Origin of the sequence: Clostridium ljungdahlii, assembly GCF_001636845.1 — a bacterium.
Classification (GTDB): Bacteria; Bacillota; Clostridia; order Clostridiales; family Clostridiaceae; genus Clostridium_B; species Clostridium_B ljungdahlii_A.
In genome coordinates this window covers 57672-99460 of sequence record NZ_LITT01000007.1, presented here as the reverse complement: position 1 = coordinate 99460, position 41789 = coordinate 57672, and the positions used below count along the sequence as shown (strand labels likewise).

At 30.2% G+C, this 41789-nt stretch carries 55 protein-coding genes and 2 pseudogenes (1 of these 57 only partly in view); 9 read left to right on the top strand and 48 right to left on the bottom strand.

From position 1 onward, the window contains the following. The 3 genes and pseudogenes from WY13_RS04185 to WY13_RS04170 all read left to right on the top strand — a co-directional run. Positions 1-630, top strand: a pseudogene (locus tag WY13_RS04185) (transposase); the annotation flags it as partial. Between the two features lie 405 nt (positions 631-1035). Further along, positions 1036-1335 (top strand): hypothetical protein, encoded by a 300-nt coding sequence (locus tag WY13_RS04175; RefSeq protein WP_063554450.1) that lies wholly within the window; start codon positions 1036-1038, stop codon positions 1333-1335. Between the two features lie 60 nt (positions 1336-1395). Further along, on the top strand, positions 1396-2268 hold the full coding sequence (locus tag WY13_RS04170; protein WP_063554449.1) for an aminoglycoside 6-adenylyltransferase: 873 nt from the start codon (positions 1396-1398) through the stop codon (positions 2266-2268). Positions 2269-2451: 183 nt separating this feature from the next. Here the strand turns inward: WY13_RS04170 and WY13_RS04165 are convergent. Beyond that, positions 2452-3084: pseudogene (locus tag WY13_RS04165) on the bottom strand (transposase); the annotation flags it as partial. Positions 3085-3404: 320 nt separating this feature from the next. Here WY13_RS04165 and WY13_RS04160 point away from each other — a divergent pair. The 5 genes from WY13_RS04160 (at position 3405) to WY13_RS04140 (ending at position 5630) form a co-directional block, all read left to right on the top strand. Then, a complete protein-coding gene (locus tag WY13_RS04160; protein ID WP_063554448.1) occupies positions 3405-3596 on the top strand; it encodes a hypothetical protein in 192 nt (63 codons plus the stop codon). 570 nt (positions 3597-4166) lie between these two features. Further along, on the top strand, positions 4167-4349 hold the full coding sequence (locus WY13_RS04155; RefSeq protein ID WP_013239776.1) for a type II toxin-antitoxin system HicA family toxin: 183 nt from the start codon (positions 4167-4169) through the stop codon (positions 4347-4349). Between the two features lie 51 nt (positions 4350-4400). Next, positions 4401-4802 (top strand): type II toxin-antitoxin system HicB family antitoxin, encoded by a 402-nt coding sequence (locus WY13_RS04150; RefSeq protein ID WP_063554447.1) that lies wholly within the window; start codon positions 4401-4403, stop codon positions 4800-4802. 172 nt (positions 4803-4974) lie between these two features. Next, positions 4975-5166: a type II toxin-antitoxin system HicA family toxin gene (locus tag WY13_RS04145; protein ID WP_063554446.1), complete on the top strand. Its 192-nt coding sequence runs from the start codon at positions 4975-4977 to the stop codon at positions 5164-5166. 59 nt (positions 5167-5225) lie between these two features. Further along, positions 5226-5630, top strand: coding sequence for a type II toxin-antitoxin system HicB family antitoxin (locus WY13_RS04140; RefSeq protein WP_063554445.1), 405 nt, complete (start codon positions 5226-5228; stop codon positions 5628-5630). A gap of 211 nt (positions 5631-5841) precedes the next feature. Here WY13_RS04140 and WY13_RS04135 read toward each other — a convergent pair whose 3' ends face one another. Continuing rightward, on the bottom strand, positions 5842-6063 hold the full coding sequence (locus tag WY13_RS04135) for a hypothetical protein (protein ID WP_242866319.1): 222 nt from the start codon (positions 6061-6063) through the stop codon (positions 5842-5844). Positions 6064-6682: 619 nt separating this feature from the next. On the opposite strand from WY13_RS04135, the gene WY13_RS04130 reads away from it, so the two are divergent. Beyond that, the gene (locus WY13_RS04130) at positions 6683-6988 is read left to right on the top strand and encodes a tyrosine-type recombinase/integrase (protein WP_063554443.1); all 306 of its coding nucleotides are present in this window, start codon (positions 6683-6685) and stop codon (positions 6986-6988) included. A gap of 393 nt (positions 6989-7381) precedes the next feature. On the opposite strand, the gene WY13_RS04125 is transcribed toward WY13_RS04130, so the two are convergent. The 46 genes from WY13_RS04125 to WY13_RS03910 form a co-directional block, all read right to left on the bottom strand. Beyond that, the gene (locus WY13_RS04125; RefSeq protein ID WP_063554442.1) at positions 7382-7768 is read right to left on the bottom strand and encodes a type II toxin-antitoxin system death-on-curing family toxin; all 387 of its coding nucleotides are present in this window, start codon (positions 7766-7768) and stop codon (positions 7382-7384) included. Continuing rightward, positions 7765-8010 carry a type II toxin-antitoxin system prevent-host-death family antitoxin gene (locus WY13_RS04120; protein WP_063554441.1) on the bottom strand — a complete coding sequence of 82 codons (246 nt, stop codon included), beginning with the start codon at positions 8008-8010 and terminating at the stop codon, positions 7765-7767. The genes WY13_RS04125 and WY13_RS04120 overlap by 4 nt, the downstream gene beginning before the upstream one ends. An 81-nt stretch (positions 8011-8091) precedes the next feature. Then, the gene (locus tag WY13_RS04115; RefSeq protein WP_063554440.1) at positions 8092-8847 is read right to left on the bottom strand and encodes a DNA adenine methylase; all 756 of its coding nucleotides are present in this window, start codon (positions 8845-8847) and stop codon (positions 8092-8094) included. 95 nt (positions 8848-8942) lie between these two features. After that, complete coding sequence (locus WY13_RS04110; RefSeq protein ID WP_063554439.1) at positions 8943-9383, bottom strand: protein-export chaperone SecB; 441 nt, start codon at positions 9381-9383, stop codon at positions 8943-8945. After that, positions 9383-9688, bottom strand: coding sequence for a hypothetical protein (locus tag WY13_RS04105; protein ID WP_063554438.1), 306 nt, complete (start codon positions 9686-9688; stop codon positions 9383-9385). Before WY13_RS04105 ends, WY13_RS04110 begins: the two co-directional genes overlap by 1 nt. Continuing rightward, on the bottom strand, positions 9672-10199 hold the full coding sequence (locus WY13_RS04100; RefSeq protein ID WP_063554437.1) for a hypothetical protein: 528 nt from the start codon (positions 10197-10199) through the stop codon (positions 9672-9674). The genes WY13_RS04105 and WY13_RS04100 overlap by 17 nt, the downstream gene beginning before the upstream one ends. 505 nt (positions 10200-10704) lie before the next feature. Further along, positions 10705-11301, bottom strand: a complete 597-nt coding sequence (locus tag WY13_RS04095; RefSeq protein WP_063554436.1) for a hypothetical protein — start codon at positions 11299-11301, stop codon at positions 10705-10707. 621 nt (positions 11302-11922) lie between these two features. Beyond that, positions 11923-12918 carry a hypothetical protein gene (locus WY13_RS04090; RefSeq protein ID WP_063554435.1) on the bottom strand — a complete coding sequence of 332 codons (996 nt, stop codon included), beginning with the start codon at positions 12916-12918 and terminating at the stop codon, positions 11923-11925. Between the two features lie 278 nt (positions 12919-13196). After that, on the bottom strand, positions 13197-13649 hold the full coding sequence (locus WY13_RS04085) for a hypothetical protein (RefSeq protein ID WP_063554434.1): 453 nt from the start codon (positions 13647-13649) through the stop codon (positions 13197-13199). 107 nt (positions 13650-13756) lie between these two features. Continuing rightward, entirely contained in the window at positions 13757-14518 is a 762-nt protein-coding gene (locus WY13_RS04080) for an N-acetylmuramoyl-L-alanine amidase (protein ID WP_063554433.1), read from the bottom strand. A gap of 16 nt (positions 14519-14534) precedes the next feature. Continuing rightward, positions 14535-14798: a hemolysin XhlA family protein gene (locus tag WY13_RS04075; RefSeq protein ID WP_063554432.1), complete on the bottom strand. Its 264-nt coding sequence runs from the start codon at positions 14796-14798 to the stop codon at positions 14535-14537. Between the two features lie 197 nt (positions 14799-14995). After that, the gene (locus WY13_RS04070) at positions 14996-15487 is read right to left on the bottom strand and encodes a hypothetical protein (protein ID WP_063554431.1); all 492 of its coding nucleotides are present in this window, start codon (positions 15485-15487) and stop codon (positions 14996-14998) included. Between the two features lie 208 nt (positions 15488-15695). Further along, on the bottom strand, positions 15696-15989 hold the full coding sequence (locus WY13_RS04065; protein ID WP_063554430.1) for a hypothetical protein: 294 nt from the start codon (positions 15987-15989) through the stop codon (positions 15696-15698). A 78-nt stretch (positions 15990-16067) separates the two neighbouring features. Then, positions 16068-16517, bottom strand: coding sequence for a putative ABC transporter permease (locus WY13_RS04060; protein WP_063554429.1), 450 nt, complete (start codon positions 16515-16517; stop codon positions 16068-16070). Between the two features lie 43 nt (positions 16518-16560). Continuing rightward, on the bottom strand, positions 16561-17667 hold the full coding sequence (locus tag WY13_RS04055; protein ID WP_063554428.1) for a hypothetical protein: 1107 nt from the start codon (positions 17665-17667) through the stop codon (positions 16561-16563). 43 nt (positions 17668-17710) lie between these two features. Then, positions 17711-18796, bottom strand: coding sequence for a hypothetical protein (locus WY13_RS04050; RefSeq protein WP_063554427.1), 1086 nt, complete (start codon positions 18794-18796; stop codon positions 17711-17713). A gap of 11 nt (positions 18797-18807) precedes the next feature. After that, the gene (locus WY13_RS04045) at positions 18808-19803 is read right to left on the bottom strand and encodes a hypothetical protein (protein ID WP_063554426.1); all 996 of its coding nucleotides are present in this window, start codon (positions 19801-19803) and stop codon (positions 18808-18810) included. A 14-nt stretch (positions 19804-19817) separates the two neighbouring features. Continuing rightward, positions 19818-20072 (bottom strand): hypothetical protein, encoded by a 255-nt coding sequence (locus tag WY13_RS04040; protein WP_063554425.1) that lies wholly within the window; start codon positions 20070-20072, stop codon positions 19818-19820. A gap of 4 nt (positions 20073-20076) precedes the next feature. Further along, positions 20077-22101: a hypothetical protein gene (locus WY13_RS04035; protein WP_063554424.1), complete on the bottom strand. Its 2025-nt coding sequence runs from the start codon at positions 22099-22101 to the stop codon at positions 20077-20079. Positions 22102-22113: 12 nt separating this feature from the next. Next, a complete protein-coding gene (locus WY13_RS04030; protein WP_063554423.1) occupies positions 22114-23361 on the bottom strand; it encodes a hypothetical protein in 1248 nt (415 codons plus the stop codon). Positions 23362-23372: 11 nt separating this feature from the next. Beyond that, entirely contained in the window at positions 23373-24380 is a 1008-nt protein-coding gene (locus WY13_RS04025) for a hypothetical protein (RefSeq protein WP_063554422.1), read from the bottom strand. Next, positions 24377-24940, bottom strand: coding sequence for a hypothetical protein (locus WY13_RS04020; protein ID WP_063554421.1), 564 nt, complete (start codon positions 24938-24940; stop codon positions 24377-24379). Before WY13_RS04020 ends, WY13_RS04025 begins: the two co-directional genes overlap by 4 nt. A gap of 11 nt (positions 24941-24951) precedes the next feature. Continuing rightward, a complete protein-coding gene (locus WY13_RS04015; protein WP_063554420.1) occupies positions 24952-25296 on the bottom strand; it encodes a hypothetical protein in 345 nt (114 codons plus the stop codon). A 2-nt stretch (positions 25297-25298) separates the two neighbouring features. Continuing rightward, positions 25299-26414 (bottom strand): hypothetical protein, encoded by a 1116-nt coding sequence (locus WY13_RS04010; RefSeq protein ID WP_063554419.1) that lies wholly within the window; start codon positions 26412-26414, stop codon positions 25299-25301. After that, positions 26401-26835 (bottom strand): hypothetical protein, encoded by a 435-nt coding sequence (locus WY13_RS04005; RefSeq protein WP_063554418.1) that lies wholly within the window; start codon positions 26833-26835, stop codon positions 26401-26403. Before WY13_RS04005 ends, WY13_RS04010 begins: the two co-directional genes overlap by 14 nt. Before the next feature lie 13 nt (positions 26836-26848). Further along, positions 26849-29044, bottom strand: coding sequence for a phage tail tape measure protein (locus WY13_RS04000; protein WP_063554417.1), 2196 nt, complete (start codon positions 29042-29044; stop codon positions 26849-26851). A gap of 82 nt (positions 29045-29126) precedes the next feature. Next, complete coding sequence (locus WY13_RS03995; protein WP_063554416.1) at positions 29127-29747, bottom strand: hypothetical protein; 621 nt, start codon at positions 29745-29747, stop codon at positions 29127-29129. 96 nt (positions 29748-29843) lie between these two features. Then, positions 29844-30056: a hypothetical protein gene (locus WY13_RS21470; RefSeq protein WP_082848368.1), complete on the bottom strand. Its 213-nt coding sequence runs from the start codon at positions 30054-30056 to the stop codon at positions 29844-29846. Continuing rightward, positions 30004-30459 (bottom strand): hypothetical protein, encoded by a 456-nt coding sequence (locus WY13_RS03990; protein ID WP_063554415.1) that lies wholly within the window; start codon positions 30457-30459, stop codon positions 30004-30006. Before WY13_RS03990 ends, WY13_RS21470 begins: the two co-directional genes overlap by 53 nt. A 12-nt stretch (positions 30460-30471) precedes the next feature. Further along, positions 30472-31380, bottom strand: a complete 909-nt coding sequence (locus WY13_RS03985; RefSeq protein ID WP_082848367.1) for an Ig-like domain-containing protein — start codon at positions 31378-31380, stop codon at positions 30472-30474. A gap of 5 nt (positions 31381-31385) precedes the next feature. Continuing rightward, the gene (locus tag WY13_RS03980) at positions 31386-31817 is read right to left on the bottom strand and encodes a hypothetical protein (RefSeq protein WP_063554414.1); all 432 of its coding nucleotides are present in this window, start codon (positions 31815-31817) and stop codon (positions 31386-31388) included. An 8-nt stretch (positions 31818-31825) separates the two neighbouring features. After that, a complete protein-coding gene (locus WY13_RS03975) occupies positions 31826-32260 on the bottom strand; it encodes a hypothetical protein (RefSeq protein ID WP_063554413.1) in 435 nt (144 codons plus the stop codon). Positions 32261-32265: 5 nt separating this feature from the next. Beyond that, entirely contained in the window at positions 32266-32640 is a 375-nt protein-coding gene (locus WY13_RS03970) for a hypothetical protein (RefSeq protein WP_063554412.1), read from the bottom strand. After that, positions 32637-32912, bottom strand: a complete 276-nt coding sequence (locus WY13_RS03965) for a hypothetical protein (protein WP_063554411.1) — start codon at positions 32910-32912, stop codon at positions 32637-32639. The genes WY13_RS03970 and WY13_RS03965 overlap by 4 nt, the downstream gene beginning before the upstream one ends. A gap of 12 nt (positions 32913-32924) precedes the next feature. Beyond that, complete coding sequence (locus WY13_RS03960) at positions 32925-33143, bottom strand: hypothetical protein (protein ID WP_063554410.1); 219 nt, start codon at positions 33141-33143, stop codon at positions 32925-32927. Positions 33144-33176: 33 nt separating this feature from the next. After that, positions 33177-34214: a major capsid protein gene (locus WY13_RS03955; protein WP_063554409.1), complete on the bottom strand. Its 1038-nt coding sequence runs from the start codon at positions 34212-34214 to the stop codon at positions 33177-33179. A gap of 13 nt (positions 34215-34227) precedes the next feature. Next, positions 34228-34560, bottom strand: a complete 333-nt coding sequence (locus tag WY13_RS03950; RefSeq protein WP_063554408.1) for a hypothetical protein — start codon at positions 34558-34560, stop codon at positions 34228-34230. 12 nt (positions 34561-34572) lie between these two features. After that, a complete protein-coding gene (locus tag WY13_RS03945; RefSeq protein WP_063554407.1) occupies positions 34573-35187 on the bottom strand; it encodes a phage scaffolding protein in 615 nt (204 codons plus the stop codon). 47 nt (positions 35188-35234) lie between these two features. Next, positions 35235-35519, bottom strand: coding sequence for a hypothetical protein (locus WY13_RS03940; protein ID WP_063554406.1), 285 nt, complete (start codon positions 35517-35519; stop codon positions 35235-35237). Between the two features lie 50 nt (positions 35520-35569). Further along, positions 35570-35737 carry a CPCC family cysteine-rich protein gene (locus tag WY13_RS20330; protein WP_082848366.1) on the bottom strand — a complete coding sequence of 56 codons (168 nt, stop codon included), beginning with the start codon at positions 35735-35737 and terminating at the stop codon, positions 35570-35572. Positions 35738-35741: 4 nt separating this feature from the next. After that, positions 35742-37052, bottom strand: a complete 1311-nt coding sequence (locus WY13_RS03935; RefSeq protein ID WP_063554405.1) for a hypothetical protein — start codon at positions 37050-37052, stop codon at positions 35742-35744. After that, positions 37045-38520 (bottom strand): phage portal protein, encoded by a 1476-nt coding sequence (locus tag WY13_RS03930; protein WP_063554404.1) that lies wholly within the window; start codon positions 38518-38520, stop codon positions 37045-37047. The genes WY13_RS03935 and WY13_RS03930 overlap by 8 nt, the downstream gene beginning before the upstream one ends. Continuing rightward, a complete protein-coding gene (locus tag WY13_RS03925; protein WP_063554403.1) occupies positions 38520-39860 on the bottom strand; it encodes a PBSX family phage terminase large subunit in 1341 nt (446 codons plus the stop codon). The genes WY13_RS03930 and WY13_RS03925 overlap by 1 nt, the downstream gene beginning before the upstream one ends. Further along, on the bottom strand, positions 39860-40684 hold the full coding sequence (locus tag WY13_RS03920; protein WP_082848365.1) for a terminase small subunit: 825 nt from the start codon (positions 40682-40684) through the stop codon (positions 39860-39862). Before WY13_RS03920 ends, WY13_RS03925 begins: the two co-directional genes overlap by 1 nt. Positions 40685-40744: 60 nt before the next feature. After that, positions 40745-41056 (bottom strand): hypothetical protein, encoded by a 312-nt coding sequence (locus WY13_RS03915; protein ID WP_063554402.1) that lies wholly within the window; start codon positions 41054-41056, stop codon positions 40745-40747. Between the two features lie 118 nt (positions 41057-41174). Further along, positions 41175-41789, bottom strand: partial view of a hypothetical protein gene (locus tag WY13_RS03910; RefSeq protein ID WP_063554401.1) — the 3' portion only. 138 nt of this gene lie beyond the right edge of the window; 615 of the gene's 753 nt are visible here — the last part of the coding sequence; its start codon lies beyond the right edge, outside the window; it ends in the stop codon at positions 41175-41177.

Genomic DNA, 41789 nt, shown 5'->3' with positions numbered 1-41789 from the left:
ATGGAGAACTTCTTGTATTTTAAGTATTTTAAAATTACTGCGGATGCAGGTTATGAAAGTGAAGAAAACTATGTTTATGTTAAAGAGAACGGACAGTTATCATATATTAAACCAGCAAATTATGAAATATCAAAAACAAGAAAATATAAAAATGATATAAGCCGGATAGAAAATATGAAATACGACAAATTGGGTGATTATTATACTTGTAAAAATAATAAGGAGTTAACTGTAAATAGAATAATAAAAAGGAAGAGCCGGACTGGCTATGTAAGTGAAAAAACAATCTATACATGTGAAGATTGCAATAACTGTAAAATTCCATTAGAAGAAAGAGTCAAAAATCTTGAAACTTCAAAGCTGTTCAACATGCTTCACAAAGAGAATCTTGAAAGAATTGTGAGTGAAGAAGGTTAGGAGTTAAGAATGAATCGAAGTATCCAAGCTGAAGGTTCTTTTGCAGAGATAAAACAGGATATGGGATTCCGTAGATATCTAAGTAAAGGTAAAAAGAATATTTTGGCGGAAAATGTTCTATTAGCGATGGCACATAATATAAATAAGCTTCATAATAAAATTCAGTCAGCCAGAACAGGGACACATCTTTTTCAACTTGAAAAGAGCGCTTAATTTTAAAATTTTAAAGGCTTCGTAAATAAAAAAAGTCTTAATATCGAAGGCTTATTAAATTGCGTCATTTTTTAGTTATCAAGTTTATTTTGCTTTAAATTATCGTGTGAATTTCTATAAAATGTTAAAAAAGCACTGTTGCATTAGCATAATTTTTTATGCTAATGCAACAGCCCCTACTGGTTAAAACTTATGTTATAATAATTAATAGGAGAATTGGTGTTTTTAGTTGGTCACTCCCCGGGATTTTATCTCTCCCAAAGAGGTCGTTACGGTTAATCTAGCAGCAGAGACCAGCTATGAGAAGTCAATAGATTCTAAAAAAAATTTATAAAATATTTAAATGTGTAAATTCGTAAGAGTAATTTATTACGACAAGTTAATAAATTTTGCAGGAGGGCAATTATGGTAGAAATGACTAATTCTAAAAAGTGGGGAATAGGAAGTTCATCGTTGATAATTTCTATATTCTCTATCATGTTTTCATTTACTTTTATTAATGGAAAATATATAGGGGAGTATATTTTAAATGAACTTGGAGTATCTTTTCCAATAGGAATAATTTCTTTGGCTCTATTTTGCATGTCACTATTTATTGGACATAAATATAAAAACGATTACTTAGCCAAATCTGGAAAAATAGTATCTATAATATTTATTCTCTTAATAATTATATTATCAATAATAAGTTCATTGTTTTCTTAAGCTGTACCGTAACTATAAAATATTGCAAATTAGAAGGCCTTTATATTTAAGGAGACTACAATGAGAACAGAACAAGAAATGTTTAATTTAATATTGAATATAGCAAAGAATGATAAAAGAATTCGTGCAGTTTACATGAGTGGCTCAAGGACAAATCCAAATGCTATAAAACATATTTTTCAGGATTATGATATTGTATATGTTGTTGAAGAAACAAAGTCATTTCGTGAACGAAAAGATTGGATTAACCAATTTGGTGAACGATTATATATGCAATATCCTGAAGAAAATTCTTATTATAAACATGATGTTGATAATTGTTATGGATGGCTTATTCAATTTTGTGATGGAAATCGTCTTGACTTACACGTATGCACAGTATCACATGTGCTAAAAGAAATTAAAGGTGACAGACTTTGCAGAATATTACTTGATAAAGATAAATGCTTACCCAATATGCCAGAGCCAACAGATAAGGATTATAGGGTTAGGAAACCAACAGAATATAATTTTTTTGATACATGTAATGAATTTTGGTGGTGTCTTAATAATGTGGCAAAGGGATTATGGCGTGAAGAAATACCATATGTAATGGATATGATAAACTATTGTGTTCGCCCACAGTTAATTCATTTAATGGAGTGGGAAATAGGATTCAAAACAAATTTTACTGTTAGTGTTGGAAAATCAGGGAAATATATGTATAGGTGGTTAGAAAACCAGACGTGGGATACATTCTTAAAAACATATCCTTCCGGACAAATGAAATGTATTTGGAAATCAGTTTTTATTATGTGTGATTTATTTAATGATATAGCCAAAGATATAGCATGTAAAATGAATATTAATTATAACGAAATTGAAGCAAATAATAGTTTAAAGTTTTTAAAAGATGTGTATTTATTACCTAAAAATGCAAAAAAAATATATTGAAACTAATTAGTTTACAGTTTTCTTATTTTGTTTACTAATAAAAAGGCAGAGTTATGCCTTTTTTATTTTAGATGAAGATTAAAAACGAATAATAAGGAAGTATTTTGAGCAAAGCAAATAAACTATTAAAATAACTAATAGCTAAAATTTTACATAAAGCTATTAGTCTAGTTATAATATTGCTTAGCTAATAGGGACATAATCCTTGTTATCTCTCATAACAGCAAAAACAATACGTGTTAATTTATTAGACGTAGCTCCTACGGCAACTAAATGATGTTTACCCTCACTTCGCTTTTTATTATAATATTCATTAAGAGGACTATCATGTAAGACACATGTTGAAGCAGATAAAAATAAGGCACGTCTAAGGTACGGTGATCCTCTTTTAGACATTTTATTTTTATTAGATAGAAATTGTCCTGATTGCTTAACAGTTGGACCAATTCCAGGAATAGTTGTTAGATGACAGTCAAATTGACTATAATAAAACTCAATTTCTGAATCTAGAGATTTCATTTGTTTTTCAAGGAATAGTACTTGACTAATAAGTTGTTCTATTTGAAACTTAAAAACTTTTTTAGCTATCTTAATGCCAAAAGTATTTTTAGCTGCATTTTGAATCTCCTCAGCCTTATTAAAACCAAGTCTTCCCTTACTTTTTGTCTTCAATAGTTCAGTTAAATCATTTATATCCAACTCTAATACTCCTTCTGGAGTTTGGCATTTTTCGAGAACAGCTTTAGAACTTACGCCCCAAATATCAGAAAATAACTTATTATATTCAGGAAAAATTTGATCAAGCACTGTAACGATTATTTAGATAGAATCCTCTCATCTATACAAGTTACAGCCTAGTTCGATATATGAAAAATTGTAAAAATACAATTGACATCCAGCTCATACGCAACATCTCGCAAAGAAGAGGCAGCAGTCTCTGCTCCAAGGTCAAAAAGCCTCATGGGGGTGGGTGTAAACCTCTATCTATACGAGAATATTGTCTCAAAAGATGAGTTATTAAACAATAGTTATATAAATGAACTTTAGAACTATAAAGATGTTATATAGATTAAAGTTTTAGGCAGGGAAACTATTATTTAATGTTTACATGTTTATCATACTAGGGGATGACGTATATGAGTACTGAATTTGCAATTACTGCTATGATATGTAGTACAGCAATAATTATATTTGGAATTTTTGCCGTACTTGCACATTCAAAAGAAAAAGCTATCCTCAAGTATAAGAATAGCTCTAAAAATAGCAATAAAGAATTATTTATCAACATTAATAATGATAAAGATTCAGGATCTAAAAAATTAAGATGAGCTCTCGCAAAGCACATCTTAATTGATTAAAAATACTTAGACAATTTTAAAACCGTAACGGCTTCTTTTAGATATATTATATCACATTTTGTGTCTTTTTAATCATATTTTTTCAATAATAGCAAGCATAAAATAACGAGTATAAACTGAAAATACTGAGTACTCTATAATTGTTTTTATTATTGAGCCACATTTGATACATTACCTTCAACTGATGTACCAGTATTTTGTACAGTATTTGATATGTTTTGTTCAATGGAAATATTATCCAATTTTTTGATAGTACCCACTACATCAGCAATGTCCTTACTCGAATCAAAGGCGGGAGCTAATAACTTACTATCCTTAACCTCTGAATTAATTTTTCCGCAAATAGTCTCCCTGAAGTGATGTCTACATTGTCACCACCTGCCTATTCGTTTTGTTTTGGAATTAAAAAAAGCCTTATTTTTAATCAATATTTGCTTCCCTTTTCACCTATCTTTAACTAAATTTCTTATTCCATTTATATAAATATTATTGGCACGTGTTATTTATACGTGTTATAATGTAATTGTAAGGAGGAAGGGGATGAAACCAAAGCAAATACTTAAACTTCTGAATGATAAAGGATGGATAATAAAACATCAAGGCGGTTCACATATTCAATTAATTCATCCTGATATACCTGGTAAAGTAACAATACCAAATCATAATAAAGACCTTAAACCAGGAACCCTAAACTCAATACTTAAGCAAGCAGGGCTAAAATAAAGCCCTCTTGCAAAAGTTCATATATAATTTCTAAAAAGGAGGCTGTACTCAATGGACAAATATATTTATCCTGCTTTATTTGAGTCTTCAGAAGATGGCGGCTACTGCATAACATTTCCTGATCTACCTGGATGCATAACTGAAGGTGATACTTTAACTGAAGCTCTTACAATGGCAAAAGATGCATTAGAACTTCATTTATATGGTATGGAAGATGATAATGATGAAATTCCAACCCCTACACCACCGGAGAAAATTAAAACACAACTAGGAAGTTTTGTTGTTCCTATAGAGGCTTATATGCCGTTGATACGTGAAGAAATGGCAAATAAGGCAGTGAAAAAGACTTTAACAATTCCTTCATGGTTAAATAAAATAGCTGAAGAAAAAAAGATTAATTTTTCTCAAGTCTTACAATCTGCATTAAAAGACCAACTTAATATTAAAAACTAAGTAGAGTGGATGAACAATTCCTCTCTACTTTTACTACCCGCAAAATAAGCACCCTAGATGATGGATGCCTATCTTTACATTGAATTTTATTCTATTACTTCAATTATTTATATTTAAATAGCTTTACACGTCTAATAAGACGTGTTATAATATAGTCGTAGGAGGGAAATAAATGAAATCTTACTCGTCAAGGGAAGTAATGAAAATACTTGAAGAACATGGATGGTACTTAAAAAGAATTGTTGGTGATCATTATCAATATACAGATGGCCATAAGCTAACAACAGTAAGACATCCAGTAAAAGATTTAGGATTAAATAACATAAAGAGTATCCAAAAACAAACAGGGATTAAATTTACTTAATCCCTCCCTTTTCCCTTGAGAGTTCAATATATATTATTCCTATAGGAGGTCAATCTAATATGAAAAAAGATATTTATATTTATCCGGCTATATTAACTCAATATAAAAATGATATAGGTATTACATTTCCTGATTTACCTGGTTGTGTATCAAATGCTGATAATATGGATGAAGCTGTTAAAAGCGCTAAAGAAGTTTTAGCTCTTCACCTATTTGGCATGGAAGAAGATAATATTGAAATACCTTCTCCATCCTCTATCAGTAAAATAAAACTAGATAAAAATCAGATACCTTTATTAGTTGACGTTTATATGCCACTATATCGTGAAGCAATCCAAAACACTTCTGTTAAAACAACTGTAACTATGCCTCAGTGGTTAAAATTCTTGGCTGAAAAAAACAATATTAATTTTTCTCAAGTTATTCAAACCGCACTTAAACAAAAACTTAATATTAATGGATAACTTAAAAGATGGATGTGACAATTAAACATATCCATCTTTTTTATAACGCAAAATAAGCACCCTAAATAACGAATGCCTATTTTACATTAGAATATTAAGGCAATACAATTTAATATACTGTCTTCTGGCAGTTGCACTTAAGTTTAACGTGCCCTGCAACTACAGGCACAGTCGGTAATTACCTCTACTTAAATGATTTTTTAATTTATTTTTAGTTAATCCTTAAATGTCTAATATATATTGAAATCTCAAATGATATATTTGTATATCCATCAAAGGCAATCATTTCATGATTAGGTTCAGATATTACTTCAATTACACAATTTCTATCTAATTTTTCATGTTCCAGTTTTATTTCTTCTACTTTATTTTCTATATCTTCTAATTTATTTGCACTATAAGTTATAATAGAATTCGGAAAATTATACACCATACTCACCCTTTCAAATAATTGTTTCTATTTTCGCTAAGGTTATTTCTTATGCATTTTCATATTCATTTCATTTATATATACGAAACACGCATCACTTTTTAGGGTATCATTAAGAAAATCTTTTAATAACTTTAAATTATTTATGTTTTAAAGTATCTTTAATTCTTTTACATCTGCAATTCTTCATCAAGCTTAATACATCAGAAAAGGAGAGATAAAAACCTTCCCCTTTTTCTAATTGTTGGTTTTTCTTTTAGCTATTTTACCATATTCATTTAGTGCTGAACCTAGCTTTTGACTTGCAACAACTATTTCCTTAGAACACTTATAAGTATATATGGTATTTGTTACGATTTAATGTAATGCAAGTAGATTATTTATTTTTTGAATATCCTGTAAATAATATAAGGATAACCACGAGCTTTAACCAGTGCTTATCTTCGTTTATACAATATATTAATTTTTATTTATCGACTATATGCCTTTTGTATCTGATTAATGTTCATTACCTCAGTATGAATAGGACCATTCTCTCCAATTACTACTGCAAACGCACCTTTGATTTTATTAATATCTAGCGGTTTTAAAAGAACATGAATTAAAACAAAAACTAGAAAAAATGAAAGCTGGCAATTCTTATGAGGATAATAACCTTGTTTTCGCCACTGCCCTTGGAAAACCTACAGATGCAAAAAACTTATTTGGAAGTTATAAAAACTTATTAGCAAAAGCTAAAATAGAGCATAAAAAATTTCATTGTTTAAGGTATACTTGTGCTACAAAATTATTTGGGGCTGGGACTCCTCTAAAAACTGTCCAAGCTCTACTTGGACATAGCAACATAGAAACAACAGCTGATATTTATACTCATGTAATGCCAAAGCAAAAAATCAATGCTGCAGAAAAGTTAAATGACATTATATAAATAAATTGAAATATTACTAATTCTATAATATTAAATTCATATAAAATATACACATATCTATAGTCACCTAAAACTTATGTGGGAAAAATGTGGGAAGCTAAAAAAATAAGAGCTTTTGAAATCCTTCAAAACACTCTTATTTAACCATTTGGTAGTCCCTAGGAGAATCGAACTCCTGATTTTATTTTTAATATATTACAATTATATATGATTTTCTGTAAGTCTCTGATTATAAAGGCTTTCTAGCTATAATAAAATATTATTATATATATTAATCTAAAACTATGGTGTAAATATGGTGTAAATATGATTTGTTTCTAAGACAAAGTCATACCACTGTTTTTAAGTAACATTTATTCTTATTTAGATTACCAAAATAAAAGGCACTTATTATTAAAAAGTACCTTTTTCATGACTTTTTATCCAGTTAACTACATTCTCTTGATCTATCTTACTAGATGCAATATCTATAGCAAAATTCACAAGTTCATTTTGACTAAATCTTATCTTTATGTCGTTATATTCAAGAAGTACTAACATAACATAAATTCCAGTCCTCTTATTTCCATCTACAAATGCATGATTTTTTATTATATTGAAACATATATTTGCACACTTTGATTCAATAGTTGGATATAAATCTTGTCCACAAAAAGTAGCTTTAGAATTTTCAACTGATGACTCCAAAATTTCTAAGTCTCTTACTCCACTTGTTCCTCCAGTAGTTCTTATCAATCTAGCATGAAGTTTTAAAATATAATCAACGGTAATATACTTCATCTATTTGCTAATTCCTTAAACGCCTCTATATTGTCATCTAAAATTTTATCAGCAATTTTATCAAGGGTTTGATCCTCAGATAATGCGTCTTTACTAAATTTATCAAAATCCAAAATAACATATCTAGGTTTATTATTTTTCATTATAACAACTGATTTATCTTCATCAACTATTTTTGCTACCTTGGAAAAATTCTTATTCGCTTCTGATATTGAAATCATTTTATTTGTATTAACAAGCATTTGAATCCCTCCTCAACTATAATATATTTATATTATAACACAAATAGGATAAATTTATCCTATTTTATAAAATTTAATTTTTTAATAGTTTCTAATAATCAGTTCACTATATTTATGCTCTTTGTTTTTATACTTACCTACAAGATTATGATTTCTCTCAACTTCCTCTATAATAAAATTTTTATATAAATTTCTTACAAATTCGCAATCATTATAAGAAAGAATAAATTTACCTTTTACATTATTTAAGCAATCATATAATCTTACATGATCCTCTTCTGAGAACTTATTCTGATAGTATCTTTCAGTACCATAGTATGGAGGATCTAAATATATGAGTGCGTCTTTTTTATCATAAACTTTGAGTAAATCCTCAAAATCCTTATTTTCAATAACTACTCCTGAAAGCCTTTCCTGGATATCAGTAAGATATTTAATCATTACATTAACATCTTTTTTAACGCATCCGTAGGACTTATGATCACTTCCATAGCTTGTCTTAATTAGCATAAAAAATCGTGCTGCCCTTTGTATATCTGTCATTCCTCTAGTGTTGTATTGGCTAACAAAATCATAAAATAGTTCTCTTGAATTAAGCATAAATGAAAGCTCTCTTTGTAATTCTCCACAATGAAATTTCACGCATTTAAATAAATTTACCAGATCACCGTTTATGTCATTGTATACTTCCATGTTAGCTTGTTTATCTTTTGAAAATAAAACCCATGCTGCACCTCCAAATACCTCTATGTATCTATTAAATTTTTCTGGAAATCTTTTAACTATTTCTTTTCTTAATAATTTCTTTCCACCTATCCATCCTATAAAACTATTCATATATTACCTCCTCTATTCCAGATAATACTATTATATACGAACATATGTTCTATTTCAAGAAAAAAAAATAAAGCCTTCTTTTAGAAAAAGTGGCTTTATTTCTTATTTTTATTTTCTTTATTCTTATACTGCTCATCAATTAATGCATTAAAATTAATCGGTGGTAAAACTATTGGTCGAATTTCTGCTTGAGCCGTTATAGTTGTAATTAAACTTCTTAAATACGGAAATAAAATTGCTAATGATTGTTTTGTAAAAAACTTTTCATTTTCTTTATTATTAGGTCTCATACTAAAAATTCCACACAGCGAGACATCAATAGACAATGCATTCTCTTCCTTGTCATTTATTTCTACTTTAACATTAACTTTAGTTTTTGATTTATCTTCAGAATCTGCAATTTCATATCCAACTTTAATATCAAACTTTGAATTCTTTTCAGAATAATTATCAGATCTATTGAATGATATATTTTGAGCATATATTTTATGTAATTTTAGTTTACAATTATCGGTATTAGCTTGTACATCTTTCATTATGCCGCGTCCTCTCCATTATTAAAAACATCGTAAACATCATAGTCTTTGAGTTCTAATAATTCATTTGATTTTCTTGACTTAATAGTCTTAGAAAAAATTACATTCTCTACTTCTGAAATTAGTCCTGAAAATTTTTCATTCACAATTTCATCATTATTTATGTTTCCACAATATATAGTATTATCATCCTCATAAGGGCAATCTTCAATCCCTGATTCTACCAATAAGTTTTCTAATTCTTCATCACTTAGGGCATTAAGTTTTAAGTTTACCTCCTCAAAATATTTATTTACATCCATCATTCTCTACCTCCTTAATACTATATCTATCTATACAATTTCTATTTCTTACTGATAATTGAATTTCCATAGGTTGTATGTTAGTTCTAGGGGCGTATCCAACCTTAGGTATTGGAAAAGCAGCTCTTACAACATCATATGGATTTAATTTATACATTACATCAAGTATTACTGAATTCATTAATTGTCGTTTTTTACCGTTTTTTAATTTCAAAAATCTACTCTTAAGTTCTGTAGCATATGCTTGAAATTTATCAAATGTATTTATATCAATCAAATCAATTACTCTTTCGGCAGAAATAGTTGCTTTTAAAACTGACCAATTTTTATATTTTCTGGCCTTTGTGCAAAAATTAATTGCTTGTTTCATATCATCTTGAAAAAAATATACGCCAATGCCCAACCATTCTTCTTCGCCATGAGATGTATTAAAAGAACGAGATTTCAAAATTGATTTTGCTTTTTCAGTTTCAGTTCCATGATATCCAATAAAAACTCTTTTTCCATTATTCATGTATATTCAATCCTATCCAAAATGATTACCAATTTATGAAAATTTATACAAAAGTAATATTTTATCATAAATATTAGCTTGTCCATAGTAAAATTTTTAAATATATTTTTGTACTTATTCGTATCTATTCGTATCTTATTGTATATATATTATACTTCTACGTCTTAAAACTCTCAAAGTTCGCTTGCAACGAACAACTATATAACATCGTCACTATGCTTAAATTTTCCACCTACTTCTAATAATTGCTTATAATTTCTTATAAGCGCTTATAGTTGCTTATAAGTGCTTATAGTTTCACACAAATACCTTAAGTAAAAATATAAAAATTCTAGAATAGCTTTTACACTATTCTAGAATTAAAATTTTACCAAGCTACATTTGTATTTTGTACAGGAGTTACAGTATTCTATATAGTATCAATTTTTATTTAAATCAATTAATTTTTATCCCTATATAGCCTACAAATTTCACTATGTTTTTATATGTATAAAAATTTAAGAAGCTATTTTTTATCTTCTACAAGAGAAGCCTTTCTAACATTTGTTTCACATAAATCATAATAATCATATGGAGTAACTTCTATTTTTTCTAATTTACCATCTGCTCTTTTGATCCATGAATTTGATGAACTATCTGTAAATGATATCTCTACTCTATTTGCATTTGTTGCATGCCAATCACCCATAGAATGGCTTGGAAAAATATCCTCTTTTTTAAATCTTCCTGTTGGAATTACATCATATACCGCAACTTGCGAATTATAAAATTGAGACTTTAATTTATCATCTATATCTAACGCTAATTCTTCTTTCCAAAGATCTTCACCTTTCCTAAGAGTATGTCCTCTTTTATGAATTACTGTAATTACAACATTATATATTGGTAAGTCAGACGAATTTATTATATAAAGTTTTTCATCATTTTCTAAATAGGCTGAAATCTTTAATGCTTGAGATTTTTCTTCTATTTCATTTTGCTTATTTCTAGATTTAATATCTCTTCTAATATTTATAATAACTCCAATTGCAGATGCAATTGCAGTTATTATTGCTGCACCAGCAGTAATCATTGTAATTATAGATACCTGGGTTCCATTCATTAAATATCATCTCCTAGTAATATTATAGCAAAAATAAAATAAAAGAAATTCTTTTTAGAAATATAACTTATTTATGTATTAATGTGTCTACTGTGATATTTATAGTTATAAATAACTTGCCCAAAATTTATATATATTTTTTATACTTAAACAGTATAAAAAGACCCCTCTATACAAAAGATATATTTGAGCAAATCTATCTAAGGAAGGAGGCCTTTTTATGACTATAATAAAGGTATTAAAACAAGTATTATTTATTTTATTGTTTCAAAGCCTTTCTATACTGATATTAGCATTAATATTGCTTAAAATCATTTAATTACTATATTATTAGTATAAACATATTTGTATTTTTTATTATTTATTTTTTAAATTAAATTTTATTTATGTATTATACTATGTACAAAAATAAAGTCTAGAATAGCTTTTTATACTACTCTAGACTTTAAATTATTACTGAACCATGGTTATACTTTGTTCATCATTTTATACAGAAGTCAATACATTCTGTCCAGTACTTTGTACATTACTTGATGTATCCTGTTTAATATTAATAGCATCTGATACATCAGCAACATCTTTATTTCCATCAAAGGCCGGAGCTAATATATTAACACTTTTTTACTTCTCATTAATGTTTGCTAGTGCTTCAAGGTTACTCTTTAATGATAAAACTTCTCCTAAAAATGGATGATTGTATTTGTAACTTTCACCTGATATCTGTTCTTTATCTTTAAATGGAAGATCTGTTTGTTTAAGAATGTAATATGAAATTACACTCACAAGTAAGGCATACGCTGCATTTTGTATAATTGTTAATTGTTCATATGTATATTCAATGTTCTTTATATCTGCATGTATAAATTTACTTCTAACCTTCCAAATTGGATCATAGATCTTTCTTCTTGAATATCCCAACTCATTTCTTAAAAAATTAAGTAACCCATCTTTACTAGCTATAGGCTGACTATAAAGATCTTCTCCACATCTAGGGCATTTCCTAATTTGTGCACCTTGACAAGCTAATATCTCAGACACTCCCTCCATTGCTGTAGCCCACGCGATTACTTTTTCTTTTAAATGTTCAACAATCATACCTTTGCGCAAACAATTTATAGGATATATAATTTCATCCGGTAATTTATTCGTTAACCATGCACTTAAATCGTAATGCCCTGCTGGATTATACGTATGTGTCTGAATTGAGCTATTATCCTTAGGAGTAACATATGACTTACTAATCTTGATCGAATGTCCATCTGAAGTACTACAATCTACCCAATTAAGTATTTTATATGCGTTTAATGTTAGAAAAGTTAACCACGAACAAAATGTTTCAAGAACATCACTTGCAATAGTCCATGCTTTTCTAAAATCATTTGTATCTACAATTATTGACACTTCAACATTTCTTTGCGACTCTGCTTTTGACATCATTTTTATTAACTTCTGTGGTTGAATATTAAGTTGAACTGCAGATGGAACCCCAATAGTTTGTACTAGTTCACCATGAGTTATTTTCCACCTATTGTCAATTAATTCGATTGTTAACCTATTAATTGGCCCTCCGAATATATCATGTGGAAAATATACCAATGAATTTACTGTGTATCTCATCTTGCCATCCCCTTACTTTAATTTATTATAATACCCCTATATATTACAGAGTCAAATAACTTAAATAATTCTTCTATAGTAGATCATATTAATTAAAATAGCAAATATTGTTCTTAGTTACTAATATTCGCTATTTTTTTATTTCAACATTTCATAATAATTATACAGTTATTTCCTTTATGTTCTTTCCTAATTGTAGCAAAATTTTACATAAAAATAAAGCCTAGCAGATTTAATTCTCTACTAGGCTTAAAATCTTATTGAGCTACTATTTTAGTTTATACATTTTGTGCTTGAGATTGCTTTGGATTTAAAGTTGTCTTCTTATTAACATCCATTACATCCGAAACATCTTTACTTTCATCAAAAGCTGGAGCTAATAATTTACTATCTTTAAACTCACTATTTATCTTTCCACAAATTGTCTCTCTAAAGTGATCCAGTTCCTCTTGGGATATTCCTGGAATCTTTTCAACTAATAATTTATCAAATGCCTTTTTCTTTTGTTCTCCTGCCTGTGGAATAAACTTAAACTGTTGCTCTACTATATAGTAAATATCCTGTGCGATTTTATAATCCTTGTTGTACTGATCAACTCCAATTTGCTTGATAAGAGCTTCCCTTTTCTTTTTAAGATAAGTAACTCCTACTGCTACACCATAAGAAGCCAAAGCTCCTAAAATACTTAATACTCCACTTGAAATTATATTTGCTACTTCATTTCCTAACATACTTTTTTCCTCCTAAAATTTAAATTTATATTTTTGATAATTTAAAAAAGGCTATTTTACTAGCCTTATAAGACAAATTTCTCATCTTTTGATCCATAAGATAAGAATTAGAATAACACTTTAGATCCACCCTGACCTTTGTTATTGTTGTAAACTACCACTGGTGCTCCACCTTTACGGATGATAATATAATTTCCTCTGTCTAGATGAATTCCCATATCTCCATCGGTTCTTGGCTCTATATAAAATTTAGTACCTGGAATTTGAAATACTCCTTCTGGAATTGTTTCAGGATACGTAGGTACTGTTTGTACTACTTGCTTAGGTGCAGTTGGTTGGCTTGATACTGTTTGTCCTGTAATGCCTTTTACTATAGCTGTTGCTAATTTCTCAGGATCGTACTTGTCACAATCTGATTTTGTATCACAGAAAAATGGTTCTATTAAAATAGCAGCCATTTTTGTATACTTAAGTACATATAAACCTGTCCTTAATTGACTGCCCCTGTTTCTAAATCCTAGCTCACTAGACATTTCAGCACATACCCTGTCAGCATATGTTTTGCCTGAGGCACTTATATACTCCACTTCACATCCATTGGCTTTATCTGTTTCATAGGCATTAACATGGAAACATAAATGTAGCTGTGAGCCTATAGAATTAGCTTTATTAACTCTATAGGCTAATGATTGTCCTAAAGTTAAAGCTGGACTTGCTGAAGGTGTGCAATCGTAGCAGGTATGCCCTAGTTGTTGCAATTTCTTAATTACAAGTGCACCATATTCTCTACAATCATTCTCCTCATTTCTATATCCTTCAGCTCCACGATCCTCACCAGTACCATGCCCAAAATCATAAGTTATTACCATAACATCATTTCCTTTCTTATTTTAAATGTAATTCTAATAAATAAATAAAGAGCCCCAAGAATGAAGCTCCTAATATACCCATACCCCACTTTAGGGTACTTATTAAATTATCAAGTCTACCACATAAATCTTCTAATTTTTCATCTACTCTCTCTCCCCTTCCTTCCAGCTTTTTAAGTCTATCAGCATGATCGTTTAATCTTCTCTCGTGCAAATCAAAAGTTTCATCTATTTGCTTATGCTTTTCTGCACATAGCTTTATGTCATAACATTCACTCATATACTACCCCCTGTTTTTAAGTATAAAAAAAGAGCTTTGGATATCTCCAAAGTCTTTTTTAATATAATTATTTACTTTCTTTTTTAGGCGGTTTAGTTTTGGGCATTTTTATCTTTTCTGTAGTTTCAGGTACACTGTCTTTACTAAAAGTACTCTTTTTAGATAATTTTATTCTATTCATTAATATTCCTCCTAACTTAATAATATTTATTAAAATATTCTTTAAGTTTGATATTTGCTTTTGTCTCTAATTTGTTTTTTAGAGGCAAAATGTTACTACCTAAATATTTATTTTTAATTTTATCTTCCTTAATTTGTATGTCCCTTAGTTTATCATTAATTTCATTATTAGTTAAGCTACCATTACTAACATCATACCAAAGATGTTCACAATTAATAAATAAACCTGACAATTCAAAACAAAGTTTACTTAAAAATTCAACTCTTTTATGATATGGTAAATATGATTTAATAACAGTAATTACTTGAGTCATTGCTATTAAAATTGCCCAAATAAATTTTAGATTATTCCATATAGCCCACCCAGCAATACTTCCTGAAGATGTTATGGCTGTAAAAGTATTTACGCATATATCAAATTTTCCTGATTGTTCTATATATTCATTAAAGTAAAGAATTTCAAATTTTATTTGTACCATTCTATTCCAAAATCTATTTTGCATATCCATATAGTAAAACTCCTTTTCATATATAATTCTACATAAAAAGGAGTTTTCCTTTATACATTTACAAAAGTATAAAATTTAGGGCAAAATAAAAGAACTAATTCTAGCCCTTATCTTACCATATGTTTAGTACGCAAAAATTTTCTATTCTGACTTAGCTATTGTAAATATAAAAAAGAGCCAATAGGCTCTCTAATAAAATTATTATTTTTTATCTGGCATTTGTTATTTTAATAAAATTATCTATAAAAAAATCAAACTTGTTAACGCCACCTGTAACATCATTTACTAAATAGTAATCAAACGAAACTACTACATTGCAACAATCATCCCTATCTGTATCATCTGGATAACTTATTTTAACCTTTCCAACCCTAACAGCTCCTAAACATAATACTTTTTCATATTTGTTATCACCATCTTCAAAAGTAACATTATTAGCACCTTTTGCCTGCAAAGCCTGTTTAATTTCATCGAATACATCTTTTATTCTAAAATGGATCATATTAACACCTTCCTAAAATAAATCTTTATTATTATATTCTACAATATGTCATAATATCCTTTTTTATTTAAATTTAATTTATTGTAATGTAAATAAATCTTTATAATTTTTTACTAACCCTTCTGGCTTCTTTTCCCCAAATAACCTATATCTTAAATAATCATCAACATAAATTGCAAATGGTACTAAGAAAAACCACAATACAGCATAAGGCAAACATATTTGTCCATATAAGTTAAAAAGTTCATTGGAATAGTCCCATATGCCTAAACCTAACCATACATTTAAAATCATGCCACTTGTGAATTCTAGTATTAAGATTATAAACGTACCTATTAAACATTCCTGCCACATCTTTCGGTCATAGAATTTAGGATGCTCGTTTAACTTCCCTATAAAAAAAGCAGCTAGTCCACCAACTACCAACATACTTATATGCGTCCATCCTCGCCATAAACCCTCTAGTACCATGTATAGAGCACCCATAATAAATATTAAAATCAGGTCTTTATATATTTTATTTTTCAATATACAGAACCTCCTACTCTTAGTGAAAATAAGGAAACCATTTCTAATCTTTAGGCTTCATCATTCTTATTTCAAATTTATTATCAAGTTTATCAATTAACTTATTTCCATTTGAATCAGGTGTTAACAATACTGCTTTCAAATCATCTACTCCATTATGATTAAACCACTTCTCTTTTTGTGTATCATCTGTTGGTATTCCTAATAAAGTAAGTGAATTATCTTTTACAGAATAATATTGATTATTTTTCATAATTAAATATTTATTTAAATTGGGGTTATAAGGTTTTAATATTCCATTTGAATCTATATCTATAGCATCAAAAACGCTATAAATACTTGAATTTTCATCATTTGTACAAAACATAAATGAATGCTCTTTATTTGCTAAATCTGTTTTTTCAAATAACAAGCAACTACTAATAAGACTACTTTGATATTCTGAAAAAGGATATTTTATACCATCAATAGTAATAGTAATATTTCCACTACAATTAGGAACTACCCCAGCTATAATTCTTAATTTATTTCCAGTAAAATTAAATTTAACTATGGAATTTTTATTTATTGAATAATGACAGCTTCCTCCAGAATAAGTATTGTTTGTTTGGATATACCATTGTCCCTCGTAAGTAATGATACTATTTGTATCTTCTATACGTTGCCAACCTATTTCTGGTGCAGTTAATGTTTGTCCTATATAAGCTAAAAATTCACCTGTATTTTCTATATCAATAGAATTTATATTAAAATTTTTACCGGATGTTTCTTCTATTATTACTTCATATTCATCTAAAGGAATAGCAGGGCTTTCATGTACTAAAGTAAGATTACGTGTATCTTCAGTACAATGCTCATTAAAAGTATAATTTGATATAATCTGATTTGTTTTGAGAGAAGTTATAATTACCTTACACTGATTTGAATAATATCCACTACCGCATCCAATCATTCTAAATTTAGTTCCTAAAAATCTAAATTTAACTTGATGTTTTAAAGAACCTAACTGATATTTTATTAAATGTCCAGAATTATCATCATATAATTGCCAATCAGTACCTATAAATATTAATCTTCCTTCATTATATTGAGATCTTTGCCATCCCGTTTCTGGTTGTATTACACCCGTTGTTCCTACACTTAATGTCATTCTTTCACTTCCTATCTTTATAAAGCCTGCAATATTAAACTAATTAGTAATTTATTTTTATATCTCCTGAAAATTTTATAAGCACCTGCAGTTGGGTATTTGAAACATATACTACATCATAATCTGTTTCTTTAGCTTGTACCCATTTGCCTTGACCATCATACTGTAAATCTAAATTATCAATGCTCTTTGTATCTGAAATACTATTCATAGACAGTAAATAAGCAAACCTTATTTTTTTATTTGCATTAAGCAAATTCCAGTAAGTAGAATTAATAGCATTGAAAATAGACATATCTATACCTTTTGTCTTTACATCATTCATAGTTAAACTTATATCTTCCCAATGATCCATATTAAATGTTTTCCATGTTGTTCCACCATCTACACTGCACACTACTTTTAAATTATTTCCTGTTCCCGTTAGTTTAAAGTAATCTATATTCTGTACATAACTTAAATCCCTATCTCCACTAGCAATTAATAATCTATCTGGTGGTATGGCAGTTACTGTAAGTATCTCACTTACTCCATCAACAGATTCTTCAATATCATCTATTTCTTTAAAAATGTTCTTATCTATTTCACAGGAATATTCTTCGTTGTTAGATCCTATAGCTCCCTCATCTTTCATTTGATAATCATAACTTGTTTTTAAATGTACTGTATTATCAAACGCTATCATATCATCAGGTTCAAAATCACTGGATTCAGAGTTACTGAATGAATTTAAAGTTTTTATTACATTCTGGTCACCCTGCTTAAATTGCAGCACATTAACTCTAGGAACTTTGAAATCTACTGTATTAATTGGAATATCTACCTCGTAAGGTGATGATGTACCTCCTGTTATACCCATTTTACTTATTTGCTTTAAACTTAATCCTGCTGCATCTCCAATATTCTGTAAATCTACAGTAGTAAATTTTTTCATGTCTGCTGAATAAACAACTACCTGTTTATCTTGCTTATTTGCTACATTTACATCATCTAAGCCTTCAAATTTAGTAATCCTGTGAGCTATTATTTCATCTAGTATATGCTGGCCTGTCCATCCTGTAGAACTATTAGTTGCACTATCATCCAAAACAACATCTTTGTTAAGAGTTATATTAAAAAATTCACTCATTCAGTCATCACCTACTCATCTATTACTAGTTGAAAATCTCTCACAGAAAAATTGTGATTATCAACATTTTTAGTTATTTTAACAAATACATCTTTACTTTGTCCTTGAAGCAAATCTAAACTTACACTATCTGAATATGCTGTGCCATCCAAGCTTAGTTGAATTAAATCATCACTTGCAGTATGTATCCCTATTTTTAGCCCTGCATAATCTTTAGTATCTATGTTTTTAATTGTTATGCTCTCCTGAAAGTCTTTTAATACTCCAGGACTTGTGTTAGTTACAATCAATCCATTATAAATCACTTCAAGTTCGTATTTGCTAAATACATATACATCACCATACTTAAGATCCAGCAGGTCTGATTTATATATTGGGCTTCCACTACTATCTTTAAAAATAAAATATCCCTGAATATTGCCATCCAGAAATACTTTACACTCCAGATCACCGTTGAAGGTTCTAGCTTTTAACAAATTATTATTTGGGTCATACAGTTCACATACAGTATTCTCCGGGAAATTTTGTATAGTGACATATGGGCTTCCATATACTTTATAGTTGTCTAATATAAAATCCTCATTACTGTATTTTTCAAAGCCCTGATGTAACACTGCATCTGTAAAATTCATACCACCTATATTGGTGTAATTAATTCCATCATCTGATATATATGCTTGAACATAATTATCTTGCTTAATTATTTTCCAAAACTTATGTTGTTCAGCTTGCTTTTTATCTTTAATACCAAAAGTGTACTTTCCATTGTCAAAATATATTGCAGAATAATCATCTATACCCACATCATTAAAATTTTCTTTTTCAAGTTCTACAACAAATTCGGTATAGGTAAAATTTCTTTCAATCTTATTATTGGAGATTAATTTCATTTTTCCTGTACTCATATCTCTTGTTACATTAGCACTTCCAGCAAAATCACTAAAAGAAGAGGTCAAAAAAAAGTTCTCGACCTCCAGTAATCCATCTTTAACTTTTATAAGTTTCATAAGAATATCAGCTCCTATACAGTAGGCTGCATCATATAATCATATGGTACAAACTCAACCACTTGAACATTATCTGTACCTGTTCCTTGAGCTATAAATAACTTTGCCTGTTCTAGTGCATCATTATAACAATTTGTTGAATATGAATCTATTTCTTCTCCAGTTTCATCTGTTATTCCACCATAATTTAATTTAACTAAAGTTTTATTTTTCAATATTCCCCATTGTTTTTGACGGGGATTCTTAAAATCTATAGTGGTATTACTCATCTTGTTACCTCCCTATAATATTTTTCTTTTCTGTGTTTTGCGTATCTATAAAATAATATCTTTTACCCTTCATTTTATCTAATGATTTTATTAAATCACCATTGGAAGCCTTCTTATTAAAGTTTCTTTCAATGTCCATATTCTTTGGATTTCTCCATATTGGTACAACATTAAAATGATGCTGCTTTAAATAATCTATTAAATTGGAAATGAGTATACCTACTGCCTGTAGTCCATTTTTCATATCAAGAAAATAAACTTTTTCAGTTTCCCATCTTATCCACCTGTAAGATCTATAATAATCCATATTAGGTTTAGAAGTACCTAAAGTATACCAGTCATACAAAAGTTCCATAACAAACTGCATTGACTCTTTTCCGCTGCAACACATCCATGCTTGTACATTGCTATGCCATATCTCAATTAAGATATTTACTAAATCTAACATAATTTCTATACTTACTGCATAAGCAGGAATATTGAAATCTATTCCCCAATTTTCACCCCAACCTATAGGATGATTAGTAAATCTAAGATATTCATAGTTTAGATTATTCAACAAACTATTGTCGTAATTAAAATCTTTATTAGGAATGATTAAATTATCTCTTGGATCAGTAGGATTTAACCACCACCATCTTTTTATTACTTCTATAGACTTATTACGCTCTGTTGTATAAATTTGTTTATTATTACAATAATTTTTTATAAATAAGTCAGAGGGTTTTAGTATATCTATAATAGGTAATACATTTAATTCTTTTTCTACTTGTTCATATACATCTATTATATTTATTCTTGCTAAATATTTACCTGAGTTTTTATTTGCATTTGTTTCTGTGCATCTTATTAACTGCAAATAATTGTCATAATAAATATTTCTATCTGTTTCCCTCTTTAACATACTATTTAAGTTTTTAAGTATATATTTAAATGTATTTCTATTTAAAGTATAGGTGTTTATTTTACTAATTTTTTTATAAAAGCGTCTATATACAAATAGTGATGATGAAATTCTCTGCATTCTTTTACCAAACAGCCTCTGCATTATCTTTTTTATTATTTCTTTACTTATATTTTTGCTACTGTCTTTGTACATGTATATAAGATCTAAATTTTTCATTATACTTTTATCAGTTAGCCTATTCAGTTTCTTATCTGTTATTTCTTTATTAACAGTTTTAAAACTAAACCTATTAAGAATATTAATATCTTGATACTCTGAAAGATTCCTACAAGACTCTCTATCAAGTTGAAAAGCTGCATCCAGTTTGTTTAAACTTACAAAATTAGTTCGCCTAAGAGATACTGGCAAGAATTTATTAATATCACAATAGTTAATAGTTCTAAACTGTTTAGCAGTATTTTTATAGAATGCTTTACCTATTTTTTTAAGAAGAAATCCATTAAATAAATTCAACAGTAAGCTCTTTTTACTGGATATTACAAACATTTTACTCTTGTAAATTTGATTTTGCCAACATTTTAATAGATATATACTTTTTTCTATACTTACAATGCTATTTTTTATATTTCTTACGATTTTCCATTTCTTTATATTCAAAAATATATTATATCTTTTTAATTCTATGCTTTCGCATTTAATAAAACCTAATTTCTTAGTTTCCAAACAAACACTAGAATTTATTATTAGTTCTTTATTATAGTCCCTTAAGTTTTTACTTAATTTCAAATTTATCAAAATATTATTTTTCTCTAATTTAATACTGTTATTTTTTATATTTATCTCTTTATATCTAACTTTCAACTCTCTTAGAGATTCTTTACCACCTATTTCAGAAAGCCTTCTATATAAATACTTTTTACTATCTTTTAATATATTTACTGCAGCAGGTTTAAAAAACATTTTACTAAAGTCTTTTTCAATTTCTTTTGAATTTTCTATAGAAAGCATCCACTCTTTAGGCTTTATAATTTTATATGAGGTGTCATACTTAAAAGTAGCTCCAAAATAAACTGTTTCCCCTGCATATCTAAAATTACACAAGGGTACTGTATGCAAGGGCATTCATATCAACTCCTACTCAGATGCTTTATAACATCTAATGGCAACACAATAGTTAATATTTGCACTATTATTTAAGAAATTAAATGGCGCTGTAATTTTAAATTTCTTATAGTTTTCTTCTTGATCGGTATCTTTCATATATGTTAGTTTATCTGCATCATATATACTTGATGAATCACCAGCTAATACATTCTGTAACTTACCTCTTTCCATATCTACTGGGTGTACAAGTGTAATATCTGAAAATTGATGCTTCTTATGATCCCACCTAGAACCTTCAACATTACATTTATCCATAAATGGATTTGTAGCATAAAAAGCAGGGTAATGTGGTTGGTACGGCATACCGATTTTATTGGCTATCATAACAAAGTCAGTTACTCCTGTACCAGTTCGTTCTCCATATGGATTACTATAGTTAGGTTCCATATCGCTTGATGCAGTTATCCCAAAATTGTATTGATCATCTGTATAAGCACTATCTTCAACAGGTTTTAAAGCTCCTATATAAGCATAACCTGTAAGATAATTATTATATGGGGCTACATCTGCCGAAGGATCTCCTCTAAGTACAAGATTTATACTATCCTTTGTCATAGAAATCCAATATTGCACAGGTAAAAAATCTTTAATACCTTTAGGTAAGTTTCTATACCAAGCTAGCCTATAATTATATTTCTCTTGTATATCTTGTGAAATCTTAATATCTGTATTATCTGAATTTAACTCACTAGCTATTTGAAATCTTATATTATTTAAAGTTAATCCTGCTGTCATAGCACTTACATAATCGTCATAGCCACTACCATTTACGCTAGGATTTTTACCTGCCATTATTTCTAATGCTTCTGCATCAGTCCTTGTATGGTATACTGCTCCACCTTCCGGATAAGTGGCATAACTGTGTAATTTTTCAAAGTTTATTATGGCTTGCTTTTCTGCTGTCGTCAATTCCCTTGCAAGCCTACTAATTTTAACATAAAAAACTTTGTTATATGATGTAGTTGTTTTTATTATACAAGTATCATTTTGTTTTGAAGCTGTAAATATAGTTTGTACTTTATCAGTCGCACTACCATCTGTTATTAAGTTTATTGTTTGATCTGCTTCAGCTGCCCCCATTTTATCTATACTATCAGGCACAACCAAGTCCCATTTATATACACCCGCATTTTGCGTTATTTCTTTTACTAATGTTTTAACTAAATTCTTTACACTGCAGTTGCCTTCAACATAGTAAAAATCCTCTGCTATAGCCATTTTATTACCTCCTACCAAAATAAGTTTTCTCTAGTAAACATATCTGTTATTTTTTTAGTTTTTAAATCTATACTGCACACTCCATATCCTAAAGAACTCGTGTTTTCCACTACCATGTTGTATTCTTTAAGAAGCACTTTACCATAAGGCCTTTTTTCATATATTTTTATATTTACAGGGTTTTTTAACTCTCCTCCATTATAGTCGTGAACATATACATTCAATACTTTATTATAATATCCCTTAACAGACATTATTTCAGGATTTGAATTATCAATATGCTGCCGCCAATCCCAATTTAGATAAAATCCTTTATAGGAGTTATGTCCAAAAAACACATGTTTATCTCCAATAAACCCATGGAGATCCATATCTGTATTATTATTTTCTTCCCACTGCATACGAACTGCTATATCCCAATCATTTGGTATATCATCAGTATCCGGCTTTTTAGGTTCTACTGGATTAGGTGTAACTTCTTTATCTTGTAAATACTCTAGATCAATTAAAGCCTGCCTACTGTTACCACTTAAATTATGTAAAATAAAAGAAATAGGAGTATTGGCATTTACCTTATAGTAAGTATTAAAGTATTTATGCTCCCCTATTTCTTTTGTAGTTGCATTGTCTATTATTTTATTTTTATTTATCACAAGACTATATCTATCTTCCTTTTTCCACCCTGTCTGATTTAAATGTAATCCAGTTAAAAACACATCCTTATCAAATATAAAATCTTTCTTATAGTCACTTATAATTGCAGGTATATCAATTATACCACCTTGAGCTTTCTGCTCTCCATCATACTTATATAATAAAAATTGCTCTATCCTATTTTTAAGGCCTTTATATTTTTCATCAGGTAGTAAATCTTCAATGTCACTTAATAATGCCTCAACATCTCCTGTATCTAACTGAGGATATTTGTTCTTCATTGCATCATCTATTAACTTTAGTAAGTTAAATCTTAATTCAGTTTCAAGTTCATCAAAATTTATAACATACCTTGGTAAACTCATACTGCATCCTCCAATATGTTAAAATCTACCCACAATATTTTAGAAGATCCACTGGCATTGTTAAATATAAAGTCTACTTTCTGTCTTGCAGTTACCGGATAGAATACATTAAAAAACTTATTTTCTCCATATTCTTTAGTACGAACACAAGTAAATAATGTAATATCTCCTGCTTTTAGATCCCATGTATCTTGAAAATTCCAGGCTGATTGAGAATAGGTTATGCCAGTAATTCTCCCCTTTTCAGGTACTTCAAATTCTATAGTATAAACTCCTGTACTTGCTGGTATCTGAAGCATTTCTCCATATATTTTCTGTGTTCCAGATATGCCTAAATTACCAGCTAACCCATCTAGCTTAACTCCAAGAGCATTTAACGCTGCTATTAAATCATTATAATTTACGCCTTGTATTTTATCTCTTATTTGTGTAAGTAGACTTTCCATTTTATCTGTAGGAACTGTTATGCTCCCTATATCAACTTTAACTCCATTTTGTAAATAATCTTTTATTCCATCTGCTAACTCGTCAAAGTTTATAACATAACTTGGCAGGCTCAATTGAATCACCTCTAGACATAATCTATATTATCAACCAGATTGTCTGAACCTTTATTAATTTGTATTGTCTTTGTGCTGCCATCAGGGTAAGTTGTTTTAATCCTATATACTTTTCCATTAGTATCTCTGATAAGTTCCTCACTCCATTGGTCCGTTCCAGTACCATATAAACATTTAACTACTTTCTTTGTTGTAACATTCCTTATAAGTTGTATAGGATATTCAATAAGTTGTCCACTATAAGGCTGGTCCCCTGTATCTATTGATATTTTATTTTTGAGATTTCTTTTTCTAAGTTCCTGATCTAATACATAGACTACAGGCTCCCTGAAATTCTTAAATCCACTTCCAGGCATGATTAACTAGCCTCCTTCATAACGCCAGAAGCAAGCAGTTTAGGTATTAAATATATTGTATTTTTGTCTCTCATACCTTCTAATTGCAAAGTATCTTGATAGCCATCTGCTGTTACTTCTGTATCTATACCAACAACTAAATAATATCCTGGATCCGTATTGTCTCTTATCAACTTAACTACATGACCTAAATCAATATTCTTATTTCCCTTAGTTGGAAGTATCGTAAGTGGCGTACTTTTTCTCCAATGCTCTAAGAACTGCCATCCTGCTACTGCTTTTCTTTTTTCCTGGGTGTTTGCAAGAGGATTATCTATTATGTCATACCATTTTTCACCATTAAGATACTCAGTCATTGATGGATCTTCAAATTTATCAAAAACAGTTTGAGTCTTATCACCATTCTTTACATCACAGGTAACTTTTAATATATTTTTCATTAAGGAAGCATCTCTTCCAGCATCATCTGAAGAGTTATTTGAGTTATCCTTATAAACCCAGTCAAAATGGTTTCTATCTCCGCCACCTTCTATATATGCAGGATACTGATCTTCCAAAATAATAGTTCCACCTTTACTGCATCTAATAGCTGCATGCATTGTCTCTAAAAAATTCTGTATAACATCTGCATATACTGTACCTTCAGCTATTTTCAAATTGGAAATACTGTAATTATCTCCTCCTGCTTGATAAAAGCTAAGCCCTGCCCTTCCTACTAAATCTGCAATTACATTTACTGCAGTAGTAGCTCCATAAACTATATCTTCATTTGTGGCATTTAAAAGCCTGTAGAACATATCATGACAAGTTAATGTTATAGTCTTATCGCCTTCATTATAGTTATATTTCTTTATGACTCCTGAATATTGAATCGCATCATCAAAATAAATCTCAATATGTGCATAGTTGTCAATTATTCCTGTATTGCCTCCCTTAAATGCTGCTAAAGGAAGCTTTTCATACTCCATAATTATAGTAGACTCTGTAACCTGGGTATCTTTAGCCCTGTTTGTTTTTATGCTTGTAAGGCTGTTTCTTACTGTAATCTTATCTGCATCACTTGTGCCATAACTTACATAGCCTGCCTTTTTATATATAGTCACACTAGAGTCCATCATTATCACTCACCCATCCACTAACATCATGGTTACAGAGCATTTGTGTAGCTATATAATAAATATCTCCTTCAATTGTTGTATCCAGATCAAATTTATTTTGAAGATAACCTTTATATGTTATTCCAAACTCATTTATTAAAGTTAATCTCTCACTGTATCTTTTAACAAATTCAAGATATTTTTGTGCATTTACCTGAGTCTCTGCATCTGTATTGCCTTTAATTTGAAAAGCAGCTGTAAATTCAATTATACAGTCACTTTTAACATTATCCTGAAACTGACTATATCCTGAAACAGTTCTAACAGCCTTCCTAAAATAAGCAGGACGAGGAGGTTTATAATTTGTTATTGCTGCACCTGTATCTGCACCATCTGAATATAAAAGTTGTATATTAAATTCGTTAAGTCTAGATATATCCAAAACAAGCCACCTCCTAATCCCTTATAACATCATTCATAAAGAAATCTACTAATCCATTTTTTAATGAACTCTTAGCCATTGATTTTACTTCACTAGTAAGTTTTGCAGTACCTTTTTCTCCTGTATCTGCTACCGTTACATAAAGTGTTATTTTTGGATCAAAATTAAGTAATTTACTAGAGCCAAACTTGCTAATTTTACTCAATCCTTGTCCAGAACTCCCATAAGCTCCACTTAATGCAATATTATCAAGTTGTGAAAAATTAGGCTTTGTGTTGCCTAAATTTTTAATACCATTTACTAACTTCAAAAATCTATTTTTAATAGGATTTTGCATCTTATCTAAACCATTTATATATCCTTGTCCTGTATTAATACCATATCCAGTAAAAAATGTTGACGGTGAGTGTATGCCTAAAGCTGATTTAAATGTATTTTTTATAGAACTTGCTATAGAAGAAACTTTGTCTTTTATTTTACCAGCCATACTACTTATACCATTAAACAAACCTTCAAAAATAAATTTACCTATAGCCTTCATATCTGCACCTAAGTTTTTAAATATCATTTTCCATCCTTGTGCTGATTTGGAAAGGAAATCTTTGAATTCATCAAAAGCAATCTCCCATCCTTTTATGGATTTAGAGAAAAAATCACCGACAGATGCAAATATATCTTTTATAGCTTTTCCAAAGGCAGCTGCATACTTTTTGCATGTATCCCAATGCTTTATAACTTCATAAACTATCAATCCTAAACCGGCTATAACAGCTATAGTTATTAATACAGGTGGGTTAATTATTCCTGGCAATACTTTAAATATACCTGCAGCTTTTTTTAATCCTCCAAATGCTGTTCCTACTTTTGAAATACCTGTTATTAGTTTAGGAAAAACTCCTACTACTTTAGTAATTGCTGGCCCAAATTTTGAAAATGCTCCTACAACCGTTGATGTCGAAGTTATTATTTTACCAAATATAATCATTACAGGTCCAAATGCCGCAGCCATAACTCCAGCATAAACAATTATAGTCTGAATCGGCCTTGGAAGTTTATTAAAAGCATTTGCTAATGCAGATATAAAATTAGCAGCTTTCTTTATCCCAGGAGCTAAAACATCTCCTATTCTTATTCCTAAAGTTTCAAGAGATCCTTTCATTGATTCAATAGCACCTTTTAGATTGTCCTGCATTGTGTCGGCCATTTCTTTAGATGCACCATCACAATTTTTAAGTTCTTTTGAAAGATCATTAAATTTCTGTGGTCCTTGGTCAACAAGCGCTAACATACCAGACATAGCTTCTTTACCAAACAAAGTTTCCATAACACTTGCTTTTTGTTGCTGGGTAAGTCCTTTTGTCTTATCCTGAAGCTGTTGTATAACTTGTCCAAGTGGAATCATTTTTCCATTTGCATCAAAGAAATTCATTCCCAGCTGTTTCATTACTTTTGATGCTGCTTTAGTCGGGCTTGCAAGATTAGTTAATGCACTTCTTAATGTAGTACCTGCCTGACTTCCTTTTATACCTGCATTTGATAAAAGACCTATAGCTGCAGAAGTATCTTCAAAACTAATTCCAAGTGAATGTGCAACTGGAGCTATGTATTTCATAGCTTCCCCTGTGTCTGTAATTTCAGCATTTGTATCTCCAGCTACTTTTGCCAGCACATCTGCAACATGAGATGTTCTATCAGCTTCCATACCAAATCCTCTTAAAGAACTACTTGCTATATCTGAAGCTGTCGCTATATCAACACCTCCTGCAGCCGCAAGACTTAACATTCCGGGCATTGCACTCATTATCTCATTAGTTTTAAAACCAGCACTTGCAAGATTCTCCATACCTTCTGCAGCCCCTGAAGCACTAAATGCAGTATCAGCTCCTAATTGAATGGCCTGCTCTCGTAATTTGGTAAAGTCATTTCCCGTAGCCCCTGAAATGGCTTGCACTTTTGACATTTGAGCTTCAAAATCCATGGAGGTTTTAACTGCTGCAGTTCCAACTCCAATTAAAGGAAGTGTTACAGCTTTTGTTGCTGTTTTGCCAACAGTATTCATTGCTCCACCTAAACTTTGAATTCTAGTTTCAGCAGAATTGTTAGAGTTCATAAACTGTTTCATCTGCTCTCCTGCACTGCTTAAACCACTTGTAAATCTTGAGGTATCTAACTCCATAAAAGCAACTACAGATCCAGCATTAATTGCCACTGCATCACCTCCATTTTTCGTGCATAATAAAAAAGAACCACAACTAAGTGATTCTTCTTTTCAATATTCCTATTAAATTATTTTAGCCTTTAATTGCTCTATATCCAGCTGTTTCAGCTTCCTCTATTGTCCTAAAATAAACGTTATTACTTAACTTTTGCATTTCTTTATCATAATAAGGGTCACCTGGCAAATGATATATTTTACTATCTGTATCACCTATAATAGCAGGTTTTCCATTATCATCCATATAAGGTTGCTTTTTAGGATCATTACTAGCTGACGCTGCATATGCAGTTGTTGACGTTGAAGCTGCTGTACTTGCTGTTTTTGCAGCAACATCCTTCTCTAATGCATTTAAATCATTCTGCAAATTTAAAAGTCCATCTTCTAAATTTTTATTTTGAGGAATTGGTACACTTACATATTGACCACCTGCAGGATTTGAAGGAGTTACACTTCCACTCACTGTTGGTGGATGCCAACTTGATGTAGTATATCTATCTTTCTGATCTTTAAAATACACTTGTTCAGAACTGTAATCTAAATAAGCAAGCATAAAAAACAATAGGAAACACAAAACAGCAGGAATACCATACCCTGCTCCAGCCTGCCACTTTTCTTTAAATAATATAGGCTTAATTATCATAGATTTTACTAACATTATTAAAAATACAAGTCCAATAGTATAAGCTATCCACATAATAGTGCTCCTTATGCCAAATAATACTTTATTTGTATAATATATTATATCATAGAATTCTAATAATTTGTTTGTATTTAGGAGAACACAGTCATCTTACAATGTTTTATTGTGCTTCATCATCCATTCTATTGTAGATTTATTGCCGCTTCCATCGTGTTTTTCTTCATCATTCCATTTAGGAGTCCTAGGTTTTTCGACTAATAGTTCGCTTAAAATATAAAAACACGCTTCATCAAAACAAAATGCATCATAATCATTTTCTATTCTTAAAATTTGGCTTGGCCTTATTTTGTATGTCCTTGCCATTGCTATTATTGAGATTATCCTTTGATGCTGTACGAAAAGATTTCAAGCCTTCTACCCCCTGCTGACTATATGCCCATAATTCAAATCTCTGCGTATCAGTCAATTCTAAATCTATCTCTTTAAGCTGCTTTATACTTGGCTCTACTAATGTATTTTCACAAATTATATCAATAACTTTTCCATACTCTTTTAGATCTATTTGATCTATCTTATCCTGATAAAAAAGTCTTCTCGCTACACCTAAAAGCTGGTTAGGTATTTGTCCACTTTGACATAATCCTAAAATAGAAAGCCTTTTTACTCTTGCATAAAAAGGCTTATTACCTGAAAAAGGACTTAGCTCTATTACTTCTGTAGACATATTTTTTAATTCCTCTATACTTGTTACTCTTGGTTTATCCATCTAAAATTCCTCCTATGCTGTAGTAAATTCAACCGTTACAGCAGTTGTATTTCCACTATTGTCTGCTTTTCTAATTGATGCTGCAGTAGCCTCATAAGTAACACCTGCCGATATACCTGTTGGTACAAAAGTTATTATTTTCTTAGTAGTATCCATAGTCACATTACCCGTAACAACAGAACCATCTGACTTTTTAGTTACCTTAAAATTAGCAGCTGTAACATCTGCATCATTTACAGCATCAGCAAAAGTCCATGTTACCTTACAATCTGTTCCTACAGTAACTCCTGGAGTACCTTTAGATGAATCAGGATTTGTCGGAGTTGGCGGATTTGGTACTGTTGTTACTATAGGCGCAGGTATTATGGCAGTTGGTAAACTATCTACATACTCAACGTATACTGGTTTCTCACCCTTTTTAGGTCTACCGTGGCTTTCAAATTCCGGCACATAAAACTTACCATCTTCAAATTTAAATTCTACTGGTGTTCCTTTATTATGTTTAAAACCAAATTTAACATACTTTATAGTAGAAGAATCATAATCCTTCTCTTCTGAATATAAATTTAAAGTAAATGGTACTTTATTTACTGCAACTCCAATCTCAGGGCCTTCATAACCATTACTTGACATAGTTCCACCATCTACCAAGCACATTAGTTCTGGTGGAAAAGTATTGTCAGTTAACTTAATATCATATCCAATGCAAATATCATCAGTTCGGTTCATTGCAATTATTCTATTCTTAACTCTAAGTATATCTTCTTTGCCTTTACTTAAATCTGGTTTAATATCAGCTTTTTCAGCTGTATCAAAATAATACTTTTGCCCGGTAACTTCATTTATAATTTCAGCCAGCGCTATATTTGCTATGGGCATACCTTGAATTTCAGTACCTGTTGAGCTTGTACTTTCTGACATTCCATCTACCTCCTTAATCTTTGAAATGTTTGATATTCTATTGTTTGTGTGTATCCATTCACACTATCATCTAAAATTACAGGTGTAATATTCCCTGTAGGTCTTATATATCCTTTCAATTCACCTAAAAAGCTTTCTACCTGTACTGTATAAGGTTCTATATCTGAGTAATTACTTCTAGGACAATAAACAATAACATCTAGAGTTTGAGAACCTATTTGATTACTCCCTTCAAATCCTACAGTACCTGTATTTTTTAGAACTACATAAGAACTTGTACATTTACCTTTATGTTTCCCTGGACTATATATGTCTACTCCTTTAGTTTTTAACAATAAAAAAGCACGTTCCCATACGGTACGCGGCTTATATATTCCTTTTATATAGTTTTCTAAGATATCTCCTGAGACTGCATATTTAAAACTTATTTCTGACATAAAGGCACCTACTTTCCAAGTAAATTAGCCATTCCACTAACAAATTTAGGTGTAAGTTTTCTAACTGTTGGTCTAAGTACTGCATATTTACCCTCATTAGCAAGTTCTAATTGAGCAAAAGAAGGACCTACCTCCATTCCAACTTCATCATCTCCACTTTTGCCTTTAGCATGAGCTAATTCCAAATATGGTGAATACTCCATATTCCCGGCTACATAGGATTTACATTTACTTTCATCTTCCCATTGAAACCCACCTTTTATGGTTTGTCTTGCATTTCCAGTTCTATCTTGCCATGGAGCATTATTTTTAGCATATCCCTCCATCTTTTTTCCTTCACTATCACAATAAACTCCTACAGCTGATTTCATTTTATTGTTTACTTCCCCATTTTCAGCAATTTTTCTTAATAAATCAGTAGCATCAAATTTAAATCCAGACATTTAGATCACTCCATCCTTTTTAGATAAGTATCCCAAACAATATCTTCTATATTGCCCTTATCGATTATTTCATACATTACATCATCTAATTTGAAATAATCATGTTCCTTTATTTTCTTAACCTCATCATCTACTATAAATAAGAACCTGTCTTGATAATTTTTATTAAGATTTGTATCATCTGAACTACCATTAACTACATTAATAGAAGTACCTCCGGTATGATAATATCCTTTTACTGTGCAAACATACTGATCCTCCTGCTTCTCTCCAAATATATTCTCGTCCTGCCTTAGAATTTTTACCTCTTTCATAAAAGGAGTTATTTTTCTTACAAGCTGCCTTCTTATTCTCTGCTTTCTAGTTTCATCCCATTTCATTGTCCATCAACTCTTTTCATGCTTGTATTATAAGAAGTAACTGGCTTGAATTGCTTGGCAAGTCCTAACCAATACTCTCTGTTACTTTTTAATGTTATTCCTGATATTATCAATGCATCATCTGCTACTGCTTTCTTTAGGCAGCCCTCGTAGCTTGCTACTTGTACATCTCCATTGTTTTTATCCAATAAAAGTTGAAGATCCTCATTATCAAAGTATGGATACTCCTTTTCCTGCAGGTTGAATTTTAAAATATCTAAATCAGTAAACATAATTTCACCTGATTACTCAACTGGAGGAGTTTGCTGGTCAGTTTCTTGACCAGTCTGCTGTGTTTGAACCGGTGGAGTATAGCTTATATATCCCTTATCCTTCATTTCTTTCAAATCAGAGTCTCTTATTTCTAATTCACTTCCCATCTTTACTACATCACTGTCATATTTTAGATTTACTTTTGCTTTAACTTTCACATTTCTCTCTTCTTCAGCTACTTTCTTAGCCATCTATACCAATCCTTTCATAAGAAATTAATCTATCTATACTACAGTTGCAAAGAAACATTCATCTGCTCTATCAAATGAAGGTATACCTAATTGTGATACTTTTGTTTCAACCGTTACCGGATCTTCCTGTACCTTAGTTGTTATAGCAACGCCTGTATTCACTATGGAAGTATCAAGTTTACCCGTACCATAAATCTTATCAGCTTCTTCAGGAGTTGTGCCGTAAACTGTATTTCCCAAAGAACCATCTGGAATTAAAGTAACCTTAATATCATCATAATAACTTTTCGTTGTACCATCCTCTTCTATAAACGTTCCATTTAACAATCCTACAGATAAATTAAGTTTAGTATTTAAATAATTAATTATGTCTGTATCTGTAACAATTACAGCTCCAAGATTTCTTGCCATGAGTTCGTTCTTTATAGCTGTGTTACCCTTAATATATCCTAATACCTTATCTGTAAATAAAATTCTCGTAGGCTTACCATAGCCATCATCAGTTAATACTTTTGACCATCTTATCAAATCACCTACAATATCAGCAGCAGGATTATCCCACGTAGCAGTTCCAGTCAAAACTTCTTTATGATTACTTGGAATATTATAATCTACAACTATATCTCCATCTGACGTTGTTATGTTAATCTCACCATTTTGCAGTAATTGGGCCCTCATTCTAATCATCTGAACCTCTGCACCATCGACCAAATTTTGATAATTATTGTAAACTTGTGATGTAAGTTGCTCAACTAAATTTTGATTATTTGATTGCATTGCAAGCATCAGCATTTGCCTATCTTTTTCTTTTATTAAAACTGATTCCTTAAAAAATGGCATGTCCTTTTTCTTAATATCCAAAGTTGCACTTAATGCTCTTGCCTTAACAGCTACATCAAAAGTAGACATTCTAAGAGCTACGGGCTTTTTCTTTGAGCCTTTTGCAAGTTCTATTTCAGTTCCTAGTTGCTTAGTTACTGGAAATAAAGTTTTATCAATAGTAGTTTGTGGTGGTAAGTTTTGAATATATAATGCTATTTCTTGTGAATTTATAAATTCTTCTAAAGTCATTTACTATTCCTCCCTATAAAAATTTAATCATGTTTAATGCTGTTTTAGCTGCATCTGCTGGTGCAACTGGTAACTTGGGCGTATCAATAAATCCAAATATAGTTACTGGAACTACTTCCGTGCCCATCGAATCCTTAAAATTTACATTCTCATAAACAATTCCATATGCAGTACCATCATTTACAACTTTTCCTGTTGAATCAATAATTGTTCCTGCTGGTAAAATATCATTAGCATTTAAAGTAGTTGCTGTTTTTGCAACTTTAAGATTCACATTTAAAAAATATTGATTATATTTCAATATATTCACCTGTGAACTTCCAATCGTAGTTGTACTTTGCCTCATAACCTATACCTCCTATTTAAAAAATTTATTTTGCTCTTCAGTATTTGTCATAGCTGCAGCCTTTTGTTTTGCAAGCTTTTCTCCAAGATGTGTAACTGTTGGTTCACTACCCTTGGCACCACCTGTTTCAAAGTGACCGGTTCCAGGTACTTCTTTTTCAAAGAGATATTCTCTATCTTTCTTCATAGGCTCAATTTGTTCATTAATACCAACTACTTTTCCATCATCTGAAAGCTTTATATTTTCATAATTAATAAGCTTCATTGCTAGTTCAACATCTTTAACCTTTGATTGCTTTAAAGCTTCTTTAACTGCTGTATCAAGTTTAATTTTAGTAAGTTTAGCTTCATAATCTTTAGTAGCAGTTTCATTTTCCCCTTTAAGCCTCTCTATCTCGACTGTAAGATCTTCATTACCTTTAGCTTTACCTTTTAAAGTTTCAAGCTGCACATCTCTGTCCTTTAACTGCTTTTTATAATCCTTTATTGAATTATTTGCAGTATCAAGCTTAGATTTTTCAACATAACCAGTACTGTCCACAAAATCAGTATCTTTGTACTTATTTCTAGTTTCCTCTGGAAGTGATTTAAAAGCCTCTTCTCCTATAATTTCATTTAACTTTGGCATTACATCCTCTCCTTTTTTTAATTTTAAGCATAATAAAAGACGTATTTCTACGCCTCATACTTTTCCCTAAGTTCCTGCATTATTTCTTTATTTTCCTGAACTATTTCATCATATTGTCTTTGTAAATCATCTATTTTTTTTATATTTTTTCTTATTCTTTTGTCCTTATAAAAAGAGGTATACTCTTTCTTGCAGTATGGACAAATAAAATAGATTCTCTGAACACTATCATTTATCCACTTTGTTTTAAGCTTTTTGATTTTAAATGTCTTTCCACAGGAATCACATTTTATTTCTGGCATTTTTAATGCTTCTTTTAAACTGTTTTTCATAAAAACCTCCTAAAACAAAAGCACCTACTATTTTTACTTAGTAAGTGCTTTTAGACAACTTTTATACCTGATTTATAAGCTTTTCTAGCTTCTTTTAATGTCATTTTATTAGGTCCTTTTAAATTAGTTTCTTTTTCTTCAGGTCCATCATTCTGCCATCCACAATTATCACAGATATCAAACATATCTACATCTTCCCCACATACAGGACACTTCATTTCTTTATTCCTCCTTCTTATAATCTTTTATTTGTTGTAACCAATATTTATATCCGTCTGTTGGCTTAAACAACGTTGATATTTTTCCATCGGCTCTACCTATTGTGAAATCATTAGTACTCTTCCTATACTTAAATATGAATCCATCTTTGCTTATAAAACCTTCAACGTCTTCATTTAGAGGTTCAGCAAGTAATTCTCTAGATTTGTTTAAATATTCTTCTGGAGTTATATCACCATATTCATCCAAATGCTTTTCTACATGTTTATTGAATTTCTTTTCACTAGGGAAATTAGATTCTAACCATTTCTTATCACTTATTATATCATTGTTTGGACCATAATTAACATTCTTTTTACTGCTATTGCTAAATATATTATTTTCTCCACTAAAATAATCACCATGTTCTCTATACCAATTATCTAATGTACTATCTGAGCTTCCATCAACCCAATTTCTTAACCTAGAGCCTATGTTTTCTAAACTATCATCTACCAAAGGCTCCTGATAGCACATTCCATTAGGATGGTCCATAGGGCAATCCTTCAGTAAATATTCTCTTCCATCTCTATCTTTACATAAGCTACAAGTCCTACCTGGTGCAAAAACACTATGCCATCTAACCTTCGTTATAAATGGATTCCTTTCACAACTTTTTAATAGTGATAAAGTATATGCATGACTTATTGAAGTTCTAGCAAGTCTCTGAGCATTATAATCAATCGTTTTTGAGGTACCTGGATAAACCCTTTTCCAATTCCAATCTTTTTGTGCATCTGGATTTACATATGTCTGAAGATCTTGTGCTAATTCAATAGCACTTTTCTTTTCAACTATACCCTTTTGAATTACTTTATCTATGTCATTATTTACTTTATTTCCTGTCCACCATATTCTCTTAGAAAGTCCTCTACCATCTTTGTATATATTACCTTTAACAAGTTCATCTACTACATCACTAGGTACTTGAGAAAACATACTTGTAAATGACTTACTCATTCCTAATCCATATCTCATATTAATCTGGTCAAAGAAATCTAGTTGTATTGCTGTTGCATATTCAGCGCTACTTTTCATGTTTTCTTCAATAATAGATTTCAACATTTTATTCATTTCTTTAACTTTTGCTCTTACAGCTTTACTATAATCCTTTAACCATCTCTCTGTTAAGCTTCCTTTTCTGGCCTTATTCGCTTTGATTTTTAAATCTTTAGCAGCTTCTTTATATAAATCTCTAATTTGTTTAAACTGACTCCTTGTGAGCTTATCTCTGTTTTCCCTAGCTTCTTTAAGTAACCTTTGGTACTCATTCATTTAAATTACCATCCTGAACTGTCTGCATTTCATCATTCTCAGCTGCAGTAATATCACTTATTTCTTGAATTATCTGTTCATATTCTCCATCTGCATCCTCAACATCACCATAAGTTTTAATATATTCTTTATGACTTTTAACATTTGCTGCAACTTCATCCATTGCAAGTTTCTTTTTATCATCAGTATCTTCAGGTATAGGATAATTATGTTTAAATAAAACAGTATAAGAAATACTCAACCACTCATCTTTAAAGGTGTTATAACTATATTTAGCAGATTGAATTATAAAACTTATCAAGCTCTTAAAAACTGGTTCCCAATCATTCCATTTTTCTTCACATCTTGCTATTAAGTCATTATACATATACTTCATAGCTTTTGCACTTGGAATATTGCTTAAATCCTTGATATTAGGCATGTCTAAAATATCCCTCATGTCTTTATCGATTCTGTCAAGATAACTATTTGCTGCTTCAGCATTACCCATGCTATATTCTAGTCTTTGGACAACTGCCTGCTTACCATTTTCATTAGCATTATCTTCAGTTCTTACAGCATGTAATGCATTAGGTGCTATAGTTAGTTTATTTACATCATCTTGATTACCATCAATAACAGCCTCTGCACCAAACATTTGAAACCTTAATGCATCTGCATAATCTGAATTCTTTTTATTATATAAAGTTTGTGGTCCTCTTAAATCTTCAAGGTCACTTTCGCCAAAGTCATCATTAAGTTCTCCACCATTTTTTATAAGCCAGCATGGAATAGTATCAAAACCTGTACTTTGAGTAATTTCTTCAGTAGGACTGCTTAAATCATTTCCAGAATAAGTTTGCTTTTTATAATATGCCTGGACTGGTGAATTCTCATTCTCTCTATCATAGAAATAGGTATGAATATAATAAATCTTTTTAGTATCATCCTGCTGGAACACATTGTTATCATCTTCTTGAAAGAAACTTACCTGAAGCAGATCACCGTTTTTTTCTTTATAAGAGAATTTTTCTATGTTCTCATACTTAATTGATATTGGAACTCCTGGATTAACTTCCATCCTTAAAAGCACTCTTTTCTTTATAGTACTCATAAGAAAAGCCTTTCTTGTATTTTTCCAGAACTTATTGTCCTCAAGTATATCATTAATAAACTTTCTTAAATCTTCACAACTATCTTCATTACTGGCATTATCTGCTTTAATTGTTATTGTAGGTTCTACACCAAACATAAACCTTGCCTGCTTTTTTAAAAGTGGTTTAACCCTGTTTCTTATATCTTGTGTTGGTTCATAGTCTACATTATCATTGTTTTCCCAGCTTTGACCTAAAAATACTTTATCAACTTTCGCAAGTTCTTTATTTATACATTTGCCCTTATAGAAAAGGTAATCTCTAAGAACCTTTCTTCTTTCTCTTTTTTCTATAGGTGGTAATTGCAGTAATGTTTCCCTTACATCATTTATCACTAGAATACAGCACCTCCCTTCCTTTGTTGGTTAAGTTTAATGGTTCCATTACCTTTGTTATACACACTATCTGCATACTTTTGTTCTTTAATATCAGCAACTTCATAACCATCTAAGCCATACCAGATAGCCGAAAATGAATGACTATCGATATTAAACTCATCTTCTATAATTTCACCATTTTTATCTAACGCATAAGTAAGATCTTTCAATTCTTCTATGGTGTTAGTACAGTTATCAGAACATATTATTTTCTTGAATCTCTTTACTTTCTTAGTATTTTGAAGTCTTGAACCTTGAAACTTTTTTGCTTTTTTCATATTAAATCCCTGCTGGTTATAATATTTTATAGTCTTCGGTTCTGCACAATCAGAATAAATAAGCTCTTGAGTTTCCTTAAATTCAGCTATTTCTATAGCAGTTCTATCATCTGTCATATGGTTCTTATAATATTCCCAGTATATATAGAGTATTTTACTATCATCATCAATGCACATTCTTACAATAGCGTTATATGAAGTTTCAAAGCCAAAATCCATACCAACCCTTTTAATTGGATTTTTTATATTATCTATAGCCTGAAGTACTTCATAATGTGGAGCAACTTCAAACTGTGGAAGTACTCTCCTTCCATTTATGCCAAATCTGCCTTTACGTGCTATCCTATACAAATCAGGATCATAAGTTTTTAGTTCATCAAGCTGCTCTGTATAACTTTTAGGCAAAAATAAATTATCATCTGCAGTTGAGTGATGATAATATGTGTTGTTTCTTATGACTATTCCTTTTTTATAAAGTTCTTCATCATCAAGTATGAATATTTTCTTTTTGTCATTTCTGAAAAAGTGCTTATATGTCCAATTATCCTTACTTACAGGGTTAGTTGAAAGTATCATATGCAATGATAGGCTTGGATGCCTTAAACGTCCTAAAAGTTCCTTAAATCCTGCATATTTAACCTCTGAACATTCCTCTATCCATACTATAGAAACATTATTTATAGATTTAAGTTTTGAAGGTTTATCCATGCCCTTGAATATTATCTTAGAGCCATTAGGAAACTTAACCTGCATTGGTGATGTTACGCATTTTATTTTATCATCTAGTCCCATATCAGCTATTATTTCTTCAAGAAGTGAATAGCAGCTGTCTCTTATAGTATCAAATACCTCTCTAACCACAAGTGCAGTTCTTTTCTCCTGCAGCAATTTAAGTATTAGCTTTAATGCCACATGGTAACTCTTTGATGATCCATAGCCGCCAACTAAAAAATAAAACTTATAATCCCAGTTAAAAATAAAATCTTCAAAGTGAGGATTGACTTCCTTTTCTACAGCCATTATTCCTCACCCTTTCGTTTTATTATTATTTTTATTGGTTTATCTTTGTCAGGGTTTTTAACCTTATCAACCTCAATCTTAAGTTTTTCACACTTTAATTTTTGCTCCTCTGTAGCCATATCCATATGTTTAGACAACCAATCAAGGGCCTTCATCTTATCCTGAAGTTTAATTTTAATGCCATCCTTACCCTGTGATACTTCTGAAATGACAGTACCATCTACTTCATCAGAATTATTAAAGTCAGTATAATTGTACTTAATTGTCTTTTCCTTACCCTTTTTATCTTTGACTTTATATTCTCTTTGGCCAAATTTTATATAATCTGTTATGTCTGCAAATGCTATGTCCATATACTTTTGAAAGATATCATCTGGACTTAACATTGCTCTATTTAACCTATTTTGTTTTAGCCGTTGAATTTCTTTTTTAATTTCAACTTTTTTCAATAAGTTAAAGCCAATAGAATAAGCTGTATCTTTACTATATCCAGCCTTAATAGCAGCCTTAGTTGCATTGAAACATTTAGGATAATAAATACAAAAGAGCCTTTGCTTATCGGTAAGTTCCGGGTTTAATACCTCAGTAACTTCTTCAAGCTCTGGCTCTTTATTTATGATATTCTTTTTACGTTTGGAACGTTCCGTATTCTTTTGGAACGTTCCATTCAATTTATCATCCCATTTATCTTTATTCTTCCATCCTCTTATAGTTCCAGGTGAAAGATTTAAAAACTCTGCAATCTTCACTAAATCAATATCATCATTATGTTCTTTGTATATCTCAAATGCTTTATCCCTGTTTGGACTTCTCTGTCTCGGCATTTCTACACTGTCACCACCTGCCTATTCGTTTTGTTCTGTCACCAAAAAATGAGAACAAAATTAGTTGTTCTCATTTTCATCCTTATTGCTTTCATAATCATTCATTAACATTTCAGCAACTTCTCGTAAACTAGGATCATTATAAATTTCAAGTGTTTTTTTATCTAAATCCTTCATATTTAAAGTTGATCTTTCATCTATTACACCATCCTCATTATAACTTATTACAAAGTTACCTGACTGTTTTCCAAAAGAAACATTAAATATATAGTTTCCTTCTTCATCTACTTTATTAAAACTATGCTTAAATAAATCTAAGTTTTTTATTATCTTTTTGCCAGTTCCTGCACCACCAGTTAATCTTTTAGTCATGCTAATCATGCTCCTTTTGCATTTTATTTATATAAATAAAATTAATAACTTTAGTTTTCATTTACTATAATTTGACTTTTGGTTTTAAATAAAACTATAAATACTTTTTATCACTGCTTCATTGTATTGTTTTCGTCGGTTCAATTAATGTTATATTTTTATTTCTTATATACTTTAGTGATTTATTTTCCAAATCAAAAGATTCTATTTCATAAAGTGTACTATATAAATTACCAAAAATATCTTCATATTTTATTTCTAACGGCTTTGAATAATCTATTTGTTTATTTCTCTCACATTCCAGACGTATATTAGTAATAGACTTTCCTTTAATTAATAAATTTGTACAATGTACAAAAGCTTGGTTCCTATCTAACAACGAGATACTTATATCTATATTTTTTGCAACTCCTACTCCTACATTTACCATTTCACATATTATTATATTAGGATCATTAACATAAAATTGGGCAATATATAACCTACACCCTGGTGCATATCCTGTTCCATTATCCATTTCTTTTAACATTAACAATGGTTTATTTGCTTTAATGTTATCCATTTTATACCTGTTTTGCATATTACTTTCATTTTGTTTTTGAATTTTTCTAGTTTCACTAGTTGAAATTACTATTGCAATAAGAGTAGCTATACCACCTATAGCGCCTCCAACAAATCCTCCTAGGAAATTATACCAATCAGAATATGACTGCCCATTATATACGAATTTTAA

Bases quoted from the DNA above. Each gene is read 5' to 3' on its own strand.
- WY13_RS04175 (WP_063554450.1), top strand. From the start codon at position 1,036: ATGGTAGAAATGACTAATTCTAAAAAGTGGGGAATAGGAAGTTCATCG.
- WY13_RS04170 (WP_063554449.1), top strand. From the start codon at position 1,396: ATGAGAACAGAACAAGAAATGTTTAATTTAATATTGAATATAGCAAAG.
- WY13_RS04160 (WP_063554448.1), top strand. From the start codon at position 3,405: ATGAGTACTGAATTTGCAATTACTGCTATGATATGTAGTACAGCAATA.
- WY13_RS04155 (WP_013239776.1), top strand. From the start codon at position 4,167: ATGAAACCAAAGCAAATACTTAAACTTCTGAATGATAAAGGATGGATA.
- WY13_RS04150 (WP_063554447.1), top strand. From the start codon at position 4,401: ATGGACAAATATATTTATCCTGCTTTATTTGAGTCTTCAGAAGATGGC.
- WY13_RS04145 (WP_063554446.1), top strand. From the start codon at position 4,975: ATGAAATCTTACTCGTCAAGGGAAGTAATGAAAATACTTGAAGAACAT.
- WY13_RS04140 (WP_063554445.1), top strand. From the start codon at position 5,226: ATGAAAAAAGATATTTATATTTATCCGGCTATATTAACTCAATATAAA.
- WY13_RS04135 (WP_242866319.1), bottom strand. From the start codon at position 6,063: ATGGTGTATAATTTTCCGAATTCTATTATAACTTATAGTGCAAATAAA.
- WY13_RS04130 (WP_063554443.1), top strand. From the start codon at position 6,683: ATGAAAGCTGGCAATTCTTATGAGGATAATAACCTTGTTTTCGCCACT.
- WY13_RS04125 (WP_063554442.1), bottom strand. From the start codon at position 7,768: ATGAAGTATATTACCGTTGATTATATTTTAAAACTTCATGCTAGATTG.
- WY13_RS04120 (WP_063554441.1), bottom strand. From the start codon at position 8,010: ATGCTTGTTAATACAAATAAAATGATTTCAATATCAGAAGCGAATAAG.
- WY13_RS04115 (WP_063554440.1), bottom strand. From the start codon at position 8,847: ATGAATAGTTTTATAGGATGGATAGGTGGAAAGAAATTATTAAGAAAA.
- WY13_RS04110 (WP_063554439.1), bottom strand. From the start codon at position 9,383: ATGAAAGATGTACAAGCTAATACCGATAATTGTAAACTAAAATTACAT.
- WY13_RS04105 (WP_063554438.1), bottom strand. From the start codon at position 9,688: ATGATGGATGTAAATAAATATTTTGAGGAGGTAAACTTAAAACTTAAT.
- WY13_RS04100 (WP_063554437.1), bottom strand. From the start codon at position 10,199: ATGAATAATGGAAAAAGAGTTTTTATTGGATATCATGGAACTGAAACT.
- WY13_RS04095 (WP_063554436.1), bottom strand. From the start codon at position 11,301: ATGAATGGAACCCAGGTATCTATAATTACAATGATTACTGCTGGTGCA.
- WY13_RS04090 (WP_063554435.1), bottom strand. From the start codon at position 12,918: ATGAGATACACAGTAAATTCATTGGTATATTTTCCACATGATATATTC.
- WY13_RS04085 (WP_063554434.1), bottom strand. From the start codon at position 13,649: ATGTTAGGAAATGAAGTAGCAAATATAATTTCAAGTGGAGTATTAAGT.
- WY13_RS04080 (WP_063554433.1), bottom strand. From the start codon at position 14,518: ATGGTAATAACTTATGATTTTGGGCATGGTACTGGTGAGGATCGTGGA.
- WY13_RS04075 (WP_063554432.1), bottom strand. From the start codon at position 14,798: ATGAGTGAATGTTATGACATAAAGCTATGTGCAGAAAAGCATAAGCAA.
- WY13_RS04070 (WP_063554431.1), bottom strand. From the start codon at position 15,487: ATGGATATGCAAAATAGATTTTGGAATAGAATGGTACAAATAAAATTT.
- WY13_RS04065 (WP_063554430.1), bottom strand. From the start codon at position 15,989: ATGATCCATTTTAGAATAAAAGATGTATTCGATGAAATTAAACAGGCT.
- WY13_RS04055 (WP_063554428.1), bottom strand. From the start codon at position 17,667: ATGACATTAAGTGTAGGAACAACGGGTGTAATACAACCAGAAACGGGA.
- WY13_RS04050 (WP_063554427.1), bottom strand. From the start codon at position 18,796: ATGAGTGAATTTTTTAATATAACTCTTAACAAAGATGTTGTTTTGGAT.
- WY13_RS04045 (WP_063554426.1), bottom strand. From the start codon at position 19,803: ATGAAACTTATAAAAGTTAAAGATGGATTACTGGAGGTCGAGAACTTT.
- WY13_RS04040 (WP_063554425.1), bottom strand. From the start codon at position 20,072: ATGAGTAATACCACTATAGATTTTAAGAATCCCCGTCAAAAACAATGG.
- WY13_RS04035 (WP_063554424.1), bottom strand. From the start codon at position 22,101: ATGCCCTTGCATACAGTACCCTTGTGTAATTTTAGATATGCAGGGGAA.
- WY13_RS04030 (WP_063554423.1), bottom strand. From the start codon at position 23,361: ATGGCTATAGCAGAGGATTTTTACTATGTTGAAGGCAACTGCAGTGTA.
- WY13_RS04025 (WP_063554422.1), bottom strand. From the start codon at position 24,380: ATGAGTTTACCAAGGTATGTTATAAATTTTGATGAACTTGAAACTGAA.
- WY13_RS04015 (WP_063554420.1), bottom strand. From the start codon at position 25,296: ATGCCTGGAAGTGGATTTAAGAATTTCAGGGAGCCTGTAGTCTATGTA.
- WY13_RS04010 (WP_063554419.1), bottom strand. From the start codon at position 26,414: ATGATGGACTCTAGTGTGACTATATATAAAAAGGCAGGCTATGTAAGT.
- WY13_RS03995 (WP_063554416.1), bottom strand. From the start codon at position 29,747: ATGTGGATAGCTTATACTATTGGACTTGTATTTTTAATAATGTTAGTA.
- WY13_RS21470 (WP_082848368.1), bottom strand. From the start codon at position 30,056: ATGGCAAGGACATACAAAATAAGGCCAAGCCAAATTTTAAGAATAGAA.
- WY13_RS03990 (WP_063554415.1), bottom strand. From the start codon at position 30,459: ATGGATAAACCAAGAGTAACAAGTATAGAGGAATTAAAAAATATGTCT.
- WY13_RS03985 (WP_082848367.1), bottom strand. From the start codon at position 31,380: ATGTCAGAAAGTACAAGCTCAACAGGTACTGAAATTCAAGGTATGCCC.
- WY13_RS03980 (WP_063554414.1), bottom strand. From the start codon at position 31,817: ATGTCAGAAATAAGTTTTAAATATGCAGTCTCAGGAGATATCTTAGAA.
- WY13_RS03975 (WP_063554413.1), bottom strand. From the start codon at position 32,260: ATGTCTGGATTTAAATTTGATGCTACTGATTTATTAAGAAAAATTGCT.
- WY13_RS03970 (WP_063554412.1), bottom strand. From the start codon at position 32,640: ATGAAATGGGATGAAACTAGAAAGCAGAGAATAAGAAGGCAGCTTGTA.
- WY13_RS03965 (WP_063554411.1), bottom strand. From the start codon at position 32,912: ATGTTTACTGATTTAGATATTTTAAAATTCAACCTGCAGGAAAAGGAG.
- WY13_RS03960 (WP_063554410.1), bottom strand. From the start codon at position 33,143: ATGGCTAAGAAAGTAGCTGAAGAAGAGAGAAATGTGAAAGTTAAAGCA.
- WY13_RS03955 (WP_063554409.1), bottom strand. From the start codon at position 34,214: ATGACTTTAGAAGAATTTATAAATTCACAAGAAATAGCATTATATATT.
- WY13_RS03950 (WP_063554408.1), bottom strand. From the start codon at position 34,560: ATGAGGCAAAGTACAACTACGATTGGAAGTTCACAGGTGAATATATTG.
- WY13_RS03945 (WP_063554407.1), bottom strand. From the start codon at position 35,187: ATGCCAAAGTTAAATGAAATTATAGGAGAAGAGGCTTTTAAATCACTT.
- WY13_RS03940 (WP_063554406.1), bottom strand. From the start codon at position 35,519: ATGAAAAACAGTTTAAAAGAAGCATTAAAAATGCCAGAAATAAAATGT.
- WY13_RS20330 (WP_082848366.1), bottom strand. From the start codon at position 35,737: ATGAAGTGTCCTGTATGTGGGGAAGATGTAGATATGTTTGATATCTGT.
- WY13_RS03935 (WP_063554405.1), bottom strand. From the start codon at position 37,052: ATGAATGAGTACCAAAGGTTACTTAAAGAAGCTAGGGAAAACAGAGAT.
- WY13_RS03925 (WP_063554403.1), bottom strand. From the start codon at position 39,860: ATGGCTGTAGAAAAGGAAGTCAATCCTCACTTTGAAGATTTTATTTTT.
- WY13_RS03920 (WP_082848365.1), bottom strand. From the start codon at position 40,684: ATGCCGAGACAGAGAAGTCCAAACAGGGATAAAGCATTTGAGATATAC.
- WY13_RS03915 (WP_063554402.1), bottom strand. From the start codon at position 41,056: ATGACTAAAAGATTAACTGGTGGTGCAGGAACTGGCAAAAAGATAATA.